The sequence below is a fragment of the Mesorhizobium sp. RSR380A genome (assembly GCF_054719385.1).
Genome location: NZ_JBTTIB010000001.1, coordinates 1967137 through 2024253 on the forward strand (window position 1 = coordinate 1967137; position 57117 = coordinate 2024253).

Below are 57117 nucleotides of genomic sequence, written 5' to 3' on the forward strand. Positions count from 1 at the left end.
AATATCGCTGATCAGGTTGGAATTGGCCGTCGCCAGACCAATATCGACCAGCGCATCATAGACAGCCTTGAGATCGGCGCGCGCCACATGCGGCAGGATCAGGTTCTGCTCATGGCTGACGCGCAGTTCGTCGAACGCGTATTTCTCGGCGATGTCGGCGACCGCTTCCATCTGGCTGTCGGTGGCATCGCCCGGCACCTCGCCGATGCCTTTCAGCGAGATCGTCACCGCGGCATAGTCAGGATGGCGATGCGTCACGACATTCTGGTCGAGCCAATCCGAGAAGCTTTTGGAATCGAGCCGCGCCAGCTTGATCGCCGCGTCGCCTTCCGGCCGGGCGGTCAGTGCCGGCGGCGCGAAATAGGCGTCGATGGCACGGATGTCGGCTTCCGGCAGCTTCAGCTCGGCGTCCTTCAGCTCCTGCCATTCGGCCTCGACCTGGCGGGTGATTTCCTCGACGCCGGTCTCGTGGACGAGGATCTTGATGCGCGCCTTGTACTTGTTGTCGCGGCGGCCATAGAGGTTGTACACGCGCAGGATCGCCGTGCAGTAGGACAGCAGGTCGGCTTCCGGCAGGAAGTCGCGGATCTTGCGCGCCACCATCGGCGTGCGGCCCTGGCCGCCACCGACATAGACGGCAAAGCCGAGCTCGCCGGCGGCGTTCTTCTTCAGATGCAGACCGATATCATGCGTCTGGATGGCGGCGCGGTCGCGCTCGGCCCCGGTCACCGCGATCTTGAACTTGCGCGGCAGGAACGAGAATTCCGGATGCACAGACGACCATTGCCGCAGGATCTCGGCATAGGGGCGCGGATCAGCGACCTCGTCGGCGGCGGCGCCGGCAAAGTGATCGGCGGTGACGTTGCGGATGCAATTGCCGCTGGTCTGGATGGCATGCATCTCGACGCTGGCGAGATCGGCCAGGATCGCCGGAATGTCGGACAGCGCCGGCCAGTTGAACTGGATGTTCTGGCGCGTGGTGAAGTGGCCGTAGCCCTTGTCGTATTTGCGCGCGATGTGGCCGAGCATGCGCAGTTGCGCGCTGTTCAGCGTGCCATAGGGCACCGCGATGCGCAGCATGTAGGCGTGCAGCTGCAGGTAGACGCCGTTCATCAGCCGCAGCGGCCGGAACTGATCCTCGGTGATCTCGCCGGACAGCCGGCGTTCGACCTGGTCGCTGAACTCGGCGACGCGGGCCTGGACAAAATCGTGGTCGAACTCATCGTAGCGGTACATGTTTCGTCTTTCAGGGCGCGTCCGCCCGTATTTTGTTACGCTGCCCGCGCAGCCTGCTTGCCCAGATCTTCCCGGATGGTCGGGCCGGCGGCGCGGATCTTTTCGCGCAGCCGCACCGGCACGACGATGCCATTGACGACTTCAGCGTCGATCAGATTGACGTCGACAACCTGATTGTTGGCGTTGGCCTTGGCGCCGATTGCTTCCAGCCTGTCCTCTGCCGCTTGGTCATGGGCAAGGTCGGCATGGTCGACCGTCTCGGCCCAGCCGCCATCGGCGTACCAGACGGCGATGCCGTCGGAGAGGCGGTTTGCGGTCAGTATCTTCATGGCTCGACCTCTGCGTCGGCCGCATTGGCGGCGCTCTCATGACTATGTGCCGCGAGCGGCTCGGAACGTTCAAAGTTGGCGCCGGCAACCGCGTCGCCGATGATGGTCATCACCGGACCGGCCAGATCGGCGCGCTCTTCCAGCGACGGCAAATCGGCCAGTGTGCCGTGGAAACGGCGGCGGTTCTGCAAGCTGGCATTCTCGACCACGGCAACCGCCGTGTCCGGCGACAGGCCGGCCTCGATCAGCCGTCCGGCGACTTCGGCGGCGACCGAGCGGCCCATATAGACGGCGACGGTGGCGCCGGAAATGGCGAGCTTGGCCCAATCCGGCAGCGAATTGCCCTTCAGATCATGGCCGGTGGTGAACACCATCGACGAGGAGACGCCGCGCAGCGTCAGCGGCAGCTCGAAGTCGGCGGCGGCGGCAAAGGCGGCGGTGACGCCGGGGACGACATCATAGGCGATGCCGGTATCGCGCAGTGCGGCCATCTCCTCGCCGGCGCGGCCGAACACCAGCGGGTCGCCCGACTTCAGCCGCACGACGCGCTTGCCCTGCCTGCCGAGATCGGCCAGCAGCGCATTGATCTCGGCCTGGCTCTTGGTGTGGCATCCCTTGCGTTTTCCGACCGGCAGCCGCTCGGCGTCGCGGCGGCCCATGGCGACGATCGCCTCCGGCACCAACGCGTCATAGACGATGACGTCGGCTTCCATCAAAAGCCGATGCGCGCGCAGCGTCAGAAGATCCTCAGCACCTGGCCCGGCGCCGACCAGGGCGATATGGCCCGAAGCCGGAGCCTTCGACAGCAACAGATCGGCGGCGGCGTCATGCGCCTGCGAAAGCTCGCCGGCTTCGACGGCGCGCGCCGGTGCACCCTGGAAAAAACTGCTCCAGAACTGGCGGCGGGCGTTGCCTTTCGGCAGCAGCTTTTCGGCGGCACCCCGGAAAGAGGCGGCAAGCGCTGCCAGCGGCCCGAGCGACGGCGACAGCATGCGGTCGATGCGGCTGCGCAGCATCTGCGCCAGCACCGGACCGGCGCCTTCCGTGCCGATGGCGATGGCGACCGGAGCGCGGTTGACCAGCGCCGGGGTGAAGAAATCGCACAGCTCCGGCCGGTCGACGGCATTGACCGGAATGCCAAGGCGGCGCGCATCGTCGGCGACGCGGCGGTCGAGCGTCTCGTCGCCGCTGGCGGCAAACACCAGGACCGCGCCTTCGAGATGCGCGGCGTCGTAGGGGGCGTCGATACGGATGGCGCCGGTCGTGGCGATGAAGCTCAGCAATTCGGCGTCGGCAACATCGGCAATGATGCGAAGCACAGCACTCGACTGATCAAGTAGCCGCGCCTTGGCCAACGCTTCGACGCCGCCGCCGACGATGGCCACGGCTTCGCCTTCGACCCGCATGAAGATCGGGAACGCGGTGAGCTTGGGATTGGCGTGCGGCATGACGAACAGATTCCGGAACAATTCGGCAGTTTTAGGCGCGGACGCGAAAAAGCTGAAGGAACCCACTCGCGCATCCCCTGACGGGAGGCAATCGGTTTTCCGCAAGCCAAAGGGCCAAGAGAAAAATATTCCACATCCGCATATCAGGCGGATTCAAGCTGCTGCCGCAGACTTTGTTCTGCGGCTCTTTTATCCGGGAGCCGGCCAAGCTGCAAAATTATTTTTTCTAAATTCTACCAATCTAGTAGATTAAAAGCCGTCACCTCGGACATTGCTCCGATAGACGATAGATCGGGCTTGGTATGGCTGCGTGCGATCTCGGCGAACGAAGTGGAACGTTCCCGCTTCGCCACGCGTTCTGCCCCTGCCGTAACAGACAATCGTCGGCTGGATTTGAACCTTCAAACAGGAGCCCGCAAATGAGCAAGATCAACCTGAAACATGGCCTTCTGGTCATGGTGGCCGATGGCGAGAAAGCGCTGTTCCTGAAGAACGTGGGCGACAATCTCTATCCGAACCTGCAGCTCTTCCAGGAGATGAAACAGGACAATCCGGCAACGCGCGAACAAGGCAGCGACAGTCCCGGCCGCTACAATGACGGCCCCTCCGTGCATCGCAGCGCGGTTGAGGAAACCGACTGGCACCGGCAGGGCAAGGAACGCTTTGCCGAAGAGATCGCGGACCGGCTCTACAAGCTCGCCCATCACGGCATCTTCGACGACATCGTGCTGGTCGCGCCGCCGCTGGTGCTCGGCACCATGCGCAAGAAATTGCACAAGGAAGTCACCGACAAGGTGCAGGCGGAGATCCCAAAGACACTGACCAACCGCCCGCTGATCGACATCGAGGCCATGCTGCAGCAGGCAGCCTGACGCTATCTCATAGATCATTCGCGCGCGCAGCGTTTTCGCTGCGCGCGCCTTTCGTTTTTCGGCGCCTCTGGCCACCAATTTACGTCTCGCGGGTTGCGTCGCCCGCACCCCCTCCACCATATTGCAAAGGCGGCGGCTGCGGGCGGCGCACACCCGACATTTCCCGAAAGGCGCTCCATAGACAATGCCGCATGACACGCCCCTTATCGCCACCATCGTCGCCGGTCTGGGGCTGGCATTCATCTTCGGGGCGCTCGCCAACCGTTTTCGCATCCCGCCGCTGGTCGGCTATCTCGTCGCCGGCGTGCTGGTCGGACCGAACACGCCGGGTTTCGTCGCCGATGCCGGCCTTGCCAATGAGTTGGCCGAAATCGGCGTCATCCTGCTCATGTTCGGCGTCGGCCTGCATTTCTCGCTGAAGGACCTTCTCTCCGTCCGCGCCATCGCCGTACCCGGCGCCATCGTCCAGATCGGCTTTGCCACCGCGCTGGGCGCCGGCCTTGCCTGGATGCTCGGCTGGTCGATGGGCGCCGGCCTGGTCTTCGGCCTGGCGCTTTCCGTCGCGTCCACAGTGGTGCTGTTGCGCGCGTTGCAGGAGCGACGGCTGATCGAGACCGAGCGCGGCCGCATCGCCGTCGGCTGGCTGATCGTCGAGGACCTCGCCATGGTGCTGGCGCTGGTGCTTTTGCCGGCGTTGGCCGGCGTGCTCGGCGGCCAGCCGCAGGTCGATGACCATGCGAGCCTTTTGTCGCTGCCGGCCAGCTACGGCATCTGGGGCGTCGTCGGCCTCACGCTCGCCAAGGTCGCCGCCTTCGTCATCGTCATGCTGGTGGTCGGCCGCCGGGTCATTCCGTGGATCCTGCATTACGTCGCCCATACCGGCTCGCGCGAACTGTTCCGGCTGGCGGTGCTGGCGATCGCGCTCGGCGTCGCATTCGGCGCCGCCAAACTGTTCGGCGTCTCGCTGGCGCTCGGTGCCTTCTTCGCCGGCATGATCATGAGCGAATCCGAGCTCAGCCACCGCGCGGCGGAGGAATCACTGCCGCTGCGCGACGCCTTCTCGGTGCTGTTCTTCGTCTCGGTCGGCATGCTGTTCGATCCGTTCAGCCTGATGAGCAATGGCTGGCCGATCCTGGCGACGCTGGCCATCATCGTCATCGGCAAGTCGCTGGCCGCCTTCGTTATCGTCATCGCCTTCCGCTATCCGCTGGGAACCGCCTTGATGATCTCGGCCAGCCTCGCGCAGATCGGCGAATTCTCCTTCATCCTGGCGGAGCTCGGCGTCGGGCTGAAGCTGTTGCCCGAACAGGGACGCGACCTGATCCTGGCAGGCGCCATCCTGTCGATCCTGGTCAATCCGCTGATGTTCCTCGCCCTCGACTGGATGAAGCCATGGCTGGACGCGCGCGCCGCCAAGGCAGCACCACCGGAAGAGGCCAAGCCGGTCGGCCCGGCGACGCAGCCCGGACAAGTGGCCTCGGTGGCCGCCGCGGCAAAAGAGAATGGCCCACCGCCACGCACAACGCTTTCGGGCCACACCATCCTGATCGGCTACGGCCGCGTCGGCAGCCTGGTCGGCGCGGCGCTGAAACAGGCATCGCTGCCCTTCCTGGTCATCGAGGACGCCGACAAGACGCTGGCGAGGCTCAGAGACGACGGCGTCGAAATCGTCTCCGGCAATGCGGCCAATGGGGGCGTGTTTGCCGCCGCCAATCCGCAGGGGGCCAAACGCTTGATCCTTGCCATCCCCAACGCGTTCGAGGCCGGGCAGATCGTGCTCAGGGCACGCGCCGCCAACCCCGGCATCAACGTCATTGCGCGGGCTCATTCCGACGCCGAGGTCGAGCATCTGAAGGGGCTCGGCGCCGACACCGTCATCATGGGCGAACGCGAGATCGCCCGCGGTATCGTGCAAGAAGTGCTGGAGCAAAAGCTGATGCCGCGCCCCGAAGCCATTGAGCCCTCCCCGGCCTGAGGCTTGCCCACAGGCGCGTTGATCACGCCACGAAGGCGGAGCCGCCATTGTGCGCGACGCTGGCGAGATACTTTGCCGGCGGCTTGCCGAGCGCTTTCTTGAACATGGTGATGAAGGCGGTGACGGAGGCGTAGCCGAGATCGCCCGAAACCTGCTGGACACTCGCACCGGAGGCCAGCTCCCGTATGGCGACGATCAGGTGCAATTGCTGGCGCCAGCGGCCGAAGCTCAGTCCGGTCTGCTTCACCACAAGACGGGCGAGACTGCTTTCTGAGAGCGCGACGCGACTGGCCCACTCTGCAAGCGTGCTGCGGTCGGCAGGGTCCTGCGCCAATGCTTCCGCGATCCGCCGCAAGCGCGGCTCGGCGGAGATCGGCAGATGCAGTTGCTGGACAGGCATGCGCGGCAGTTCGGAGAGCAGCATCCCAGTCAAAAGCGCGTCCTTCCCTTCGTCTTCCTCCATGCGGTCGGCCAGCTCGATGATCAATTCGCGCAGCAGTGGCGAGATCGACAGCGTGCAGCACCGGTCCGGCAGATCGGCGGCTCCCGGCTCGATATAGACGAAGAAAATCCGCGCATTGGCGGTCGCGATATTGCTGTGTTCCATGCCGCCGGGAATCCACACCCCGCAATGTGGCGGCACCATCCACAGGCCGCTCGGGACGCGGCATGTGACGCCACCGCCGAGCGCGAAGACGAGTTGGCCCTTGCGGTGCCAATGGGTCGCCACTTCCGCTTTGGTTCGGTGACATCGACGCGAACCGCAATTGCAGGAGCGATCACATCATCGACATCGAAGTCGACCCAGGGGTAGCGGAGAGGCTGTCTCACAATTGACCGCTTTTAGCGACTATTCGCCATGATAGCTAAATTCTTTGATGCGGGAAGTCGATAGGCTCCGGTTCGTGGCTGGCATGTCACAAAGTATCAGGAGGGCTTCCCATGCGCGCGCTCGTCATGTCTCCCGACAACCCCACCAGACTGACGCTCGCCGAGGTCGAGGACCCTCGGCCCCTCCCCAACGAAGCGCTTGTCTCAGTCCACGCTACCTCGTTGAACCGCGGTGAACTGCGCCTGCTCACCATACGCCCGGAAGGCTGGATACCTGGCCAGGACGTGGTTGGAGTGATCAAGCGGGCGGCAGCCGATGGCTCCGGGCCTGCCGTCGGCGCCCGGGTTGTGGCTTTGGTCGACGAGGCCGGCTGGGCCGAACGGGCGGCCGTTCCGACCGACCGTCTCGCCGTCATCCCGGACGAGGTCAGCTTCGGGTCCGCCGCCACGCTTCCGGTCGCGGGCACGACGGCGCTCAGGGTCTTGCGCCATGGCGGCGACCTCGCGGGACAGCAGGTGTTGATCACCGGCGCCAGCGGCGCGGTCGGCCGTTTCCAGATCCAGATCGCCCGCGAGCAAGGCGCCGCGGTGACTGCAATCGCCGCCGCCCGGCACGCCGAGGATCTCCGCGGTCTTGGTGCTCACGAAGTCGTCGAGTCGATCGAACTGGCCGAAGGGCCATTCTCTCTGATCACCGAGTCGGTCGGCGGCCAAAGCCTCGCCCATGCCATCGAACGCGTCGCCCCCGGCGGCACCATCGTCATGTTCGGTTCGAGCAGCGGCGAATTCACGCCGGTTGGCTTCAGACAGTTCGTTCCGGGCCATGAGGGAGCGAGGCTTCAGACTTTCGCCTACTACACATCCGGTCCAGCCATTGGCGCGGACATCGCCTCGCTGCTCGCTCTGGTCGCGGCTGGCCGGCTGGAAACCCGTGTGTCCATGACCGTGCCGTGGACAGACATCGCCCGGGCTCTGGACGCCCTGCGACAGCGCAGCTTCGGCGGCAAGGCTGTTCTCACCATCGCTGAATGAGCAGTCTGTCAGTGCTCAGACGTGCTGGCCGCCATTGATGTGGATTTCCGAGCCCGTCACATAGGACGCCTGCTGCGAGCACAGGAAGAAGATGATGTCGGCGACTTCCGAGGTGGCGCCAAGGCGCCTGAGTGGGATCGTCTCGACGATCTTGTCGGTGCCAGGCGACAGGATCGCGGTGTCGATCTCGCCCGGCGCAATCGCATTGACGCGGATGCCGTGCGGGCCGAAATCATGCGCCATCTCGCGCGTCAGCGAGCCGAGTGCCGCCTTCGAGGTCGCATAGGCGGTGCCGGCGAAAGGATGCACGCGCGTGCCGGCGATCGAGGTGACGTTGACGATCGAGCCTTTCGCTGCAGCAAGCTCCTTGAAGAGGCCACGCGCCAGCATGATCGGCGCGAAGAAATTGACCTGGAACACGTCGCGCCAGACATGCATCGGCGTGTCGATCGAATCCATCCGGCTGTTGCCGTCCTTGAGCTTTGGCGAGATGCCGGCATTGTTGACCAGAGCGTGCAACTGGCCGCCATGCGCCTCGAGCCGGTGACGGATCTCCGAGACGGCGATGCCGACATCTTCCTGGTCGGCGAGATCGACCTTGATGTGATCTTCCGGACCGGCCGGCCACGGACAATCCTCGGCAAAGGCCTGGCGCGAACAGGTGATGACGCGCCAACCCTCACGCGAAAAGCGCTTGACCGTAGCATGTCCGATGCCGCGGCTGGCTCCGGTCAGCACGATGGTTTTTCTGGTGTCGGTCTCAGCCATGTCTGTCACTCCGGCCGGAGATGTAGCCGAATGCCGCGGAGGTGGCGAGAGGCCGAATTGTCACCGCAGCTCTCATATGAGGAACGGATTGCCAGCTAGCCATTGGTTTGAAGCCAGAATGACGAGCCGCTCAGCCGCCGCCGAGAATATCCAGGATTGAGGTTTTCCGCTTCTTGGCCGGGCCGCCGACGCTGCCCGGCGGTACCGGGTGCTTGATCGAGGCCGTGGTGCCGCCGTCGCCCGGCATGTTGAAACCGTCGGCATCGACCGTTTCGGCCGGACGGCGGACCGGTGCTTGTGCCGGTGCAGCAGCAGGTGCCGGCGCGGCAGCAGGCTCCGAACGGCTGACGGCCACGGCAGGCAACGGCGCCGCCTGATTGTTATCGACTGACGGAATATCGTCGGGCACGATGGTATCTGGAGGCGTCGATTTCCAGGTCCCGGGCAGCGGCCTGACCGGCACGCCTTCATGCGCCGCCACCATGAATTCGTGCCAGGCCTGTGCCGGCAACGCGCCACCGGTGACCTTCTTCATCGGCGTGCCGTCATCATTGCCGAACCATACGCCGGTGGTGAGGTTTGCGGTGTAACCGACGAACCAGGCGTCGCGCGAATTCTGGCTGGTTCCGGTCTTGCCGGCAGACGGCCAGGCGAAGGCCGCCTTCTTCGCCGTGCCGATCTCGACCGTGCCAGTCATCATCGAGTTCATCATGCCGACAATGTTCTGCTTGACGACGCGCGGCGCGCTGCCGCCATTGTCGTCATAGAGCACCTTGCCTTCGGTCGTGGTGATGCGGCGGATGAAATGGATGTCGGGCTTGTAGCCGCCATTGGCGAACGGCACATAGGCCGATGTCAGCTCCAGCGGCGTCACTTCCGAAGTGCCGAGCGCGATCGAGGTGTTGGCGATCAGATCGGACTGGATGCCCATGCGGTGCGCCGCCGCGACCACCGCGTCGGGGCCGACCTCCATGGTCAGCTGTGCCGCGACAGAATTCAGCGATTTCGCCAGCGCGGTCGCCAGCGTCACCTTGCCGAAATATTTGCCGCCGTAATTGTCCGGTGTCCACTTGCCGATCTTGATCGGTGCGTCGTTGCGCACGCTGTCGGGCGTGCGACCAGCTTCCAGCGCGGCCATATAGACGAACGGCTTGAACGCCGAGCCCGGTTGACGGCGTGCTTCGGAGGCGCGGTCGAACTGGCTCGTCGAATAGTCGTAGCCGCCGACCATGGCGCGCACGGCGCCGGAATTGTCGATCGAGACCAGCGCGCCTTGGCTGACATTGAGCTTCTTGCCGCTCTCGTCGATCAGCCGGCGGATCGACTCTTCGGCGAGCTTCTGCAGGTTGAGGTCGACGGTGGTGTCGACGACGATGTCGCTGCGCACGTCGCCGATCAAATCGGGCAGCTCTTCCATGATGGTGTCGGCGACGTAGTTTTCCGAACCGGTCCAGTAGGATGGCGCGCGCGTTGCCGGCGCGCTCATCGCCGAGGCCAGTTCCTTGGCGCTGATCTTGCCTTCGTCGCGCATGGCGGCGAGCACCAGCTGCGAACGCTCCTCCGCCGCCTTCGGATCCCGCGCCGGCGACAGTCGCGACGGCGCCTTCAAGAGGCCGGCGAGAAGGGCCGCCTCCGACAGAGTGACATCGCGCGCGCTCTTGCCGAAATAGCGGCGCGAGGCCGCCTCGACGCCATAGGCGCCGGAGCCGAAATAGACCCGGTTGAGGTACATTTCGAGGATCTGGTCCTTGGTATGCTTGTGCTCCAGCCACAGCGCCAGCAGCACTTCCTGCACCTTGCGCTCCAGCGTGCGGTCGGGCTTCAGGAACAGGTTCTTGGCCAGTTGCTGGGTCAGCGTCGAGCCGCCCTGCGAGAAACGCCGGCCCAGAACATTGGTCACCATGGCGCGTGACAGGCCGATCGGGTCGATGCCGAAATGCGAATAGAAGCGGCGGTCCTCGATGGCGATGACGGCTTCCGGAATGTAGGGCGACATTTCGTGCAGGCCGACCGCCTCGCCGCCGCTCATGCCGCGGTTGGCAAGCAGTTGCCCGTCGACCGAGACGATCTTGATGTTGGGCGCACGGTCGGGGATCGACCAGGTGGTCGCCGCCGGCATCTTGGCGCCGTAATAGACGACGATGCCGGCCACGGCGATGCCGCCCCAGATGCAGAGCACGAAGCACCAGTAGAACATCCGGGCCATCACGCCGAAAAGGCCGCGCCGGGCTTTGCCTCGCTTGCCGCGTGACGATGATTTTGCCTTGGAGGTTTTGCGCGCCGAAGATGATTTGCGATTGGCCGGCACGACCCGATCCTCCTCGTTCACCGAAAAACCGGCCGCGGATTTCGCCTTTGGCGATCCCTCGAAGCTGGGTTCGATGCGACTGTCTCTGCGGTTCGCCATGCGTTGCGCTGTCTTCCCGGTATCAATGGCGCTCGGGTTGGAGGGTAGATGCGGCGGTTTAAGGGCGCGTTAAAGCAGGGTTTATGCACCCTTCTGGAATTCCTTAAGAATTTCTAAAATCCGCTGCCGCTGGCTAACAGGCGTCGGCAACGCGGTACTTTGGCGGGTGCCCGAGATCACTGTTCAAACAGTTTGACGGATCTTGTCTCGCAACGCGGCGGCGACAAAGGCCGATCGGGTGACCCCCAACCGATTGGCTGTTTCGTCAGCCTCGGCGAGCAAACCGGCATCCAACGAGATATTGGCCCGGGCCGGACGGCCGGCATCTCGGATCAAGGGCACGGACATCAAGATAGCGCCAGCGGCGAGCGCTGCTCGAACCTCAGCATCTTCTAAAAGCGCCTCGACTTTGCGAGGAGTGGGGATTTTACGGCCGTCCGCGATTTCTTCAGCCACCCATTCGGCCAACGCGGCCATAGCGTCCTTTACAGCCTCGTCCCGGCTTTCCGACTGCGCGACGCAGCCAGGAGCATCGGGAAACGAGACGCCGACAAAGCCGTCGGCAGCATCCACGAGTGCGACATAGCGAGACATATCTAACAGCTTTCCTTATTCCGACTTTATGTCCATTAGGCTTCGGAACGCGATGAGGTCGGTTTATTCCCAGCCTGCCGCCTTGGCTATAGACCGAGCTACCAACGGCGTCAGAGTCTTGTGGCGAGGAACCATGATCGTCGGCATGCCGTCTTTTTTGTACTTGTCATGCTTCGTGCCGCCGACGTTCTTCCAGCCTTCCCTCTCGAGCCGGGCCTTGACTTTGGCGGTGTTGGTTTCGTTCATTTCTCGGCTCAAATCTATGTGCAAATTTTTGCACATAGTGGAAACGAAAGTCAATCACGATGTGCAAATATTTGCACAAGGAAACTCCCAATCGCCGTAAAATGCCTGGATGACAAATCAGCGCCACCCGCAGGCGGACATCATCAATTCTGCTGGATCGAAATGCCTTTGTCGTCGATCTTCAGCTCCACGCCCTTTGGCTTGGTCTGCTCGTGATAGACATAGATACCTAGCGCAATGACCACGACCAAGAGCGCGCCGATGAGGAGATAGAGGGTGTTCTGTTTCATGGCGCGCTCCGTTTCGTATCGAGCGTCACGCTCGCTTCAAGACCTTGACCAGCACCAGCAGGATGACAGCGCCGATCGTGGCGTTGATGATGGCAGCCAGAATGCCGCCGCCGATTGCGAAGCCCAGCCTTGGAAACAGCCAGCCGGCGATCAGGGCGCCGATAATGCCGACGACGATGTTGCCGATGAGGCCGAAGCCGAAGCCCGAGACGATGAGGCCGGCGAGCCAGCCGGCAATGGCGCCGATTATGATGAAGATGAGAAGGCTTTCGATGCCCATGACGCGTTCCTCCAGGAAGAGAGGCTACGGAGCGGAAGGCCCCGAATCGGCCTCGATATCAACGACTTCAGGCTATGCGAAAGCAGTTGCACCCGCCAGCGGCGCTCATTGATCGTCGTCATCGTCGCTGGAGACTGGCCGCCAGCTGGTCGGGTCGACCTTTTTCTGGGTATCGCTGTCGGTGTAGACCCACCAGGCGCCGTCGCGATATTGCCCGACGGATTCGCTGACGACGCCGGCGCCGTCCTTCCACAGAACAGTGACCTTGGATCCATCCGTCGGGGCGGTCGCTATCGGTTTGCGGTCTGCCACGTCATCCCCCTCATTGAGTCGACAGAACGCCACGACGCGTGTCTGGTTGCAAGGCTGCCGGAAGCGTTATCCGAAGGCCATCAGCTGTGGGCAAAAATATCCTCTTCGTCCCAACCCATCAAATCGAGCTTGGCACGCGTCGGCAGGAAGCGGAAGCAGGCGTCGGCTTCCTTGGTGCGCCCGTCCCGCGCCAGGCGTCCAGCCAGCACCTCGCGCAGACGGTGCAGATAGAGAACGTCGGAAGCGGCATATTCGAGCTGTTCGGGCGACAGGGTCTCGGCCGCCCAGTCCGACGATTGCTGCGCCTTCGACACGCCGACGCCAAGCAGTTCGAAGCAGATGTCCTTCAAGCCGTGCCGGTCGGTATAGGTGCGGGTCAGCCGCGAGGCGATCTTGGTGCAGAACACCGGCTCCGGCATGACGCCGAAGGCATTGTACAGCACGGCGAGGTCGAAACGGCCGTAGTGGAACAGTTTCGATATGCCGCGGTTGCGGAGCAGGCTGACGAGGTTCGGCGCTTTCTTCTGGCCGGGCGCGATCTGGATCACGTCGGCCGAGCCATCGCCGGGCGAGATCTGCACCACGCAAAGCCGGTCGCGGTGCGGGTTCAACCCCAGCGTCTCGGTATCGATGGCCACCGCGTCGACATTGTAGTGGGCGAGGTCGGGCAGATCGTTCTTGTGGAAGCGGATGTCGGGCATAGTTGTCTCCGGATCGCGGCGTAACTCGTCCTCGCCGCGATCCGCTGAAAAATCAACAAGAAAACTTCCCAGCCTCCTCAGCGCGTCAGCGCATCGAGAATGCGCGCCCAGGAGCGCTGGCCCTTGTGGAAGGAGGTCAGCTCGTATTTCTCGTTGGGCGAGTGGATGCGGTCGTCGTCGAGCCCGAACCCGACCAGCAGCGATTCCATGCCGAGATAGGTCTGGAAGTCGCCGACCACCGGTATCGAGCCTCCGCTGCCGGTCGTCACCGCTGGCTTCGGCCATTCATCCGACAGCGCAGTCTTGGCCTTGGCCAGGAATGGCGAGTCGTAGGAAAGCTGAATTGCCGGCCCGCCGCCATGCGGGTGGAATTCGACCGAACAGTCCCTGGGAATGCGCGCCTTGACGAATTCCCGGAACGCGGCGCGGATCTTCTCGGGGTCCTGCTTGTGGACGAGGCGGAAGGAGATTTTCGACGACGCTTCCGCCGCGATCACCGTCTTGAACCCCTTGCCGGTGTAGCCGCCGATGATGCCGTTGAACTCGGCCGTCGGCCGCGCCCAGGTCAGTTCCATCACCGAGCGGCCTTTTTCGCCCGACGGGATCGAGAGGCCGATCGGTCCGAGGAAGGTTTCGGCGGTCTCGCCCAGAGTTTCCCATGATTTCAGGATCTGCGACGGCGTTTCCTCGACCCCGTCATAGAAGCCGGGAATGGTGATGTGGCCGTTCTCGTCATGGATGTCGGCGAGGATTTTCGCCAGGATGCGGATCGGGTTGGCGGCGGCGCCGCCATAGAGGCCCGAATGCAGGTCGCGATCGGCGGCCTTGACGGTGACCTCCTCGCCGACCATTCCGCGCAGCGAAACGCAGATCGACGGCGTTTCGCGGTCCCACATGCCGGTGTCGCAGACCAGAGCGAAATCGGCCTTGAGCTCATCGGCATTGGCCTCGAGGAACGGCTTCAGCGACGGCGAACCGGACTCCTCCTCGCCCTCGAACAGGATGGTGATGCGGCAGGGCAGATTGCCATGCACCTGCTTCCAGGCGCGGCAGGCCTCGACGAAGGTCATCAGCTGCCCCTTGTCGTCGGCCGAGCCACGGCCGGTGATTACCTTGTGACCGGGCTCGATCTCCTTGACCGCCGGCGCAAACGGGTCGTTCTCCCAAAGCTCGATCGGATCGACCGGCTGCACGTCGTAATGGCCATAAAACAGCACATGCGGCGAACCGGCGGGGCCTTCATGGTGCGCAACCACCATCGGGTGTCCCGGCGTGTCGCGCACCGAAGCGTCGAAGCCGATCAGCTTGAGGTCCGCCACCAGCCATTCGGCGGCCTTGCGGCAGTCGGCGGCATAGTCTGAATCGGTGGAGATCGACTTGATGCGGAGCAGGCCGAACAGGCGCTCCAGGCTCTGGTCGAGATTTTTGTCGAGACGGTCGAGGACGGAGGAAATGGTGGACATTACTGCGGGCCTTTCTTTTCGGTGCCGGGACCGTAAAGGCAGCGCATCAAAACGAAAAGCCCGCGATCGTTGGACCACGGACCGTAAACACTTGTCAGAAGGCAAAAAAGAACCGCCGTGGTGGAGGGGAACCACGGCGGTCTTTTACTCGAAACGATGCGGCAGCCCGGAGAGGGGGGATAGGCTGCCGCAATTGTCCGGGATAGGCGGGGGACGGGCCTTGCTCCGGACTCGGCGAAAACTGCCGATGACCTTTATTTGTGTCTCGGATCGTGGCGTTTCAAGGGCACAAAAATTACACTTTTGTAACATAGCCGTGAGCGCCGAGGCAAACAGCAGCAGGACCTATCGGCAGGCAGGCTCTGTCAGCATGTCGCCGCAACACCTGTTGGAAGCCCGCCTTTGCCATGGACCGCGCCGTCCTGCCGCGCTATCCCTGCCGGCATGAAAAAAGGCGACCATCTCTTCCTTATCGACGGCTCCGGCTACATCTTTCGCGCCTATCATGCGCTGCCGCCGCTGACCCGCAAATCCGATGGGCTGCCGGTCGGCGCGGTCTCCGGCTTCTGCAACATGTTGTGGAAGCTGATGCAGGACGCCCGCAACACCGATGTAGGCATCGTGCCGACGCATTTAGCGGTCATTTTCGATTATTCGTCGAAAACCTTCCGCAATGATCTTTACCCGGAATACAAGGCCAACCGCAACGCACCGCCCGAAGACCTGATCCCGCAATTCGGTCTGATCCGCCAGGCAACCGTGGCCTTCAACCTGCCTTGCATCGAGATCGAAGGCTACGAGGCCGACGACCTCATCGCCACTTATGCCAGGCTGGCGTGCGAGGCCGGCGGCGACACCACTATCATCTCCTCTGACAAGGATCTGATGCAGCTGGTCGGACCCACGGTCGGCATGTACGACCCGATGAAGGACCGCCAGATCGGCATCCCCGAAGTCATCGAGAAATGGGGCGTGCCGCCGGAAAAGATGATCGACCTGCAGGCGCTGACCGGCGACTCCGTCGACAATGTGCCGGGCGTACCCGGCATCGGGCCGAAAACGGCGGCGCAGCTTCTGGAACGGTTCGGCGACCTTGACGGGCTGCTCGCCCGGGCCAGCGAGATCAAGCAGGACAAGAGGCGCGAATCGATCATCGCCAATGCCGACAAGGCGCGCATATCGCGCCAGCTGGTGACGCTGAAGAACGACGTGCCGGTGACCGACGGGCTCGACGATTTCGTGCTGCATGCGCCGGATGGGCCGAAGCTGATCGGCTTTCTCAAAACCATGGAATTCACCTCGCTGACCCGCCGTGTGGCCGAGGCGACCAGCACCGAAGCCGGCGATGTGCAGGCTGTCGCCGTCACCGTCGAGCGCGCCGACACCGCGCACGGCCCCGATGTCGGTTCCGGCATAGCGGCGCCTGCGGCAACACAGGATGAAGCCAAAACCGAAACCGCCAGAGCCGGCGACGCCCCTTCGCTGCTTGCCGCACTTCGCCTGGAAACGGCCGCTGCGGCCAAAATCGATCCCGCCGCCTATGTCGCCATCCGCGACACGGCGACGCTCAAGACCTGGCTGGCCCAAGCCAAGGAGACCGGCATCGTCGCCTTCGACACCGAAACCACGTCTTCCGATCCGATGCTGGCCGACCTCATCGGTTTCTCTCTGGCGATCGGCCCCGGCCGCGCCGCCTATGTGCCGCTCGCCCACAAGAGCGGCGCCGGCGACCTGCTCGGCGGCGGCACGCTGGAGAACCAGATTCCGGTCCGCGAGGCGCTGGCGCTGCTGAAGCCGCTGCTGGAAGACAAATCGGTGCTCAAGATCGCCCAGGACGCCAAATACGACATCGTCGTCATGAGCCGCCACGGCATCGATATCGCACCCTTCGACGACACGATGTTGATTTCCTATGTGCTCGACGCCGGCACCGGCCACCACACTTTGTCCTCGCTCGCCGACAAATGGCTCGGCCATGCCACGACGCCGCTCAAGGATCTCGCCGGTTCCGGCAGAAGCTCGGTCGGCTTCGACCAGGTCGACATCGACCGGGCGACCGCCTACGCCGCCGGCCATGCCGACGTGGCGCTGCGGCTGTGGCAGGTGCTGAAGCCCCGACTTGCCGCCAAGGGCCTGGTCTCGGTCTATGAGCGGCTGGAGCGGCCGCTGGTGCCGGTGCTGGCGCGGATGGAGCAGCGCGGCATCTCGGTCGACCGCCAGATCCTGTCGCGGCTCTCCGGCGAGCTGGCGCAAGGCGCCGCACGCCTGGAAGAGGAAATCTACGGCCTTGTCGGCGAGCGCATCAACATCGGGTCGCCAAAGCAGCTGGGCGACATCCTGTTCGGCCGCATGGGCCTGCCCGGCGGCTCCAAGACCAAGACCGGGCAATGGTCGACCTCCGCGCAGCTTCTGGAAGACCTCGCCGCCGAAGGCCACGAACTGCCGCGCAAGATCGTCGACTGGCGTCAGCTGACCAAGCTGAAATCGACCTACACCGACGCGCTGCCCGGCTTCATCCATCCCGACACCAGGCGCGTGCACACATCGTATGCGCTGGCCGCAACGACGACGGGCCGGCTGTCCTCCTCCGATCCCAATCTGCAGAACATCCCGGTGCGCACCGCGGAGGGACGCAAGATCAGGACGGCCTTCATCGCCGACAAGGGCCAGAAACTGGTCTCGGCCGACTACAGCCAGATCGAACTGCGCGTGCTTGCCCACGTCGCCGAGATCCCGCAGTTGAAGCAGGCCTTCGCCGATGGCGCCGACATCCACGCCATCACCGCCTCGGAAATGTTCAACGTGCCGGTCGAAGGCATGCCTTCCGAAGTGCGCCGCCGCGCCAAGGCAATCAATTTCGGCATCATCTACGGCATCTCGGCCTTTGGGCTGGCCAACCAGCTGTCGATCCCGCGCGAGGAGGCCGGCGCCTACATCAAGAAATACTTCGAGCGTTTCCCCGGCATCCGCGACTATATCGAGGCAACAAAAGCCTATGCCCGCGAGCATGGCTTCGTCGAAACCATCTTCGGCCGCCGCATCCACTATCCTGAGATCCGGTCGTCAAACCCGTCGATCCGTGCCTTCAACGAGCGCGCCTCGATCAACGCCAGGCTGCAAGGCACCGCTGCCGATATCATCCGCCGCGCCATGGTGCATATGGACGAGGCGCTGGAAAAGGCCGGCCTGTCCGCCCGCATGCTCTTGCAGGTGCATGACGAACTGATCTTCGAGACGGTTGAAGCGGAAGTCGAGGCGACGATCCCCGTGGTGCGCAGGGTGATGGAGAACGCGCCGATGCCGGCCATCTCGATGTCGGTGCCGCTGCATGTCGATGCCCGCGCAGCGAACAACTGGGACGAGGCGCATTGAAGGTGCGATGATTGTCTTTGTCACCGGAGACCTGCTGGCCGCCCAGGAAAGCTATATCGCTCAAGGCGTGGCAGAGGGCAATCAAGAGGGCCTTGGCACCGGACTTGCGCTGAAGATTTCGAAAAAGTGGCCGAATGTGCAGGCTGCGTTCAAGAAATATGCTCGGACCGGCAGGTTTATTGGGGGTCATATCTGGACATTGGAGCCAGACGGCAATCAGCCGGGCTTCATTTATCTGGCAACCCAGCCAGATATGTATGACGCCACGCTTCCCTATTTACGGAAAGCAGTTCGCGGGCTTGTGAAATGGGCCGACAAAAACCGGGTAGAATCCATCGCCTTGCCAAAAATCGGGTCTGGGCTTGGCAAATTATCTTGGCTCGACGAGGTGAAACCCCTGCTTATGGAGCAGCTAACACCTGGGCCTACGCGGTACGTCATCTATGAGACATTCTTGAACGAATTCGAGAATAGCGCACCGCCTCGGCTCAAGTAGGAAGCAAGCTAAGCCGCCTCAGCCAGGCACTTGGCACACGTCCCTCGAAACTCGATCACCGCCTTCTTCGCAGCAAACCCGGTCGAGCGCACCCATTCGTCCAGCCGATGGTCGACGTCATGGTCGGACATCTCCATCACCTGCCCGCATGTGTCGCAGATAGCGAAGGCTGTCATCGAATGCGTATGGTCGTGCGGTTCGGCGCAGGCGACGAAGGAGTTGAGGCTTTCCAACCGGTGCACGAAGCCTGACTTCACCAGGCTGTCGAGCGCCCGGTAAACCTGTAGCGGCGCGCGGAAACCGCGCTCGCGCAGCTGGTCGAGAAGCGTATAGGCGCTGAGCGGTCCGCTGGCGGCCTCGAGCTTTTCGAGTACGCTCAGCTGATTCTTCGTCAGCACATCCCTTGCCGCCATGATCCCGTTTTCCGATCGTTTAGAGCATGATGCCGAAAAGTGTGGAGCGGTTCTCGGACGACATCACGTTCCATCTGTTTGATCCAGCGCCGCTCGCAAATCATTTCTGCCATGCGACGGTCTCAATTCCCTTGAGATAGCGACGAAGCAGGCTTTTTGCCACTGTTTCCGTTATCGCCATCGACACCATGACCACCACCGCCGATTGACGGCACCGACCACATTCAAAATACTGACAAAATTCGCGACGAAAGGTGCCGCACTTGCAAATTCGATCGGGCTTGGGGAAGCAATTATGATCAAACTGACACGACGGACGCTGCTCGTCGGCACGTCGGCGCTTGTGGCTGCCGGTACGGTTTCGTTCCGCGCTCTCGCCGCCTCGCGCACCTATCACGCGCTGCTGGTTGCCTGCACCGACTATCCGAACCTGCCGCAGAAGAACTGGCTGATCGGGCCGAAGAACGATGCCGGCCTAGTGCGCGACTATCTCCTGAAGAACACGCCCGATCCGGTGAAATTCTCGGCCGAGAACGTGATCCTGCTCGCCAAGGACGTCGAAGGCGCCAACGGCCCGCCGACGCATGCGGCGATCAAGGCCGCTCTTGCCGACCTCGCCGGCAAGGTGCAACGCGACGATTTCGTCTATCTGCACCTCTCCGGCCACGGCGCCCAGCAGCCGCAGGCCAAGGCCGGCGACGAGACCGACGGCCTCGACGAGATTTTCCTGCCCTCCGATATCGACAAATGGATCAACCGCGAAGAGGGCGTGCCGAACGCGCTGGTCGACAACGAAGTCGGCGCCGCACTCGACGCCATCCGCGACAAGGGCGCCTTTGTCTGGGTGGTGTTCGACTGCTGCCATTCCGGCACCGCGACGCGCGCCGCGGAAGTCGATGACGAACTGGAGCGCAAGGTCGAGTTCGCCGACCTCGTCGGCGGCGACGACGCGGCGAGAGCAGCGGCGGTGAAGGCCTATGACGACATCTCGGCAAGCGCATCGCGCGGTTTCGACGAGAATGGCGGCCGCAAGCCGGCCTTCAACCTGACCCCGACCGGGGCCGAGCCGATCGCCCGGGGCAAGCTGGTCGCCTTCTATGCGGCGCAGACGGTCGAGACGACGCCGGAAATGCCGCTGCCCAAGGGCACGCCCGACGCGCCGCGCTTCGGCCTGTTCACCTTCACCATCCTGTCGAAATTGGCCGAGAACCCCAACGTCACCTATCGCCAGCTCGGCCAGGCCGTGCTGCAGCAATATTCGGCCGACGGCCGCACAAGGCCGACGCCCCTGTTCGAGGGCGAACTGGACGCCCGCGTGTTCGGCACCGACAAGACCGACGCCGTCATGCAATGGCCGATTGCCGTCAAGGACGGCGATGTCGCGATCGGCGCCGGGCTGCTGCAGGGTCTGACCCCCGGCAGCAAGCTCGCCATTTTGCCTTCGGCGCTGTCGAAGCTCTCCGACGCCGTCGGCTATCTCGAAGTGAAATCGGCAAAAAACCTCGAAAGCCAGCTCGCACCGGTCGAATTCGACGGCAAGCCGGCGCTTGCGCCGACGGCGGTGCCCGCCGGCGCCTATGCGCGCGTTGCCGAACTCGCAGTCGACTACAAGCTGCTGGTGGCAAAGCCGGCCCCGACCGCAGGGCTCGAAAAAGAAACCGAGCTGGTCAATTCGGTTCTGGACGAATTGGTGGCGAAGCCGAAGTCCGGCTTCCACATCGCGCTGGTCGAGCCCGGCAAGAGCGCCGATCTGCGGCTTGCGGTGCTGCGCGAAAAATCCATGGACGGCGCTGCCGCCAACGCCAGCGACGAACCGGCGCTGTGGTTCCTGCCGGCGTCCGGCGACATCAGCCTGAAGGACGGCAGCAAGCCGCCACGCATCGTCATCCATCAGGATGGCCGCGACAAGCTTGCGGAAAACACAGCCAAGACCCTGACCACGATCTTCCGCGCCACCGGCCTGTCGCGGCTCGCCGCGGCGTCCGACTACCGGCCGGACGAGGTCAGCGTCCAGTTCCTGATCAAGCGCCAGGACAGCGATGCGCTGGAGCCGATCGAATCGTCAAAGGTGCCGCGCGTTTCGCCGGGCGATCAGGTACACATTGCGTCAAAGAACGAGTCCGACGAGTTCGTCGACATCAACGTGCTGTATATCGGCAGCGACTATTCGATCACCCACATCGTCGCCGAGCGGCTGGCCCCGATCAATCAGCAGGCCGATCAGGGCCTGAAGGAAGGGCTGCTCGCCTTCACCGACACCAGCTTCGGCATGGAGCGCATGATTGCCGTGCTGACCGAGGCGCCGCCGCAAAGCGAGAAAGAGGATCTGAGCTTTCTTGCCCAGGAAGGCGTGCGCGCCGTGACGCGTGCCGCATCGGGAACGCCTGGTTTTTCCGACATGCTGGCCGACATCGGCATGGCGCCGGCAACGCGCTCCGTGATGCGGCTTGCCGACAAGAGCGGTCCCAAAGGCGCGGTGATGATCTTCCCGATGGAGACGGTGCCCCGCGCCTGACCTGACATCGCTTCGCCGGCTCTTGTCGGCGTGATATAGGAACATTCCCGGCTCGCGACACTTCTATGCGCCGCGGCTGAATGCAACAGATGAGGACATCAGTGACTATCCCCGTGCTCTCCTGGCGTGCAGCGACAGCCGGCCTTGCCGGCAGCCTGTTGCTGGTTGCCAGCGCCTCGGCGGACGAGAATTGCGGCTTGTGCGCCAAGCAGATCGTCACCAACTCCGAGCTCGCCACCTGCTTTCTCGACCAGTACGACCAGATCGCCAAGACCGGCAACAGGGCCGTTGTCGTCGATCTCTCCAGCTGCGCCTCGCGCGGCGTGGTCGAGCCCTTGCCGTCACCCAGCAAGGCGGCTGCCGAGCCGGACGTGCAGTTCATGATTTCGCGCACGCAGCTCGATTGCCTGAAAAAGAAGCTGGAGACACCCGGCGTCGTGCTCGATCCCACCGCCACCATCCAACTGGACAGCTGCGGATGAAAAAGCCGGGGGGCACTGCAACGCAGAAATCGCCGGCCACATCGGCGCCTCCGCCGGCCAAGAAGCCGGCGACCTTGCCCGAAACCACCGAAGGCTTTCCGTGGCCGAGCAGTCACGAGATCAAGAAGGAAGCCAACCCCTTCACCGACCGCGACTGGCGCATGCTGATCTACGCCTGGTCGGGTCTCGCCGTGCGCCTGGCGATCATCTTCACCCTGGCCTTCTCGGTCTTCCAGTTTCTCGCAAACCAGGAACAGAAGCGCGTCGAGCAGACGATGTCGCTGGTCGAGCTTTGGGAAAGCAAGGATTTTCAGCAGGCGCAGCGCGCGCTCAAGGAGCGCCTCTCGTCGCTCAACGCCAAATACGACAATCTGCTCAGCGCCACGCCTTCGCCGACCGAGGAACGGGTCTTCCGGCAACGCATTGGCATTGAGGCGATGACTGCCGGCGGCGGCACCATGCCGATCGCCGATTTCAACGACAATTTTGATCGCATCGTCTATTTCCTCAATCGTCTCTCCATCTGCGTTGAGGGCAAGCTCTGTTCGCGCGATGTCGCCGATGCCTATTTCCGCGACTATGCGGTGTCGTTCTGGAGCTATTTTGCCGGCTACATCGAAAAAGAACGCAAGGCCGGTTCCGCCAATTATGCCCAGGCGATCGAGAATTATGTGCGTCACGGGTCGCCGCCGCCCGCCGACTCCAAATAGCGGCGCAACAAGGTGCCGGGCAGCTCCCATCCCTTGCGTGCTATCCGGTGGCTAATCCTGGTCGGTCTTCTGGCGTTAACGTCAACCGCCGGTGCCGAGGACCTCGATTTCCATCTCGATCTCAACACCGGCGGCCACAGCGCCAGGGTCACCGATCTTGCCTTCACGCCGGACGGCGAGGGACTGGTCTCGGCGTCCGATGACAAGACCATCCGCATCTGGGACTGGCAGAGCGGGGTGACGCTCCGCACCATTCGCGGCTATCTTGGCAATGGCAATGACGGCAAGGTCTTTGCGATTGCCGTGTCGCCGGATGGCAAGACGATCGCCGCCGGCGGTTATTTCGGCGCCGGCATCGGCGACAAGCCCCCTTATGGCGATATCAGGCTGTTCGATTTCGCCACCGGCAAGATCAAAACCGTGCTCAAGGCCGCCGACTATGCCATCTATGATGTCGCCTTTTCACCCGACGGAAACACGCTCGCCGCCGGCGGTGGCGATGGTTTCGTCTACCTCTGGCGGGCGGACGACAAATCCGCGTCGGGCTGGACGCTGGCGGAAAAATTCGATGCCGATTCCTGGCGTGTGGAAAAGCTCGCCTTCGCCGCTGCGGGAACCCGGCTGGCAGCGACGACCACCGACAATGGCATCCGGCTCTGGGACGTCGCCAAGTCAGAGGAAATCGCTTTGCCCGCCGAGGCCGAACCGCTGCGCGATGTCGGCGTCGCCGCACTCGCCGTGTCATTGGATGGCAGGCTGTTCGCCACCGGCAGCAAGGACGGCGACGTCCAGCTCTGGCAGGCCAGCACGGGCAAATTCGTCCGCGCCATGCCGAAGCAGGATTTCCAGATCGGCGCTCTGAGCTTCGCGACGGGTTCGCGGCTTGTGGCGTCATGCAGCTATCGCTGCGCCGACAAGCATCGCTCGGTGGTCTGGAATACCGACAGCGGCGAGCAACTGCTCGACTATAACGGCCATGACGGCACGGTCTTTGCTGGCGCCGGCAATGCCGACGGCTCGCTGGTGGCGACAGCCGGCGGCACCCGCAACGCCATCCAGGTCTGGAACCCCATGACCGGCGAGCGCAAGGCGCTGCTGCAAGGGGTCGGCGAACCGGTGACGGCGATCGGGATCGATGCGGCGAGCAGCTCCATCGCTTGGGGCAACACCAACCCCTGCCCTGAACGCGTGTCCTGTCCCGAGCTGCAGGGCACGCTGGACAAGGTGCTGGCGCTACCGACGGCCGACCGGTTCTTCGAGGACCCGGTGGCGTTTGCGGAACAGGGCGCCTATGCCCGCGCGGCACTCGCAGAGGGTGAGTGGTCGCTCCGTGCTGCCCCCGGCGGCAAGGACGGCCTGGAGAATGCCGTGCTCGAAATCGCGAGCGGCGGAAAGGTGATGCACAGCATCGAGAATGCCGCCACCAATGGCTTCGTCCATTCGGCTTACACGCTGATCGGCAATGGGCTTGGCCTGATCACCGGCGGCAGCGACGGCACGCTGTTGGAATACAAAACCGCGACCGCCGAGCTATCGGGTGAATTCACCGGCCACACCGGCGAGATCAACGCCATGGTTGCCGCCGAGAAGGAAGGGCTGTTGGTCACCGGCAGCGCCGACCAGACCGTGCGGCTGTGGAATTTGAAGACACACAAACTGATAGTGTCGATGTTCTTCGCCGGCTCCGAATGGATCGCCTGGATGCCGCAGGGCTACTATTATTCCTCCGCCGACGGCGACAAGTTGATAGGCTGGCACGTCAATCAGGGTCGCGACCACGAAGGGCGTTTCATCAGCGCCGGCCAGCTGAAAAAATATCTCTGGAGCCCGGAAATGGTGCGCCGGGCCATCATCCTGCGCAGCGCCGAACAGGCGGTTCAGGAAATGCGCCCCGGCGTCGACCGCCAGCTGGAAAAGCTGCTCGAGCGCAAACCGCCGGAATTCGGCATCAAGCTTGCCGCCGACCAGAGCAACGTCCGCGAGGGCTATGTCGCCGTCGAGATTTCGGGCGCGCAGGAAGCCGGCGCCGATGTCGCCGGATTTTCGATCCTGTCGAACAGCCGCAATGTCGGCAATGTCACGGCGCGCTCGGCCGATGGCGGCAAGAGCACCATCGTCGAAGTGCCGGTCGAGAATGGCGAAAATACCATTCGCATCACCGGCACCAACGAGTTCGGCTATCTGACCGAGCGCAGTGTCACAGCACTTGGCAGGAAAACCGAAAAGCCCGCCAACAAGGGCAAGCTCTACGTCGCCGTGATCGGCGTCGACAAATATCCTTTCCTCACCGATGCATGCGCCGGCCACGCCTGCGATCTGCGCTATCCCGTCGATGACGCCACCGAATTCCTCAAGGTGATCTCGCAGAAATCCGCGCCCTTGTTTTCGGCGATGGAGACGCTGGTTCTGGTCAACCGCGAAGCGCTGGATGAGGCGCCCGATTCCGGCAAGGACGTGTTCAAGGTCGCCAGCGCCGACACCATCCTGGAACCGGATTCCGACACGATCAACGACCAGCTCGCCGACTTTCTCGACAGACCCGGCGAGAACGACACCACCATCATTTTCGTCGCCGGTCACGGCATCAACATCGACGAAGATTATTATTTCATCCCCACGGACGGCCGCAAACAGGATGCCGACCGCTGGAAGCGCTCCTCGCTGGTCGACTGGGGCGACATCCAGAAATCGGTTGAGCGGGCCAAGGGCATGCGCTTCATGCTGCTCGACACCTGCCACGCCGCCAACGCCTTCAACCCGCGCCTGGAAAAAGACGCGCAGGACGCACGCATCGTCGTCTTCTCGGCCACCGCTGCCAACAACACCGCCGCCGAACTGCCCGAGCTCGGCCATGGCGTCTTCACCTATTCGATCCTCGAAGGCCTGCGCGGCCGGGCCAAGACCTCCGACGGCGGCGTGACGCTGTTCGGCCTCGCCGACTACATCTCGCGCGAAGTGCTGCGGCTGACCGCGTCCAAGCAGAAGCCGTTCTACTATGTCGGCGGCGTGGAGAACATTGTGCTGGCTGAGCCGTGAGAGGTCGGCACCCAGGCACCCGCCTCTGGCCTGCCGGCCATCTCCCCCGCAAGGGGGGAGATCAGTCTCTTCATTGCTGGAGATCTATTTTCAAGGTTGGTGATTGGCGAAAGTCGAGGCGACATCCAATCTCCCCCCTTGCGGGGGAGATGTCCGGCAGGACAGCGGGGGGTGCCTGGGCACGGACCAGCATTCTGATCTTTGCCACCGCCTTGCTTATCCTCTCAGTGCTTCAAGCGTCTGCCGCCCCCATCACCTGCCCGCCCGGCGACACAAACTTCCCGTCCTTCTACTCCGACCCCACACTCTTCACCGACGCCATCGCCGCCGTCGCCAGAATCGAGCCGTCCAACCAACGCCTCACCGGCATCACAGTCCCCCACCACCTGCTCGTCGCAGATCTCGTCGCACTCGGTTTCCACGCCGCGTCCGGCTTCCGCTACAAGCGCATCGTCATCCTGTCGCCGGACCATTTCCATAAGACGCAGAAACTCTTCGCCACCACGACGCGCGGCTTCGACACTGTGCTTGGCCCGGTCCTGGCCGACACGGCAGCCCTGCGCCTTATCCAGGCGAACAGCGAGATGGTCGAGGACTCCTGCCTCTTCGCCAAGGAGCACGGCGTTCAAGCCATGCTGCCCTTCCTGCACCATTATTTTCCCGAGGCAACCATCGTGCCGGTGGCGATGTCGGTCAAGGCGAAGCGCGGCGACTGGGACCGGCTGGCGCAGGCGCTGAAAGCGATCGTCGACAAGGACACGCTGATCGTCGAATCCACCGATTTCTCACATTATCTGCCGCAGCACGAAGCCAGGCGTTTCGACCAGCAGACGCTGAACATGCTCGCCGCCGGTTCGCTCGACGGCATCACGGCGCTGCGCCAGCCGGATCACGCCGATTCGGTCGGTGCGCTCTATATCCAGACCAGGCTGCAGCGCGAACTGTTCGGTGCTGCGCCGCTGGTCGTCGCCAACGAGAACTCGCAGGCGCATTCAAGCGACTATGTCGAGCGCACCACCAGCTATGTCGTGGCGCTGTTCGGCGCCTTCGGCCCCGGCATCAACAATCCTGCCCGTCCCGACGACAAGCTCTACTATTTCGCGGGCGACGTGAATTTCGGCCGCGCCATGAAGAAGATCCTGGTCCGCGACGGTGTTGCCGAGAAGATCGTCGAAAGCGTGCTGGCCCTGACCCGCTCGCGGCCGCTGATCGTCAATCTCGAAGGCGTGATCCTGCCCAACGTCCCTGAGGCGATCGACGACATGACGCTGGCCATGCCCGCAGACCTCGCCATCGACATGCTCAAGAAATTGCATGTCGCCGCTGTCAGCCTCGCCAACAATCACGCCTACGACCTCGGCCCGTCAGGCTATGCCGAGACGCTGGCCGCACTCGATGCGGCCGGCATCGCCCATTTCGGCCAGGGCGAGACGCTGGCGCTTGCCGATCTCGACTTGGTCGGGCTGACCGACATCGATACCAACGGCTCCAGGAACACCGACCTTCTGACGCCTGCTTTGCTCGACCGGCTGCTGCACGACAATGCCGAGCGGCCGGTGATTGCCTTCGTCCATTGGGGCCGCGAGTACAAGACGGAGCCGTCGCCGCACGAGGAGATGCTTGCCGACCAGATGCGGCTGCGCGGTGTCACGGCAATCGTCGGCGGTCATCCACATGTATCGAGCGAGGCGATCCTGCCGCTCGGCGGTGGCGATGTTGCGGAGATCTATTCGCTCGGCAATTTCCTGTTCGACCAGAAAGCCGAACGATCGTCCGGGTCGATGCTGGAACTCAGGGTGTTCAGCCAGGGCACGATCTTTGCCCGGCTGATCCCGCTGCCCAATTTTTTCGAGATGGGCTCGAAATGACGCGATTCCCGAAAGGACGTGACAGGACCTCAACAGCCTTGCAGATCTTCCGGCAGATAGCAGACCGCCGGCTTGGTGCTGGTTTCGAACAGCGACTGCTTCGGCCTGAAATAGAAGAACGTGGCCGGCTTGCTCTCGCGTGTGCTGCCATCGGCGAAATGGGCGGCGATGCTGAAGCGATGGATCGACGACATTGACGACCACATTTTCAGCCGTGCCGTGTAGGCGCTGAGATTCTTGTTGCCGCGCACCGGCATGGGGATGCTGTAATCGGTCTTGCCGATCGGAAATTCGATGTTCTGGTAGCGCAGCGCTTCGGGCGACGCGCCGCCGCCATCGCCGCATTCGGCGAGCGATTCTGGGACCTCGATGCTGACCAGCGAGACGATGACGCGAAACGGCTCGCTCTGCTGGTAGACAGCGCCCTGATCGTCCGCCCAGGAATAATCGAGCTTGCCAATCCCGGTCACGCTCATTTTCTCGACGCTGCCGCTGATGTAATCGGCAACGTCGCCGAATTTGACCTTGTTGGCCACCTGGGCGCGGCAGACATCCAGGCTGTCCCTTGACGGGCAAGTGAAGCGCTCGGTCTCGAGCGTGGTTGTGTCGACGCCGGCTTCAATCAGCACGTTCTTGATCGAGACGTCGACGCCGTCGCCGAAAGTGCCGATGTCCTTCGTGAACGTGCGGCTCGGCTCGCCGGTCGCGTTGTCCTCCTCGTCGGTCCTGGTGAACTGGATCGACATCTTCATGTCTTTCACTTCGCCCCAGCCATTGTTGACGATCGAGAAGTCGGGGCGGAAGCCGACGCAGCCATAATGCTCGCTGATCGACAGCATCGGCTTGCGGTAGGCCTCGCTCGCGGCCACCTTCATTTCCAGGCTGTCGATCTTGACCCTCGACTGGTCGGTGGTCTTGAGGTCGACTTCGGCGAAGGCCGGCGCCGTCTCCCAGTCCATGCCTTCATAGACATTGCCGGTACGAATCTCTGCGGTGCCGTTCCAGGCATCATTGTACTGGTCCGACACCGGATAGATCGCGATGTCTTCGTCGCGCACGAGATGCTGGTACTGCATGTCGGCCTGCTGCGTCATGCGCTGGTCGACGGCAATGCCGATCTCGACCTTGTCGGCGGAACCGCCGCCGGTCTGCGCCTTGAGCAACCCGCCCACTCTGGCATCGGCCAGCACATCGGGGCGCGCACCGCCGATCTCCTTGCCCATCGCCCATTGCGACCAGTAGACGGTGCCGCCGGGCAACCGGGTGCGGCCCTTGCCGTCCTTCAGCCCATCGGCAAAAGAGCCGACGAATATCTTGCCTGTCTTCGTCTCCAGCCTGCCCTCGCCATTCGGCACACCGGCCCTGAATTGCCCTTCATAGCGATTGCCGTCGGCATCGACATGGATCGCATGGCCGTCGAGCTGGCCGGCGACCCAACGGCCGTCGAGAATCTCGCCTGAACGCAGCTCCAGCCGGCCTTGTCCTTCGGGGCGGCCATTCCTGATCTCGCCGAAATAGCTGGAATAGATCGTCTTGGGGTCGTAGCTCGCCGAGCCGCGTACGCGCCAGACCAGCCTGCCCTTGCCGTTGACGGTGCCGTCGGCTGCGACGGTGCGGTCCGGCGACACGCCGGCTGCCGGCTCCCAGGTGAAATCAAGACCCAATTCCGGGTGGGAATCCCAGACCCGTACATTCTTGCGCAGCACCGAACGTGTTTCGCTTTGATAGAGGATTTGCACCCGCTCGGCCCAGGTGCCATCGGGTGCGGCACCGCCTTGATCGGCCATAGCGGAAAAGCATGTCAGTGCGGCCAGCGTGGATGCAGCCGCGATCGCTTTGACCCCGAAGATCATTCTTGCCCGCGCCATCTTATTACCCAACCCCTTGGATCGCCTAGCGTAAGCACCGCTGTAACACAGTGCAAGAGAGGTGTTTCGATACAAAAAACCGGCGGCGGGAACGTCCCGCCGCCGGTTTGGTATTGCTGGTTTTCGCCGCTGTTTGCCGGCGAAAGATCGGGCCTTATTTGTACAGGCTGTTGATCCACGCCACGTTGGCAGCGTTCAGGCGCACCGCAGTGTTGGCGTTGGGGCTTTCGGCCACGTTCACGCCGGTGACGACGCGCTGCTTGGCGCCATTGTCATAGGCGTAGACCGAGCTGCCGCTCGACCCCGGATAGGTGTCGCAGTCGTACTGGAAATACTCCGCGCCGACGTTTTCGGCTTTCACTTCGCAGGTCGCCTTCCACATCGTTCCCATCGGCTTGTCGCCGGGGTAGCCAACGATGTTTGCGGTGAAATCGCCGAGGTTCTCATAGTTGGCATAACCCAGCCAGCCGAGATTGGTGCCGACATCCTGCTTCAGCGTGATGATGCCGAGGTCCCACGGAATGACCGAGCCGTAGTAACCCTGATAATTGTCGATGAAGCCCTGCAGGATATAGACGCTCTCGTAGCTGAAAGCGCCAAACGGTGCATCGTCGGCGGTGTTGCCGTTGAGCGACGGCACGAAGATGACGTCGTCGAGCCAAGCCTTGTCTTCATTGCTGTAGAGGCAATGCGCGGCGGTGAGCACCGTGCGCGGACCGATCAGGGTTCCCGAGCAGCTGCCATAACCGCTCTTGGCTTTGCCTTCGATATACCCGATCGCGGTGAACGGGTACGTCTTGGTGTTCTTGATCTGCTCGCGGTCGTCGGCCCCGAACACCTGGCGGCCGGCTTCGTCGCCGCCCGTCAGCCCGGTCTTGTTGGCCGCTGGTGCGTTAGCGGGCGCATTCAGTTCCTTGATGACAAGGTCCTTCAGCGTCTCGCCGGCATCGATCTTGATGTCCTTGCCATCGGCGGAACGTCCGACGATGCCATAGGATTTGACCGCCGTGCCCTCGTCGGTCAGCGGCGCTGCCCGGCTGGCTTCATCTTCGGTCAGTTTCGGCGGCGCGATCGGCTTTGCACGGCCGGGCTGGTAGTCGCCCGTTCCGAGATCGCGCATGCTTTCGCCATTGCCGGCATTCGCTGAGCCGGGATCGGCGGCGAAGGCAGGCATCGCCCACAGTGCGGTGGATAGCAGTGCGGACGCAATGATAGTGCTTGTCAGTTTCGTCATGGTGAGACTCTCCCAAAAGTCAGCAAGGAGTGGAGCAAAATACAGAAATATTGTCGAGATCGTGGTGGAGTTAAAAAATTAGTTTGGTTACCCGCCCGTATCGGATCATCGGTCCGGGCGGCCTCGTTAAAGCCCTCCGCCAAACGCACCCGCGTCGATATACTGCCTAAAATAATCCAACATTGGCAATGACAAATCGCTTCCACGTAGCCCGTGGGGGGCTATAGGGTTTGGGTGGGCTCTGCCCGATGGGGCACGATTAGCAAAAGTCGGATTTCGGTTTTATGACCGCGCGGATGTCGTTCGTTCTGGCAGAAGGCGATCGAGGTACCGGTATCGCTTCTGTTGGTTATGCGTCATGGCGGCATGGCTCGGCATTTTTCATCTCAGGAGGGTTTCAAGGTGAACATTATCCATCGGTTCAGGCCGCTTGCCGCTGCATCGCTGCTGGGCATCGCGGCCGCTTTCCCCGCTGTCGACGCGCTCTATGCAGCCGACGACGCCGCCAGGCCGGAAGCGGCGGTCTCGCCGATGCAGCGCGTCGCCGAATCCCGGGACAAGGCCAAGGCCGAGAATCCCGACGGGGCCGACCGCGTCTATGGCGGCAAGGAAGCCGACAAAGGGGCCTATCCGTTCCAGGTGGCGCTGCTGACCAGCGCCCGGCTGGACCCCAGCCCGGCCTCGCAGCCGAACGCGCAATTCTGCGGCGGCAGCCTGATTGCTCCGCAATGGGTGCTGACGGCGGCGCACTGCCTCAACGACAAGGGCCGGCCGATTTCGCCCGACACGGTGACCGTGCTGACCGGCGCCACCGATCTTACCGAAGGCAAGCGCTACAAGGTGGTCGAGGTCATCGTCAACGAGGGCTACAGCGAACAGACGCTGGACAATGATCTCGGCCTGCTCCGGCTGGCGGAGCCCGCCGATGCGCCGGTCATCAAGATCACCAATGAGCCGACGCCAGACAGCGGCAAGACCACGGTCATCGGCTGGGGCAAGATGCAGGACGGCACCTTCCCGACCGCGCTGATGGTGGCCGATCTCGATCTCGAGCCGAGCGCTGCCTGCAACAGCGGCATCAAGTCGATCTATGCGCATGACCTGAAGGCGGCACTTGGCGATCTCTCCCACCGGATGCGTTATTCGGAAAAGGGCATCGATGCCGCCGCCAATGCGATCGCCGCCGATATGTCGGATCCGCTGACCAAGAACATGATCTGCGCCGGCACCGACAGCGGCGAACGCGACGCCTGCAACGGCGACAGCGGCGGTCCGCTGTTCATGACCGGCGCCAACGGTCCGGTCCAGGTCGGCGTCGTCTCCTGGGGCGAAGGTCCGTCCGACGGCACCGCCGCTTGCGGCCACAAGAATGCCTATGGCATCTACACGCGATTGGCCAACTATACGGGTTGGATCGAAGCCAAGATGAAGACCCCGGCTCCGGCAGCCGCGGCGGCGCCCAAGGCCGGTCTCGGCACGGCCAAGAAGCCCTGAACGGGCCCGAAGCTTGATAAACGCAAAACGGCGGGATCTTTCCCGCCGTTTTGTTGTCCGGTGCCGGCTGTTCCGCTTACTTCCGCGGCGGGCCTTTGCGCTCGGCCGACGCCGCCCACAGATTGATGTCGGACTCGCGTGCGTAAGTGTCGATTTCGGCGAGCTCGGCATCGCTGAACTCGAGCACCTTGAGCGCGCCGACGCAGTCCTCGACCTGTTCGGGCCGGCTGGCGCCGATCAGCGCCGAGGTGACCCGGCCCTTGCGCAGCACCCAGGCCAGCGCCATCTGCGCCAGCGTCTGGCCACGCTTGCCGGCGATCGCGTTCAGCGCCTGGATGTTAGCGATGGTCTTTTCGTTGATGAAGGCGGGCCGCAGCGACTTGCCTTGGCTGGCGCGGCTACCCTCGGGGATGCCGCCGAGATATTTGTCGGTCAGCATGCCTTGCGCCAGCGGCGAGAACACGATCGATCCGACACCGAGCCCTTCCAGCGTATCGAGCAGCCCGTCCTCTTCGACCCAGCGGTTGAGCATCGAATAGCTCGGCTGATGGATGATGCAGGGCGTACCGAGCTGCTTCAATATGTCGGCCGCCTCGCGCGTGCGCTGCGAATTGTAGGACGAGATGCCGGCATAGAGCGCCTTGCCAGAACGCACCGCATGGTCGAGCGCGCCCATCGTTTCCTCAAGCGGCGTATCCGGATCGAAGCGGTGCGAATAGAAGATGTCGACATAGTCGAGCCCCATCCGCTTCAGGCTCTGGTCGAGGCTCGCCAGCACATATTTGCGGCTGCCCCATTCGCCGTAAGGCCCTGCCCACATCTCATAGCCGGCCTTGGTCGAGATGATCAGCTCGTCGCGATAGCTGGCGAAGTCGGTGCGCAATATCTCGCCGAAGGCGATCTCGGCCGAGCCCGGCGGCGGACCGTAATTGTTGGCGAGATCGAAATGGGTGATGCCGAGATCGAAGGCCTTGCGCGCGATCGCCTGCTTGGTCTTGTGCGGCGTGTCGTTGCCGAAATTGTGCCACAGGCCGAGCGAGATCGCCGGCAGTTTCAGGCCGGATCGCCCACATCTGTTGTAGAGCATTTTCTCATAGCGGTGTTCAGCCGGCTGCCAGCGCATGGGTACAGATCCTGGATTGTATGGGTGTCGGCGCGAGCGCGCCGACACCCTTCTACCTCATTTCTGCTTCGCCAACAGTTCTTTTGCGTCCTTGACGCCGAGTGCAGCCGGCCGCTCGCAGCTGGTCTGCATGGCGACGAACTTGCCGGTCTCGCCCGACCGCAACAGGCCGGTCATGACGTCGACGGCATGCAGCGCGAGCTCCATCGAGCAACGATGCGGCCGGCCCTCGGCGATCGCCAGCGCCATGTCGGCAAGGCCTGCGGTGCGGTAGTTGGCCATCATGCCCTGGCCGTGCATTTCGTTGGGCACGCCGAACGGATGCTGCCATTTCGGCAGTTTCTTCACCGGTTTTGCCGCCTTGGTTATGCGCACGTCGCCACCGAAGAAATTCGGATCCGGCACGAACACCGTGCCCGTCTCACCATAGAGTTCCATCGGCGCGTGACCATGCGCCCAGACGTCCCAGCTGGTGTTGAGCGTGATCACGGCGCCGTTCTCGAACTCCAGCAGGCCGTGGATCGTTGTCGGCGTGTTGACCGGGATTTTCTCGCCCGCGCGCGGTTTCGACGAGATCGTGCGCTCCTTGGCAGGCGTTGTCGCGAAGGCCGCCACCTGCTTCACCGGCCCGATCAGCTGGATCAGGTTGGTGATGTAGTAGGGCCCGATGTCGAGCACCGGCCCGGCGCCGGGCTGGAAGAAGAAATCGGGATTGGGGTGCCAGTGCTCCATGCCGTGGCCCATCACATGACAGGTGCCGCTGGTGATCTTGCCGAGCGCGCCGGTGTCGATGAGGTTGCGCACCAGCTGGTGCGCGCCGCCCAGGAACGTGTCCGGGGCCGAGCCGATGCGCAGCCCTTTCTTCTCGGCCCGGCTCTTGAGGTCGAGGCCTTCCTTGACCGACAGCACGAACGGCTTTTCCGAATAGACGTGCTTGCCGGCATCGAGGATCTGCTTCGACACCCCGTAGTGCACCGCCGGGATGGTGAGGTTGACGATGATGTCGATCTCGTCATCCTTGAGCAGTTCTTCGACGGTCTCGGCGCGCAGCTTGAACTCCTTCGCCCGTGCCTTGGCCGCGTCCATGTTGATGTCGGCGCAGGCGCGCATCTCGATGCCGCGAAACAGAGGCGCCAGCGAGAAATACGCTTTCGAGATGTTGCCGCAGCCGATGACGCCGATACCCAGTTTCTTTGCCATGATGATTGTTCCTAGTAAGCCTTGACGGATGCGAGCGAGCGGCTGGCGAAGCGCTCGATGTCGTTGGGGTTGTCCTGTTCCATGACGTAATATTTGGCCGCGCTCTTCGCCTGAAGTGTCTTGATCAGGCCGGCCCAGTCGATGGTGCCGTGGCCGACATCCGCCCAGCCGTCCTCGTCAAGGCCTTCGCCTGACTTGGCCATGTCCTTGACATGGACGGCGCTGATGCGCTTGCCGTGCTTTTCGATCCACGGCAGCGGATCAACGCCGCCGCGGATTACCCAGGCGACGTCCATCTCCCAGCCGATGTCGGGCGCAGCCGACAGGATGTGATCCTGCGGCACCGAGCCGTCGGCGAGTGTCTTGAACTCGAAATCATGGTTGTGCCAGGCAAAGCCGTAGCCGGCTTTTTTTGCGGTCTCGCCGACCTTGGCCAGACGCTCGCCAAAGCCGCGCCAGCCGGCAGCGTCGGCCGGCCGCTGCTCGGCCAGCAGATAGGGACAGATGACGAGCGTGATGCCGAGTGCGTCGGCTGTTTTGCGTACGCCGTCGAAATCATTCTCCAGCGCATCGATCGAGAAATGTCCGGTCGGCATCGAAAGCCCGTTCTTGTCGAGTTCGGCGCGGAACGCCTTGGGGTCGTCATAGACGCCGCCGAAACCTTCGACTTCCTTGTAGCCGAGCTTACCAAGCATTTTCAGGATGCCGTCCCACGGCTGGAAATTGCGGGCGCTGTAGAGTTGGAATGACCAGTTCATCGTCTCTGTCCGTTTCTTGGGTGGTTAAGGCTTGGGGATGTTTTCGGGGGATCGTTTCGGTCGTTCTTGGGAGGATGGTTTGCGGATGATTCTAGAGGGTCACAGGCGATTGCCGGTCGCAGCGTCGAACAGCGAGGCGCGCGCCGGATCGAAACCGAACTGGATCGGATCGCCGCTGCGCAGCGTCCGTTCCGCTTCGACGCGGAAGGAGAAGTTGCGGCCGGCAAGCTTGGTCCACACCAGCGTGTCGGAACCCATCGGCTCAACGATCTCGACCGAACCGCCGGCGGAAAACGGCATCGACTTTGCAGCGTCACCGAAAGCGATGTGTTCAGGCCGGATGCCCAGCACGCAAGCGCCGGCCGGGCGCTCCGTGCCGTCAAAGGTATAGCGGTCGAGCGGCACCGAAACACCGTCGGTCCTGAACGCCGGAGCAGCACCGGCTTCCAGCTCCCCTTCGAGGAAATTCATCGCCGGCGAGCCGAGGAAGCCCGCGACAAAACGGTTGACCGGCCGGTTGTAGATCGTCTGCGGCGCGTCGAGCTGCTGGATGACGCCGCCGCGCATGACCGCGATACGGTCGGCCAGCGTCATCGCCTCGATCTGGTCGTGGGTGACGTAGATCATGGTGTTCTGCAGCTTGCGATGCAGAAGCTTGATTTCGACGCGCAGTTCCGAGCGCAGCTTGGCGTCGAGATTGGATAGTGGCTCGTCGAACAGGAAGACATCGACGTCGCGCACCAGCGCCCGCCCGATCGCCACGCGCTGGCGTTGGCCGCCGGACAAGGCCGCGGGCTTGCGCTGCAAAAGCGGCTCGATCTGCAGGATCTCGGCGGCGCGTGCGATGCGCTTGGCGATCTCATCCCTGGGCACGCCGGCAACGCGCAGGCCGAACGACAGGTTCTTCTCCACCGTCATTTGCGGATAAAGCGCATAGGACTGGAACACCATGCCGATGCCGCGATCCTTGGGCTCTTCCCAGGTGACGTTCTTGCCCTTGATGAAGATGCGGCCTTCGGAAATATCGAGCAGCCCGGCGATGCAGTTGAGCAAGGTCGACTTGCCGCAGCCCGAGGGACCGAGCAGCACGATGAACTCGCCCTCTGCGACCTCGAGATTGAGGGTCTGCAGCACCGATACAGAGCCGAAATTCAGGGACAGGTCCTGGATCGAAACGCTGGTGCCGTTGGCTGCCGTCATCGCCATCACCCTTTCACCGCACCGGCGGCGATGCCGCGCACGAAAAGCTTGCCGGAAATGAAGTAGACGATGAGCGGCACGAGCCCGGTCAGGATGGTGGCGGCCATGTTGACGTTGTACTCCTTCACGCCTTGCACCGAATTGACGATGTTGTTGAGCTGCACCGTCATCGGATAGGTGTCGGGGCGGGTGTAGACGACGCCGAACAGGAAGTCGTTCCAGATGCCGGTCACCTGCAGGATGATGGCGACGACGAAGATCGGCAGCGACATCGGCGCCATGATCCGCAGGAAGATGCCCCAGAAGCCGGCGCCGTCGACCCGTGCCGCCCTGAACAGCTCTTCCGGCATCGAGGCAAAATAGTTGCGGAACAAAAGCGTGAGGATCGGCATGCCGAAGATGGAATGGACGATCACCAGGCCGCTGAGGCTGCCGTAGAGTCCGATCTCGCGCAGGATGATGACGATCGGATAGATCATCACCTGATAGGGGATGAAGGCGCCGACGATCAGGATGACGAAGAATGTGTCGGCGCCCTTGAAGCGCCAGTTGGCGAGCGCATAGCCGTTCACCGAGGCGATCGCGATCGACAGCAGCACCGACGGCACGGTGATGCGCACCGAATTCCAGAAGCCGCGCGAAAGCCCGTCGCAATTGAGGCCGGTGCAGGCGGTCGCCCACGCCTTCACCCACGGTTCGAACGTGATTTCGAGCGGCGGCGAGAAGATATTGCCCATCCGTATCTCGGGCATGCCCTTAAGCGAGGTGACCACCATCACATAGAGCGGCAGCAGATAGTAGACTGCCACCACGATCAGCGTGCCATAGAGGAAGATGTTGCGGCGCGAGAAGACATGCCGCGGCTTCGGCCCGCGCGGCCCCGAGGCTTCGCGCTCGGCGGCACCCGCGCTGGCGGGCAAAGGGACGGCCGGGTCAGCCACGCTTCCTGCCTCCGAATTCAAGGTAGGCCCACGGCACGACGACGATCACCACCGAGAGCAGCATCATGGTCGAGGCGGCAAAGCCCTGGCCAAGATTCTGTGCGAAGAACATGTAGTCGTAGACATATTTGGCCGGCACTTCGGAGGCGATTCCGGGGCCGCCGCTGGTCTGGGCGACAACGAGGTCGTAGACCTTGACGATGCCCGACGCGATGATGACCAGCGTGGTGATGAAAACCGGCCGCATCATCGGGATGACGATGAACAGATAGGTCTTCCACATCGGGATCCCGTCTACCCGCGCCGCCTTCCAGATGTCCTCGTCGATGCCGCGCAGGCCGGCCAGCATCAAGCACATGATGAGCCCGGTGCCTTGCCACAGCGCCGCAATCGAAATGCCGTAGATGACGATGCTGGAATTGTAGAGCGGGTCGAAGTTGAAGCTCGTCCAGCCGAGGTCCCGCACCACATGCTGGATGCCGAAATCCGGATTGAGCAGCCACTGCCAGACCAGGCCGGTGACGATGAAGGAAAGCGCGAACGGATAGAGGAAGATGGTGCGGAACGTGTCCTCGAAACGGATCTTCTGGTCGAGAAGCGCTGCAAGCAGGAAGCCGATGACCAGTGAGAACACCAGCGAGATCGCGCCGTAGATCAAAAGGTTCTCGATCGAGATCAGCCAGCGCGGCGTCGCCCACAGCCGGTAATACTGGTCGAGCCCGGCGAAATTCAGCCGTGGCAGCAGCTTCGAATTGGTAAAGGAATAGAACACCGTCCAGACGGTGCCGCCGACGAAAACCACCGACGCGGTGAGGATCATCGGGATCGAGGCGACCTTCGCATTGATGTTGCGGAACAGCGGGTTGGGGCGTTCGCTCTTGCTCATCTCGTCAGCCGGCTGGGTAAGGGCGGTGCGATCCCGGCCCTGCTTTCGCAAGGCCGGGAGCGAGGTGTATTGCCTCCAACGTCAGTCTGCCGAAGCGATGAGGTCGGCGAAGCGCTTCTGCGCGTCTTCGATGGTCAGGTCCGGCTTGGCGAAGAATTCGGCGAAGAGATCTTCCTTCTGCTTCTGGGTATCCTGCGAAAGCAGTTGGTCCGTCCACGGGATGACGGCGCCCTTGGCGAGGATGGCCAGACCCTTCTTCATGCAGTCGTTCGCCGCATTGAGATCGACGTCGCCACGCACCGGCAGCGAGCCCTTCTTGAGATTGAAGGCGACCTGAGTCTTAGGGTCGAGCAGCGTCTCTGCCAACACCTCCTGCGCCTTGGACTTGTCGGCATCCTTGAGCAGCGGGAAATAGAAGGCGTCGCCGCCGGTGGCGATCACTTCGTTCAGACCGAGGCCCGGCAAGCAGGCATAGTCCTTGCCGGCGACCTTGCCGGCAACCTGGAACTCGCCTTGCGCCCAGTCACCCATGATCTGGCCACCGGCCTTGCCGGTGATGACGAGATTGGTTGCCTGGTTCCAGTCCTGCACATTGGTGTTCTTCGCCATCTTGCGGGCATCGTCGGCGGCCTTGAAGACCTTGGCGATCTCGGGCCCGGCGGCGAACTTGGCATCCTTGTCCTTGTAGACCTTAAGGAACGCGTCGGTGCCGCCGACCGCCGCCAGCAGCACGTCGAAGGCGCCGGAAGATTGCCAGGCCTGTCCGCCGACAGCGAGCGGGATGATGCCCGCCTTTTCCAGGGCGGGCGCTGCCGCCACGAATTCATTCCAGTCCTTCGGCAGCGGCACGCCGGCCTTCTCGAAGGCTTCGTTCGACAGCCACAACCACTGCCAGGAGTGGATGTTGACCGGCACGCAATAGATCTTGCCGTCGATGGTGCAGCTGTCGAGCAGGCTCTTCGGCCGCACGATTTCCGTCCACTTGCCCTTGGTGGCCACATCGGTGAGGTCGCGCATCAAGCCGGCCTGCACCAGTTCTTCGGCCTGCCGGCCGTGATTGAACTGGGTGGCGCCCATCGGATCGCCGCCGGTGATGCGGCTGATCATGATCGGCCGTGCCGTGCCGCCGGATCCGGCAATGGCGCCGTCGACCCAATGATTGCCGGTCGCGTCAAAAGCCTTCGCGAATTCCGCAACCGCCGCCGCCTCGCCGCCCGATGTCCACCAATGGGTCACTTCCAGGTCGGTGGCGGCCGCCGGGCCGGCAAGCTGAAGCGCGGCCGTCGCGGCAAGGGCAGCGGTCAAAAGTCTATAGCGCATTTCGGTTCCTCCCAGAATCTGAAACGTTACAGATTTTCGATACGGCAATTATGCGGTGCGTGCAACCCCTGAGATAAACGCGCTCGAATGTTTTTTCGAGGCGCGAACAAATTCGTTGCGTGCGAACCGGCAAACTGCGCGCAAAACCGGGTGCTGCGCTGCAAAATCATGCTGCAGCGCAAGAAAACCGTCTCGAACCTGATTGTCGCGCAACGTTTCTGGCCGCCAAAACCCTGCCAAAACCATGGCTTGAGAGACCCACGCGCTGCGATGGTGGAAATCTGTAACGTTTCAGTATATTGAGGCCTGACGGCGAAGAACCGTGCCACATCGTCATCGAAGCGATTGTCGGCTGGTCCGGCGGCTGCTATGCGCCTGACGGGGCGGGACGAATGGACAGGGACCAGACGGAGAAGGACGACGAGGCGTCGGCGCATGAGCGGCCGACGCTGAAAACGCTTGCCTTCATGACCGGGCTCGGCGTCACCACCGTCTCGCGCGCGCTCAAGGATGCACCCGAGATCGGCGCCGAGACCAGGCGGCGGGTTCAACTCGTCGCCAGGCAGATCGGCTACCGGCCGAACCGCGCCGGCGTGCGCCTGCGGACTGGCAAGACCAATGTTATCAGCCTCGTGCTCAATACCGAGCGCGAGATCATGAGCTTTGTCTCGGACATCATCTACGGCGTCTCGGAGGTCATTGCCGACACACCCTATCACCTGATCGTCACGCCCTACTCGCGCTCGCAGGATCCGCTGGACCCGGTAAAGTATCTGGTCGAGTCCGGCTCGGCCGATGGCGTCATCATCTCACGCACGCAGCCCAACGATCCGCGCGCCCGCTACATGCTGGAGCGTGGCATACCCTTTGCCACGCATGGCCGCACCGATATGGGGCTTGTCCACCCCTATCACGACTTCGACAATTACGCCTTCGCCGCCGAAGCGGTGCGCCATCTGGCCAGCGTCGGCCGGCGCCGGCTGGCGCTGGTAGCGCCGCCGGTCGGGCTCACCTATTACGACCACACGGTCAATGGCTTTGCCGACGCACTGAGCGAGGTCGACGCCAGCGAAGTGCCGTTCAACGCTGTTTCGATCGACCAGTCGATCGATCAGATCAGGACGCGGACCGCGCAGTTGATGCGCCGCGACGTCAGGCCGGACGGTTTCGTCAGCAGCGCCGCCGCAGCAACGCTGGCCATCGTCGCCGGCATCGAGGATGCCGGCCTGAAACTCGGCCGCGACGTCGATGTCGTGTCCAAGCAATCGTCGGAACTGCTGCATCTGTTCCGCCGGGAGTTGCTGATCGTCAACGAAGACTTCCGCCTCGCCGGCACCGAGCTTGCCCGCGCCGTGCTGGGCTGGATAGGCGGCGCGGCACCTGGCTCTTTGCAGACTGTGGTCAAGCCAGGCGACGTCGTCGCGTATCAGGGCTGACTGGCACGACCTGAGAGGCCGCCTCACCTGACCCTAGCCGGCAGCGCCGCTGCCCCATGGGCCATGGAAAGCCCCCTGCTCGCCGATGCGCTCGAAACCATGCGCGCCGAAGAAATCGCGCTGCGCCTGGATCAGGTTCGAGGTGCCGCGGCCCTGGCGGTAGCTGTCGAAATAGGCAAGCGCCGACGCCAGCGCCGGCACGGGCGAACCGGCCTCCGACGCTCTTGCGACGATGCGCCGGAGCGACGGATGCGCCTCCTGCATCATGGTGGTGAAAGCCGGCGCCATCAAAAGGTTGGTGGACGCGCCGCCCGAGCCGAAGGCTTCCGCCATGGTGTCGAGCATCTGCGAGCGGATGATACAGCCGGCACGCCAGATCTTGGCGATGGTCGGCATCGGCAAGTTCCAGTTGAACTCCTTCGAGGCGGCGCTCATCACCGCGAAACCTTGTGCATAGGCGGCGATCTTGCCGGCGAGCAGCGCCAGCTCCAGGTCTTTCAGAAGTGCCGCCTTGTCGCCGGAGATCTTGATGACGCCGATATTGCCATAGGCTTTTTCGGCCGCCTGCCGCTCATCCTTGATCGACGACAGCACGCGGGCCGCCACCGCCGCCTCGATGGCCGTCGCCGGAATGCCGAGCTGCTGCGCCTCGATGACAGACCATTTGCCGGTGCCCTTCTGGCCGGCACGGTCGAGGATGATGTCGACCACCGGCTTGCCGGTCTTTGCATCGTCGGCGGCCAGCACCTTGGCGGTGATCTCGATCAGATACGAATCGAGCCGGCCCTTGTTCCAGTCCTCGAAGACCTTGCCGATCTCCTTCGGCCCCATGCCGAGACCGTCACGCAGGATGCCGTAGATCTCGGCGATCATCTGCATGTCGGCATATTCGATGCCGTTGTGGATGGTTTTCACGAAATGCCCGGCGCCGTCTGTGCCAAGCCAGGCAGCGCACGGTTCATCCTTGAACTTAGCCGAGATCGCGGTCAGCACGCGTTCGACGCGCTTCCAGGAGTCTTCGGTGCCGCCGACCATGATCGACGGTCCATGGCGCGCGCCTTCCTCGCCGCCGGATACGCCCATGCCTATGAAGGTGAGACCTGAGCCCGACAGTTCCGAAAAGCGCCGCATCGTATCGCGGAAATTGGCGTTGCCGGCATCGATGACGATATCGTTGTCAGACAACACGCCGCGCAGCGCTTCGATCTGTTCGTCGACCGGCTTGCCGGCCAGCACCATGATGATGACCGGGCGCGGCGGCTTGATCGCAGCTGCCAGTTCCTCCAGGCTGTAGCAGGGCACCACCATGTCCCTGAGCGAACCGGCGCCTTCGAGGAAGGCATCGGTGCGCGCCTTGGTGCGGTTGAAGACGGCGATGCGGTGCCCGTGCTCGGCAATGTTGAGCGCGAGGTTGGAGCCCATTGTGCCAAGGCCGATCAGGCCTATTTCGGCTTTTTCCATCGTTTCTTCCCTGCTTTCGGATTTTGTTGAGGCCGCGTTTTTCGGGATGCCCATTTTTCGGCGAGATGATTGACGGGCCTTTCGCGCCACGTCAACCGCCTCGCCGAATTGTGTTGCGTCTGCGTTGTGTCAGACCGAGTCAGGAAGGGTCAGTTGGTGACCAGGCGACGCCTTGCCGATCGAACATATGACGTTAGGTTGAACTTATGGCAGTCAAACGGATGGACAATGTCGGAATCGTCGTCGATGACCTCGACGAGACGATTGCCTTCTTTCGCGAGCTCGGCCTCGAACTGGAAGGGCGGGCGACGATCGAAGGCGAGTGGGCCGGACGTGTCACCGGGCTCGGCGATCAGCACGTCGAGATTGCCATGATGCGCACACCGGATGGCCATAGCCGGCTCGAGCTCTCCCGCTTCCTCACGCCGACGGTCGTCGCCGATCACCGCAACGCCCCGGTCAATGCCCTGGGCTACCTGCGCGTCATGTTTACCGTGGACGACATCGACGACACGCTTGAAAGGCTCCGCAAGCGTGGCGCGCAGCTGGCCGGTGAAGTCGTCCGTTACCAGGACGTGTATCGGCTCTGCTACATCCGCGGGCCGGAAGGGCATCTCATCGGGTTAGCCCAGGAACTCGGCTGAGCGCCCTTCGCAGGCGGGCTGAATATCACTCGGCGCGGATATCGATCGGCGCTTCGATCTTTACCACTTCGAAATCCGAAACCAGAATATCGAGCCGCGCCGTCCAGCGGCCTGGAATCGGAATGACGAGATTATCGACGCGCCAGGTGCCGTCGCCTGGCTTGGTCGCCGGACGCTTGATCGGCTCGATCCCCGAATCGGGCTTGGACAGCACCAGCGTCACTTCCTTGGCGTCGAGCGGGCCGAAATCGCCATCCATGATGACGATGGAGGCGGTGACCTCCCCGGTATGGCCGGGCGTGATGTCGATGTCGGCCATCGCCTTCATAGTGTGGATATGGGTCGACGTCGGTTGTGCCGCGGCGATTGCCAGGGCCCGTGGCGGCGGCGTGAAGCGCCAGCCGGCGGCAACGCCGAAGATCAGGAGCACGATCAGCATTTCGACTGAGATCGAGCGGCTAAGCCGTCGCCGCACTTCCGTCGCTCCGGCCTCGGCCAAGGCGGTGAGCCGCCATCGATTGACCGCCGCCAGCGTGAACAGAAACACCAGCAGCGCCAGCTTGATCAGCAGCAGCCGGCCATAGGCGGTGTTGACCAGTGCCGCCGGTGTCTGCACCTGGATGATGGCGAGCACCACACCGGCGGCGGCAAGCACTACCACCACGGGCATGATCGCGCGCGAAAACCGCCGCAGGAACGCCCCGGCTTCCACCGATTGGCTGCTCAACGCCAGGCCGAGCGGCAGCAGTGCTCCAGCCCAGAAAGCGATGCCGGCGCCATGCAGGAACACCATAGGCCGCGTCAGCCATTGCGGTTCGGCTGCACTGGCATGGCCGCTGGCGGCAAGGGCTGCACCCACACCGGCCAGCCCGGCGAGCGCCAACGGCCTGGCGCCAGCACGCGATCCGACCAACGACAGCAGGCCAAGCCCGAGCGCCGCCAGCGAAATCAGCACCGTCCAGCCGAAGCTGGTGCCAAGCGCCGTCCGCCAGACCACCGGTTGCGCCAGCCGGGCGAGTGGCGCGCCCAGCGCGTCCAGCCCCTGGAACCCGAGCGACAGGGGTGCTGCGACCAGCCCGCACAGGATGGCGGCAATGACGAAGCGCTGGCCTGAGCGCTGGCCTTGCGCCAGCCATGTCAGCGCGAAGGCGCCGCCAATGCCGAGGAAAAGCCCGATGTAGAGAAGAACCTTGCCGGTCCAGATCGCTGACCGCAAATCTATATCGACAGCTTCCCCCACCGCCGGCGCCGCACTTGGCGCGCCAACGGAAAACAGCACCGAGCCGCCGACCGGATGGCCATCGGCGGAAATCACCCGCCAGCTCAAGACATGGGTGCCCGGCCCGAGCTTTTGTGGATTGTCGATCTCAACCGTTTGGTCGCTCAACCGAAACGAGGTCAAAGCGACAGGCGTACCGTCGGGCCGCACCAAGGTCAGCACCAGCGGCGACACAGGCTCGCTGAAGGTCAGCGAAAATTGCGTCGGCGCTCGCTCCAGAACCGCGCCGTCGGCAGGCTCGGCCTTGATCAGCGCCGCATGGGCAAAGGCCTGGTTTGGCGTGGCAAGGACGGCAAGCAGCAGGATCGCGGCCAGCAGGCCGAAGCACCTGCCGGCTGTCCGTTCTATCCGCTGAAAACAGGCCACGTTCATGCCATCCACCAAAACAGTGGCGCGCCGCTTCGAAGCAGCGCGCCGCCAATGCATCATTTCTTCGGCAGCAGGTTGAGGCCGGGCGCCGGATCTTCCAGCGCATCCTCATCCTGACCAGCCGCCGGAATCTCTATCCAACGCGTGGTGGCCCCATCGCATTCCTGCACCACCGGAAAATAGAGTTTTTGCCCGGCCGGCAGATCGGCGGCCAACGTGCCGCGGAAGACGAACTCGTCATAAAATTCATCCGGCAGGCTGCCGCCGCTCCAGTCGACTTCCTTGACGCCCGAGGTCACCGCCTCGCCATAGAGCTGGTAGGATTTCTCGTACTTGCCTTTCTTGACCTGCAGCGTCCAGCCGGGCTTGGGCATCGGCTTCACCCCGATCACCCCTTCCGGGATCTGCACGCGCACGGCAATCGTCGCCTTGCCTTCGCAGCCATGCGGCACGCGCAGCACGGCCTTGTAGGTCGAACCGACCGGCGCTTCCTGGGTTTCGAGCGTGATATGGCCGAAGGCAGCGCTTGTCCCCAGGACAAGGAATGCAGCGGCCGGCAAAAGATACTTGTTCATGATGGTCCCTCTCGAAAAATCGGTTGGCAAATTGATTGGTCAGTCGTTGTCTTCGAGGGGTGGCGCGCTGCCTATGGCTTGCACGGCAAACTCGACGGTCACGGTTCCGGCCTTCTCGAAAGTCAGCGTGGCGGCAAACATCTGGCCTTCTTTAGGCGGCTGCTTCAAATCCATGAACATCACGTGGTAGGCGCCAGGACCCAGCGTGATCTTGCCGCCCGCCGGAATGTCCAGGGCGCCACTGACCGGGCGCATGGTCATGACGCCATCCTTCATCCCCATTTCATGCAGTTCGGCCTTCCCCGAAATGTCGGAGGAAATCGACAGCAGCCGGTCTGGTGCGCTGCCCTTGTTGACGATGGTGAAATAGCCGCCGGCAACCTTGGCGCCGGCTGGCGTGGCACGGGACCAGGGATGCTCGATCTCGATGTCACCGGCCTTGAACTCATGCGCAAGGACGGAATGGGCGCCGACGAACAACAGTGCAAAGGCAAAGAGGGCGCTGCCGAGACGCTGCTCGATAGTGGTGAAGATAGGGGTGCTGCGGCGCAACGCGCCGGCATGACGAAAACGGGACATGGGTAGGCTCCATGAATATGAGGTCGCGCCTTTGTCCGGCTGCGAACGAGTTTATCATTGGATGATTATCGCCCGCGCGGGTTACGCCAAGCGAGCGGCGGTTTTTCAGCCCGCAAGCGGCGGGGCGCGCGGATTGGCCGGAGAGCGCTCACGCGTAACGTCGGGATGCCTGACTGCCGGCGGAAGAAACGCGACTGTTTCAAAAGACAGGCTCACCGGCGCCACGCCGACGCCTGCCGGCGGCGCATAGGCGACGGAGGCCATGCTGCAGCCGAGCATGCAGCATGCCGGCATGTGCGGCTGGTGCGGATCGCCGCCGGGAAGCTGGACCGCCCCCTCATGTGTACAGATGACGTTGCCGAAAACGTCGAGTTGCGAGGCATCCGGCGCAATGCCGAAAGCAAACACGCCGAGCGTCGACTGGAGCAGCAGCACACAGGCCGCGACAAAGGCGGCCATCATGCTCCATCTCTTACGCCGGAAGTCCAAAGACCTGCCTCTTCACGCAGCAACGCTTGGATATCTAGCACGCGGCATGTCGGCGGAAAATCGCCAAATCATCGCTGCGGCAACGCGGCGCGTTAAGAAGCAATCCGACCGATTTCCGGGATCGACGTCAACAGCGTGTGGCGTGCCGACTTCAGATGCTTGCGGCAGGCGGCGTCGACCTTGCCGAGATCGCGCGATTTCAGCGCCGCGATGTAGGCGAGATGCTCGCTCACCGCGACTTCGTTGCGCTCGCGCTCCTGCGCCTTGTTCCACTGGTAGTGGTAGTGAAAGATCATGGCGATGACGTCGTAGAAATCGACGATGAAGCGGTTGTGCGACGCCCGGTGGATCAGCCGGTGGAAGCGCTCGTCTAGCTCCGAGAATTCGTTGAAGCGGATGGCGATTTCGCTGGCCAGAAGCCGGTGCTCGTCTTCCAGCCGGTCGAGATCCGCCCAGACCGGACTATCCCCAGGCAAGGCGGCAAAGGCCGCCGCCGAGCGTATCTCGAACATCTCGCGGATTTCAGTGAGTTCGAGCGCGAAGGCTCGCGTAAACCCCTTCAGCACCCAGTGGCTGTTGCGCCGCTTCTCGATCAGGCCGAAGCGGGAGAAGCGGATGAGGAACTCGCGCACGCTGGTGGTGCCGACGCCGATCTCGCGCGCCAGTTCGAGCTCGTTGATCTGCATGCCGGCCTCGGCGCCGCCAGCCAGCAATCTGCGCATAAACGACCGCTCGATGATCTGGGCCAGTGTGTCTGTCTCCTCCTCGGGGAAGAAATCATCCGGCTTCGGCGCCCTGAGCACTGTCTTGCTGCGTTTGTTCCACGCGATCAGCCCGGTCTCTTCCATGCGCGCCAGAATGGTGCGCACGGTGGTCCGGCTGACGCCGAGCAAAGTGCCCAGTTCCGGCTCCGACGGCAGGCTCTGCGTTTCATCGAGCAGCCGCAGACCCCTGTTGTAAGCGTCCTTGTAGACGTTGTTGCTCTTCGACATCCCTGCCCCGTTGCGCGCCGGCGCTTGCTGTGGCTGGCTTGAAGCGCGATATCACATATGTCCTGGCTCTCACCCGGCAGAGCAAACGCTCTGCGTGTCAGACGCCGCTCCCCACAAGCCAAGCGTCCATCGGACACATGGTCTCCTCCTGAAAAAACAATTGACGCACAAATGTTTTTTCACGATAAAAGACATTATATGTAAACAGACGCGTGTCAATCCGCGCATCCCCAGGAACAGACCCAGGAAACTGCCCGTGAACGCCTCGAACAGCATTCTTCTGTCCCCCGCCGACAATGTCGCGGTCGCCAATGGCCGCATCGAGATCGGCACCCCTCTGCCCGGCGGCGCCGTCGCCACGGCCTTGATCGAGCCCGGCCACAAGGTGGCGATCAAGCCTATCGCCGTCGGCGAGGCGGTGGTCAAGTATGCCCAGGCCATCGGCCGCGCCACCCAGGACATCGCGCCCGGCGACCACGTCCATTCGCACAATCTGGTCTTCGAGTCCGGCCGTCTGCCGGTCGTGCCGCCGAGCGAAGCGGAGCATGCCACCGAAGCCGACCGCGCCCGGACATTCATGGGCTATCGTCGCGCCGATGGCCGTGCCGGCACGCGCAACTTCATCGGCATCATCGCCAGCGTCAATTGCTCGGCCACCGTCTGCCACGCCATTGCCGACGAGGCCAACCGCGTGCTGTTGCCGAAATATCCGGGGATCGACGGCTTCGTCCCGATCGTCCATGGCCAGGGCTGCGGCATGAGCGGCACCGGCGACGGCATGATGGTGCTACACCGCACGCTCGCCGGTTACACCCGCCATCCGAATTTCGGCGGCGCGTTGATGGTCGGCCTCGGCTGCGAGGTCAACCAGCTCACCCTTTACGGCCAGAAGGGTGCGGCGGCGGGAAAACGCCATTTCAACATCCAGGACGCCGGCGGTTCGCGCAAATCGGTCGCAAAGGCGATGGGCGTGCTCGCCGAAATCGCCGAGGAAGTCGGCCAGTATCAGCGCGAGCCGATCCCGGTCTCGGAGATCGTCGTCGGCCTGCAATGCGGCGGTTCCGACGGCATGTCGGGCATCACCGCCAATCCCGCGCTGGGAGCGGCGGTCGACATCCTGGCCGGCGTCGGCGGCATCGGCATCCTGTCGGAGACGACGGAGATCTATGGCGCCGAACATCTGCTCGCCTATCGCGCGGCAACGCCGGAGATCGCCAAGAAGCTCGACGGTTTCGTCAAATGGTGGGAGGACCATGTCGCCAAGCACGGCGCCTCGATCGACAACAACCCCTCGCCCGGCAACAAGCGCGGTGGCCTGACCACCATCCTGGAAAAGTCGCTGGGCGCCGTGGCCAAAGGCGGCCAGACTCCGCTCAACGGCGTCTTCGGTTATGCCGAAAAGGTCACCGGCAGTGGCCTGGTGTTCATGGACACGCCCGGTTACGACCCGGTCTCGGCGACCGGTCAGGTGGCGGGCGGCGCCAACATCATCGTCTTCACCACCGGCCGCGGCTCCTGCTTCGGCTGCCGGCCCACGCCGTCGATCAAGGTCGCCACCAACTCGACCATGTACCACCAGATGGAAGAGGACATGGACGTCAATTGCGGCGTCATCGCTTCGGGTGAGAAGACCATCGCCGGCATGGGCCGGGAACTCTTCGAACTCATCGTCGAGACGGCATCGGGCCGCAAGACCAAGAGCGAGGCGTTCGGCTACGGCGACAACGAGTTCGTGCCGTGGCACCTCGGCGCGACGCTCTAACCACCGACGAAAAAAAACGGGCTGCAACGACGGCTCACAAGGGGAGGCTTTGGATGGACAAACGCCGCATCGGCACGACTGCGCTCGAGGTAACCGAGATAAGCTTCGGCGGGGCGGCGATCGGCGGGCTCTACCGGGCCTGTCCGCGCGAAGCGGCGATGGAGACGCTGCAGACAGCCTGGGATGCCGGCCTGCGCTATTTCGACACCGCGCCCTTCTATGGCTTCGGCCTGTCGGAGCGGCGGACCGGCGATTTCCTGCGCTACAAGCCGAGGGATTCCTATGTGCTGTCGACCAAGGTCGGCCGCCTGTTCCGCCCGGTGCCGGAAGACCAGGTTCCCGATCATTCCTATGTCGACCCGCTGCCTTTCGCGCTCGACTACGACTACTCGTATAACGGCATCATGCGCTCGGTCGAGTTCTCCTATGCCCGGCTCGGGCTGAACCGGATAGACATCCTGTTTGTGCACGACATCGGCACCTACACACATGGCGTCGAGAAGACGAAGCTGCACTTTCGCCAGCTGATGGACGGCGGCTTGAAGGCGCTGGACGAGCTTAAAACGTCGGGTGTAATTTCCGCCTATGGGCTCGGCGTCAACGAGGTGCAGATCTGCCTCGACGTGCTGCGCGAAGCACCGCTCGACTGCATCCTGCTGGCCAGCCGCTATTCGCTGCTCGACCGCTCGGCTGAAGCCGAGTTGCTGCCGCTGTGTCGTGAGCGACAGACTTCGCTGATCATCGGCGGCGTCTTCAACTCCGGCATCCTGGCAACCGGACCGGTGCACGGCGCGCATTTCGACTATCTGCCGGCGACGCAGGACATACTCGAGCGTGTCGGCGCGATGGAGAAAATCGCTGATGAGGGCGGATATCCGCTGGCGGCGGCTGCATTGCAGTTTCCGCTGCAGGAGCCTGTCGTGGCCAGCGTGCTGACCGGAACGGCCAAGCCTGCCAACCTGACGCGCAACCTCGACCTGTTCGACGTCCAGGTGCCGCAAGCGGAATTCGCCCGCTACGCTCCCTACACCATCGTGCAGGAGCTCGGGTGACGAAACGCCACAATCACGGTTCTCAAGAAGGAATGAATATTCCATATTGACTCGACGGTGGAATTAATATTCCATGATGATCAAGGAGGATCGGGAGCGTCTGGACGTGGCACTGAGGATCGGCAGGGAGGTTTCCCCGCCAAGCCATGCGCAGGCCGATATGAAACACCGCTTGCGTCGGCCGGACCGATGCACTATCAAAAAGCGGCAACTGTTTTTTATTGATAAAGTTCTGTTTGGGCCGCGCCTATCCAAATGGAGCTTCCGTAACCTTCACCGGGCGATCTAGGGAGGATTCCTAATGAAATTCGTGACCAGCATTCTCAACCGCCGCTCACTGATGGCACTAGCTGCCGCCTCGATGCTTGCCGGCACGCTGCATACGGCGCCGGCTTCGGCGGCGGACGTGACCATTCCGATCATCGTCAAGGACACCACGTCCTTCTACTGGCAGATCGTCCTGGCCGGCGCCCGCAAGGCCGGCAAGGATCTCGGCGTCAACGTACCCGAACTCGGCGCCCAGGCTGAAACCGACGTCAACGGCCAGGTCTCGATCCTCGAGAATGCCGTCGCCGGCAACCCGGCCGCGATCGTCATCGCGCCGACCGAATTCAAGGCGCTCGGCAAGCCGATCGATGAAGCGGCCAGCAAGGTCAAGGTCATCGGCATCGACTCCGGCGCCGACTCCAAGGCGTTCACCTCGTTCCTGACCACCGACAATGTGCAGGGCGGACGCGTAGCCGCTGACGGTCTTGCAGCAGCCATCGGCGAAGCCAATGGCGGCAAGATCGAGGGCGACGTCGCCCTGATCACCAACGCGCCGGGCGCCGGTTCGCTGGAGCAGCGCAAGCAGGGCTTCACCGAGCAGCTGGCCGCGAAATATCCGGGGCTGAAGCTCGTCGCCGACAAATATGCCGACGGCCAGGCAACGACCGGTCTCAACATCGCCACCGACCTGATCACCGCCAACCCGAACCTCAAGGGCATCTTCGCGTCCAACCTGATCATGGCGCAGGGCGTCGGTCAGGCAGTCGCCGAGAACAACCTTGGCGGCAAGCTGGCGCTGGTCGGCTTCGACAGCGACGAGAAGCTGATCAAGTTCCTCAATGACGGCGTCATTTCCGCGCTCGTCGTCCAGGATCCGTACCGGATGGGCTATGACGGCATCAAGACCGCGCTCGCCGCCTCGAAGGGCGAGAAGGTCGAGGCCAATGTCGACACAGGCGCCAACCTGGTGACCAAGGCAAACATGAAAGACCCCAAGATCGACGCCCTGCTCAACCCGAAGCTCTGAGCCCGTCGACCAAAAATCCTTTCCGGGGCCTCGCGCCCCGGAAACACCGGATACAAGCTTGAATATCCACCGGCTTGAATCACCTCGACGATGCGGCTTGACTGCATCGCGACGTGCCAATCGTAAGGCCAATCTGGGAGGATTGTCATGACGCCCATGGCGCAGGAACTGCACCCGGCCCCAACGCTAGCGCCCGGCAGGACGATCCTCGAACTGCACGGGCTGGAAAAGCGCTATCCCGGCACGCATGCGCTGAAGCCCGTTCACCTTGCCTTCAAGGCAGGTGAGATCCACGCCATCGTCGGCGAGAACGGCGCCGGCAAATCCACCCTGATCAAGCTTCTGACCGGCGTCATGCCGCGCACCTCCGGCGATGTCATCTGGGAGGGCAAGCCGGCAGCGCTGGCAACCCCGCACGAGGCAATGGCGCTGGGCATCAACGCCGTGCATCAGGAGGTCGTGCTCTGTCGCCACCTCACCGTCGCCGCCAACATGTTCCTCGGCGAGGAGAATTCGCGCTTCGGCATCCTGCAGCAGCGCGCCATGGTCAAGGAAGCGCAGAAGATCATCGACGGTCTCGGCTTCGACCTGCCGGCGCATGTCATGCTGGGTGACCTCACCATCGGCCAGCAGCAGCTGATCGCCGCCGCCCGCGCCACCGTGCGCGGCACCAAATTCCTCATCTTCGACGAGCCGACCGCCTATCTCACCCGCAAGGAAGCCGACCAGCTGTTCACGCTGATCCGCAGGCTCAAGGGCGAAGGCGTCACCATCATCTACATCAGCCATCGCATGGAAGAGGTGTTCGAACTCGCCGATCGCGTCTCGGTGCTGCGCGACGGCACGCTGGTCGGCACTCGTAACATTGCCGAGACCAATGACGCCGAGTTGGTCAAGATGATGATCAACCGCTCGATCGAGCAAGTCTACCACAAGGAGCATTTCACCCCCGGTGCCGTGATCGTTGAAGCGAAAAACCTGTCGGGCAAGGGCTTCGAAGACGTCTCGATGACAGTGCGCGCCGGCGAGATCGTCGGGCTCTATGGCCTGATCGGCGCCGGCCGCAGCGAGTTTGTCACCACGCTTTATGGCCGCCACAAGAAGTCGGCCGGCCAGATCCGCTGGCAAGGCAAACCGGTGCTGATCAATTCCGAGCACGACGCGATTAAGCTCGGCATGGCGCTGGCGCCGGAAAGCCGCCGCGACCAGGGCCTGTGCCTGAACCTGCCGGTCGGCCTCAACCTCAACTTGCCGATCTACAAGCGCATCTCCAACAACCTGCTGATTTCGAACACGAAGGAAAAGGCTGAAGCCGATCGCCAGATCGCCGGCCTCCGCATCAAGACGCCGACACGCGGCGCGCTGGCCTCCAGCCTGTCCGGCGGCAACCAGCAGAAGATCGTCATCGGCAAATGGCTGGCGCACGGCGCCAAGCTGTTCATCTTCGACGAGCCGACCGTCGGCGTCGATGTCGGCACCAAGGCCGAGATTTACCGCCTGTTCGGGGAACTGTTGTCCAAGGGCGCCGGCATCATCCTGATCTCGTCCTATCTGCCCGAGGTTTATGAGCTCGCCGATACGCTGCACGTGTTCCGGCGCGGCAAACTGGTCGCCAGCCATGGCTTTCGCGCCGCCAGCCACGAAGACGTGCTGACGCAGGCGATCGGCTGACAAAACAAGAAACGGGAGGAACCATGAGCATCGAAACCGTCGCGATCGAAAAACCGAAACGGAACTACAACGTCCTGTTCGGGCTGACGCTTCTGGCGTTGCTGGTTCTGCTCTGGATCGTGCTGTCGGTGGCGACGCCGAGCTTCGCCTCCTCCAACAACATCGCCAATCTTTTGCGGCAGGGCTCGATGATCGCCATCATGGCGGTCGGCCAGACCTTCGTCATCATCACCGGCGGCATCGACCTCTCGGTCGGCGCCGTGGTCGGCTTCGCCACCGTCATTGTCGCCATGATGATCAATGCCGGCTTCCCGATCTGGGTCGCCATTCTGGTGACGCTGCTGGTCGGCGTTGCCATCGGCCTGTTCCATGGCTTCGGCATCGTCAAGATGGGCCTGCCGCCCTTCATCATCACGCTGGCGACGCTGACCTCGTTGCGCGGCATCGGCCTGTTGATGACCAACGGCAATTCGATCAACATCAACAGCGACAGCTTCACCGCGTTCTCGCGCAGTTCCTTTGTCGGCATCCCCAATCTGTTCTGGATGGTGATCCTGGTCGGTATCCCGGCCTATATCTTCCTGCACCACAGCCGCTGGGGCCGCTATCTCTTCTCCGTGGGATCCAATGCCGAGGCCTCGCGCCTCTCGGGCGTCAATGTCCAGCGCACCATCTACATGGCCTACACGCTGTCGGGCCTATGCGCGGCCTTCGTCGGCGTGCTGCTGGCGGCGCGCATCGGCATCGGCAACCCGACCCAGGCCGAAGGTTGGGAGTTGCAGGCGATCGCCTCATCGGTGATCGGCGGCACTTCGCTGTTCGGCGCCGTCGGCTCGGTGCATGGCCCGCTGCTCGGCGCCTTCATCCTGGCCACCATCAACAACGGCGCCAATCTGCTCAACGTCAACTCGTTCTGGCAGCGCATCATCACCGGCGCGCTGATCATAATCATCGTCTATTTCGACGGGCTGCGCCGTCGCGGCAAGTAATCCTCCCTGACCTTCTGCGCCGGCCTGCTTAACAACGGACCGGCGCCTTTTTTGAGAAACACTGGAATTGCCGAATGAAAGCTGTTGTCTGCCGCTCGCCCGGCGAGCTTGTCCTGGAAGACCGGCCGGCGCCAGGAGCGCCGCCTCCCGGCTGGGCGCTGGTCGCCGTCAGCCATGTCGGCATCTGCGGCACCGACTACCACATCTTCGAAGGCAAGCACCCGTTCCTCGCCTATCCCCGCATCATGGGCCACGAAGTGTCGGGCGCCGTCGTCGAGACCGGCGAAGATGTCGACCTTGCCGTGGGCGAGCCCGTCATCATCAATCCCTATCTCGCTTGCGGAAAATGCATCGCCTGCCGGCACGGCAAGCCGAATTGCTGCGTCAGGATCGAAGTGCTTGGCGTCCATCGCGACGGCGCCATGGCCGAGCAGATCCTGGTGCCGGCACGGAATCTTTATCCAGCAAACGGCTTGTCGCTGGCCGACGCGGCGGCGGTGGAATTCCTCGCCATCGGCGCGCATGCCGTGCGGCGTGCCCGCGCCGAACCAGGCGCCCGCACGTTGGTCATCGGCGCCGGGCCGATCGGCCTTGGCGCAGCGCTGTTTGCGCGCATCGCCGGGCTCGATGTCAGCCTGCTCGACATGAGCACGGAGCGGCTGGATTTTGCAAAAGGCGAACTCGGCTTCGCCACGCTCGACGGTTCACAAAAAGCGGCAGCCGAACTGGTGCGCGACGCAACCGGCGGCGAAGGGTTCGACGTCGTCTTCGACGCCACCGGCAACACCGCCTCGGTGCAGTCGGCCTTCGCCCATGTCGCGCATGGTGGCACGCTCGTGCTGGTCAGCGTCGTCAAGGACGACATCGTCTTTTCCGATCCGGAATTCCACAAGCGCGAAATGACATTGATCGGCAGCCGCAACGCGCTGAAAGTCGATTTCGACCACGTCGCCGCCTCGATACGCAACGGCGCCGTGCCTCTGGCAAAACTCGTCACCCACCGCACCACGCTGGCCGGCACGCCGGATGATCTCGCCCGCTGGGCGCATGAGAAATCGGGGTTGATCAAGGCTGTGATCGAGGTGGGGTAAGACATCCGAAAAATTTGGTGGAGCGATAAGTGCCGAGTTAAGGCAGATCGGGTTGTGTGCGTCAAGTTCTGCAAAATGGGCGATCATGAGACTGGTCATGCGGCTTGGCGTAGAGCGAGCTTCTTGTGCTCGCGCAGATCATCCATGTTGATATAGCGGTTGGCCTCCATCCAGTTTTCGTTGGTTTCGACGGCCAGCGCCCTGACCAGGCGCAGGCAGCTTTCGGCGTTCGGGAAGATGCGCACGACATAGGTGCGCCGGCGGATTTCCTCGTTGAGCCGTTCAAGCATGTTGGTGGACTTGAGGTGCTTGTGATGCTGACGCGGCAGCCGGAAGAAAGTCAGCGTCTGTTCTATGGCTTCTTCCGCCCAGGTGGTCAGCCGCGGGTAGCGGGCGGACCATTTGGACAGCCACGCGGCGAGATCGGCCTTGGCCTCGGCGAGATCGCGCCGGTCGTAGAGCCAGCGCAATTCCTGCAGGCAGTCGTCGCCGTGCTTCCTGGGCAGATGATCGAGCGCGTTCCTGAGGAAGTGGACGTAGCAGCGTTGCCAGGCGGCTTCGGGGATCACCTCGCCGATCGCTGCCACCAGGCCGGCGTGATCGTCGGACACGACCAACTCGACGCCCTTGAGGCCGCGCGCCTTGAGGCCGACGAGGAAGTCCCTCCAGGCCGAGCGGCTCTCGCGATTGGCCATCTCCACGGCCAGGATCTGGCGCCTTCCGTCCCAGTCGATACCGACCGCGATCAGCACCGCCTGGCTCATCACGATGCCGGCTTCACGCACTTTCTCGTAGCGGGCATCGAGAATGAGGTAGGGGAATGGCTCCTGAAGCGGTCGTTCGGCAAACGCCTTCAGGCTCTCGTCCAAGCGCTTGTTGATGGCCGAGATCGACGAAGCCGAGAACGCATGACCGCACAGCTCTTCCGTGATCGCCTTGACCTTGCGGGTCGACACGCCCTGCACATACATCTCCGCAAGCGTCGCAACCAAGGCCCGCTCCGAACGCTGGTAGCGCTCGAACAGCTCGGTGGAGAAGTGACCCGCCCGGTCCTGTGGAACCCGCAGCTCAAGCTTGCCCACCCGGGTGACCAGGGTGCGGCCGTAGTAACCCGAGCGATACCCAAGGCGCTCAGGCGTGCGTTCGCCCTTCGAAGCACCCAGCGCCTCCTCCATCTCGGCCTCGAGAACCTCCTGCATTACCGCACGGATCACTTCGTGCAGCCCCTCCGGGTTCGAAAGCAGAATGTCTTTGACGGCAGCGCTGGTCGATTTACCTTCTGTCTTGGTCATGGTGGCGTTCCTTCCAGGGAATCGGTGACGTTGAACATCACCAGCCTGCCATGACCGCCCTCTCTCAGCGAATTTGCAGAACTCTCAGCACACTACCGCAGATCGCATACCTCGGCGATTTGCGAAAAGGCCCGTCGCTTCCTCATCCACGGGCGGAGCAAGGAGCGAAGCGACGCGGCGCAGACCCGAGGTTTCATTCGGTGACGTCTGCGCTAGAATCCAGCGGTGCAAAAAGAGGCGTCCATTCGCATCTCCTACCTGCACCGCTGCGGCGCGCGACAGTCGCGGCATGGGTCCTCGGGTCTCCGCGTCCGCTGCGCTCCCGCTCCGCCCGTGGATGAGGAAGTGAGCGGCTAAGCCGCCCGCTTCCACCCATCCCTGATATGCCTGTATCCCTCGCGATAAACTGCCTCCGGCGTCTCGGAAAAATCCCGCCACACCT

49 protein-coding genes and 1 pseudogene (2 of these 50 cut by a window edge) are annotated in these 57117 nt (G+C 63.1%); 19 read left to right on the top strand and 31 right to left on the bottom strand.

The window, feature by feature from the left end:
* The 3 genes in view from ACYG9Z_RS09520 to cysG are tightly spaced (at most 35 nt apart) and all read right to left on the bottom strand, a layout consistent with a single transcriptional unit that may run on beyond the window.
* On the bottom strand, positions 1-1236 hold the 5' portion of the coding sequence (locus ACYG9Z_RS09520; protein ID WP_023683051.1) for a nitrite/sulfite reductase. It extends 435 nt beyond the left edge of the window; the window shows 1236 of its 1671 coding nt (coding positions 1-1236); its start codon is at positions 1234-1236; the stop codon falls past the left edge of the window.
* A 35-nt stretch (positions 1237-1271) separates the two neighbouring features.
* Entirely contained in the window at positions 1272-1565 is a 294-nt protein-coding gene (locus tag ACYG9Z_RS09525; RefSeq protein WP_023691980.1) for a DUF2849 domain-containing protein, read from the bottom strand.
* A complete protein-coding gene (cysG, locus tag ACYG9Z_RS09530; protein ID WP_023751412.1) occupies positions 1562-3013 on the bottom strand; it encodes a siroheme synthase CysG in 1452 nt (483 codons plus the stop codon). Before cysG ends, ACYG9Z_RS09525 begins: the two co-directional genes overlap by 4 nt.
* Positions 3014-3432: 419 nt before the next feature.
* Between cysG and ACYG9Z_RS09535 the strand changes: the two genes are divergently transcribed.
* Both ACYG9Z_RS09535 and ACYG9Z_RS09540 read left to right on the top strand, forming a co-directional pair.
* The gene (locus tag ACYG9Z_RS09535) at positions 3433-3885 is read left to right on the top strand and encodes a baeRF12 domain-containing protein (protein ID WP_023751413.1); all 453 of its coding nucleotides are present in this window, start codon (positions 3433-3435) and stop codon (positions 3883-3885) included.
* A 184-nt stretch (positions 3886-4069) separates the two neighbouring features.
* Positions 4070-5860: a cation:proton antiporter domain-containing protein gene (locus ACYG9Z_RS09540; protein WP_023751414.1), complete on the top strand. Its 1791-nt coding sequence runs from the start codon at positions 4070-4072 to the stop codon at positions 5858-5860.
* 22 nt (positions 5861-5882) lie between these two features.
* On the opposite strand, the pseudogene ACYG9Z_RS09545 reads toward ACYG9Z_RS09540, so the two are convergent.
* Positions 5883-6691 (bottom strand): annotated as a pseudogene (locus tag ACYG9Z_RS09545) (AraC family transcriptional regulator).
* Between the two features lie 111 nt (positions 6692-6802).
* Between ACYG9Z_RS09545 and ACYG9Z_RS09550 the strand changes: the two are divergent.
* A complete protein-coding gene (locus tag ACYG9Z_RS09550; RefSeq protein WP_023751415.1) occupies positions 6803-7723 on the top strand; it encodes a zinc-binding dehydrogenase in 921 nt (306 codons plus the stop codon).
* A 15-nt stretch (positions 7724-7738) separates the two neighbouring features.
* Here the strand turns inward: ACYG9Z_RS09550 and ACYG9Z_RS09555 are convergent, their stop codons facing one another.
* From ACYG9Z_RS09555 to ACYG9Z_RS09595, 9 genes are all read right to left on the bottom strand, one after another.
* On the bottom strand, positions 7739-8491 hold the full coding sequence (locus tag ACYG9Z_RS09555; RefSeq protein ID WP_023669777.1) for an SDR family NAD(P)-dependent oxidoreductase: 753 nt from the start codon (positions 8489-8491) through the stop codon (positions 7739-7741).
* Positions 8492-8621: 130 nt separating this feature from the next.
* Positions 8622-10898, bottom strand: coding sequence for a transglycosylase domain-containing protein (locus ACYG9Z_RS09560; RefSeq protein WP_023751416.1), 2277 nt, complete (start codon positions 10896-10898; stop codon positions 8622-8624).
* Between the two features lie 183 nt (positions 10899-11081).
* Positions 11082-11492 carry a type II toxin-antitoxin system HicB family antitoxin gene (locus ACYG9Z_RS09565; protein ID WP_023669779.1) on the bottom strand — a complete coding sequence of 137 codons (411 nt, stop codon included), beginning with the start codon at positions 11490-11492 and terminating at the stop codon, positions 11082-11084.
* Positions 11493-11555: 63 nt separating this feature from the next.
* Positions 11556-11738, bottom strand: a complete 183-nt coding sequence (locus ACYG9Z_RS09570; protein WP_023669780.1) for a type II toxin-antitoxin system HicA family toxin — start codon at positions 11736-11738, stop codon at positions 11556-11558.
* A gap of 143 nt (positions 11739-11881) precedes the next feature.
* Positions 11882-12028 (bottom strand): hypothetical protein, encoded by a 147-nt coding sequence (locus ACYG9Z_RS09575; protein WP_023683048.1) that lies wholly within the window; start codon positions 12026-12028, stop codon positions 11882-11884.
* A gap of 25 nt (positions 12029-12053) precedes the next feature.
* Positions 12054-12308 carry a GlsB/YeaQ/YmgE family stress response membrane protein gene (locus ACYG9Z_RS09580; RefSeq protein WP_023683047.1) on the bottom strand — a complete coding sequence of 85 codons (255 nt, stop codon included), beginning with the start codon at positions 12306-12308 and terminating at the stop codon, positions 12054-12056.
* 105 nt (positions 12309-12413) lie between these two features.
* Complete coding sequence (locus ACYG9Z_RS09585) at positions 12414-12620, bottom strand: hypothetical protein (RefSeq protein ID WP_023683046.1); 207 nt, start codon at positions 12618-12620, stop codon at positions 12414-12416.
* An 80-nt stretch (positions 12621-12700) separates the two neighbouring features.
* Entirely contained in the window at positions 12701-13321 is a 621-nt protein-coding gene (locus tag ACYG9Z_RS09590; RefSeq protein WP_031244000.1) for a ribonuclease D, read from the bottom strand.
* A gap of 77 nt (positions 13322-13398) precedes the next feature.
* On the bottom strand, positions 13399-14784 hold the full coding sequence (locus ACYG9Z_RS09595) for a M20/M25/M40 family metallo-hydrolase (protein ID WP_023686593.1): 1386 nt from the start codon (positions 14782-14784) through the stop codon (positions 13399-13401).
* Positions 14785-15228: 444 nt separating this feature from the next.
* On the opposite strand from ACYG9Z_RS09595, the gene polA reads away from it, so the two are divergent.
* Positions 15229-18156 carry a DNA polymerase I gene (gene polA / locus ACYG9Z_RS09600; RefSeq protein WP_023751418.1) on the top strand — a complete coding sequence of 976 codons (2928 nt, stop codon included), beginning with the start codon at positions 15229-15231 and terminating at the stop codon, positions 18154-18156.
* Between the two features lie 7 nt (positions 18157-18163).
* Positions 18164-18652: a macro domain-containing protein gene (locus ACYG9Z_RS09605; RefSeq protein WP_023751419.1), complete on the top strand. Its 489-nt coding sequence runs from the start codon at positions 18164-18166 to the stop codon at positions 18650-18652.
* Between the two features lie 8 nt (positions 18653-18660).
* Here the strand turns inward: ACYG9Z_RS09605 and ACYG9Z_RS09610 are convergent, their stop codons facing one another.
* The gene (locus ACYG9Z_RS09610; protein WP_023669789.1) at positions 18661-19065 is read right to left on the bottom strand and encodes a Fur family transcriptional regulator; all 405 of its coding nucleotides are present in this window, start codon (positions 19063-19065) and stop codon (positions 18661-18663) included.
* 295 nt (positions 19066-19360) lie between these two features.
* Here ACYG9Z_RS09610 and ACYG9Z_RS09615 point away from each other — a divergent pair, with 295 nt between their 5' ends.
* The 5 genes from ACYG9Z_RS09615 (at position 19361) to amrB (ending at position 27676) form a co-directional block, all read left to right on the top strand.
* A complete protein-coding gene (locus ACYG9Z_RS09615) occupies positions 19361-21580 on the top strand; it encodes a caspase family protein (RefSeq protein ID WP_023751420.1) in 2220 nt (739 codons plus the stop codon).
* Between the two features lie 101 nt (positions 21581-21681).
* Entirely contained in the window at positions 21682-22062 is a 381-nt protein-coding gene (locus ACYG9Z_RS09620; RefSeq protein ID WP_245259851.1) for a hypothetical protein, read from the top strand.
* Positions 22059-22772 carry a DUF4760 domain-containing protein gene (locus tag ACYG9Z_RS09625; RefSeq protein WP_023751422.1) on the top strand — a complete coding sequence of 238 codons (714 nt, stop codon included), beginning with the start codon at positions 22059-22061 and terminating at the stop codon, positions 22770-22772. The genes ACYG9Z_RS09620 and ACYG9Z_RS09625 overlap by 4 nt, the downstream gene beginning before the upstream one ends.
* A gap of 33 nt (positions 22773-22805) precedes the next feature.
* Entirely contained in the window at positions 22806-25808 is a 3003-nt protein-coding gene (locus ACYG9Z_RS09630) for a caspase family protein (RefSeq protein WP_023751423.1), read from the top strand.
* 149 nt (positions 25809-25957) lie between these two features.
* A complete protein-coding gene (gene amrB / locus ACYG9Z_RS09635) occupies positions 25958-27676 on the top strand; it encodes an AmmeMemoRadiSam system protein B (RefSeq protein ID WP_023751424.1) in 1719 nt (572 codons plus the stop codon).
* Positions 27677-27705: 29 nt separating this feature from the next.
* On the opposite strand, the gene ACYG9Z_RS09640 is transcribed toward amrB, so the two are convergent.
* On the bottom strand, positions 27706-29544 hold the full coding sequence (locus ACYG9Z_RS09640; RefSeq protein ID WP_023751425.1) for an MORN repeat-containing protein: 1839 nt from the start codon (positions 29542-29544) through the stop codon (positions 27706-27708).
* 154 nt (positions 29545-29698) lie between these two features.
* Positions 29699-30778 carry a trypsin-like serine peptidase gene (locus ACYG9Z_RS09645; RefSeq protein WP_023683035.1) on the bottom strand — a complete coding sequence of 360 codons (1080 nt, stop codon included), beginning with the start codon at positions 30776-30778 and terminating at the stop codon, positions 29699-29701.
* 402 nt (positions 30779-31180) lie between these two features.
* On the opposite strand from ACYG9Z_RS09645, the gene ACYG9Z_RS09650 reads away from it, so the two are divergent.
* Positions 31181-32272, top strand: a complete 1092-nt coding sequence (locus tag ACYG9Z_RS09650; protein WP_023683034.1) for a S1 family serine peptidase — start codon at positions 31181-31183, stop codon at positions 32270-32272.
* A gap of 76 nt (positions 32273-32348) precedes the next feature.
* Here the strand turns inward: ACYG9Z_RS09650 and mgrA are convergent, their stop codons facing one another.
* The 7 genes from mgrA to ACYG9Z_RS09685 form a co-directional block, all read right to left on the bottom strand.
* Positions 32349-33395 (bottom strand): L-glyceraldehyde 3-phosphate reductase, encoded by a 1047-nt coding sequence (mgrA, locus tag ACYG9Z_RS09655; RefSeq protein ID WP_023683033.1) that lies wholly within the window; start codon positions 33393-33395, stop codon positions 32349-32351.
* Between the two features lie 57 nt (positions 33396-33452).
* Positions 33453-34595 carry a Gfo/Idh/MocA family protein gene (locus tag ACYG9Z_RS09660; RefSeq protein WP_023683032.1) on the bottom strand — a complete coding sequence of 381 codons (1143 nt, stop codon included), beginning with the start codon at positions 34593-34595 and terminating at the stop codon, positions 33453-33455.
* Positions 34596-34606: 11 nt separating this feature from the next.
* Complete coding sequence (locus tag ACYG9Z_RS09665) at positions 34607-35353, bottom strand: sugar phosphate isomerase/epimerase family protein (protein ID WP_023683031.1); 747 nt, start codon at positions 35351-35353, stop codon at positions 34607-34609.
* Positions 35354-35452: 99 nt separating this feature from the next.
* Entirely contained in the window at positions 35453-36553 is a 1101-nt protein-coding gene (locus tag ACYG9Z_RS09670) for an ABC transporter ATP-binding protein (protein ID WP_023686606.1), read from the bottom strand.
* A gap of 5 nt (positions 36554-36558) precedes the next feature.
* On the bottom strand, positions 36559-37494 hold the full coding sequence (locus ACYG9Z_RS09675) for a carbohydrate ABC transporter permease (RefSeq protein WP_023669802.1): 936 nt from the start codon (positions 37492-37494) through the stop codon (positions 36559-36561).
* Positions 37487-38380, bottom strand: a complete 894-nt coding sequence (locus ACYG9Z_RS09680; protein ID WP_023683029.1) for a carbohydrate ABC transporter permease — start codon at positions 38378-38380, stop codon at positions 37487-37489. Before ACYG9Z_RS09680 ends, ACYG9Z_RS09675 begins: the two co-directional genes overlap by 8 nt.
* An 81-nt stretch (positions 38381-38461) precedes the next feature.
* A complete protein-coding gene (locus ACYG9Z_RS09685) occupies positions 38462-39700 on the bottom strand; it encodes an ABC transporter substrate-binding protein (protein ID WP_023683028.1) in 1239 nt (412 codons plus the stop codon).
* 392 nt (positions 39701-40092) lie between these two features.
* On the opposite strand from ACYG9Z_RS09685, the gene ACYG9Z_RS09690 reads away from it, so the two are divergent.
* Positions 40093-41136 (top strand): LacI family transcriptional regulator, encoded by a 1044-nt coding sequence (locus tag ACYG9Z_RS09690; protein WP_023683027.1) that lies wholly within the window; start codon positions 40093-40095, stop codon positions 41134-41136.
* A 33-nt stretch (positions 41137-41169) separates the two neighbouring features.
* Here the strand turns inward: ACYG9Z_RS09690 and gndA are convergent, their stop codons facing one another.
* Complete coding sequence (gene gndA / locus ACYG9Z_RS09695) at positions 41170-42597, bottom strand: NADP-dependent phosphogluconate dehydrogenase (RefSeq protein WP_023692001.1); 1428 nt, start codon at positions 42595-42597, stop codon at positions 41170-41172.
* 206 nt (positions 42598-42803) lie between these two features.
* Here gndA and ACYG9Z_RS09700 point away from each other — a divergent pair, with 206 nt between their 5' ends.
* Complete coding sequence (locus ACYG9Z_RS09700; RefSeq protein WP_023692002.1) at positions 42804-43241, top strand: VOC family protein; 438 nt, start codon at positions 42804-42806, stop codon at positions 43239-43241.
* Between the two features lie 25 nt (positions 43242-43266).
* Here the strand turns inward: ACYG9Z_RS09700 and ACYG9Z_RS09705 are convergent, their stop codons facing one another.
* From ACYG9Z_RS09705 to ACYG9Z_RS09725, 5 genes are all read right to left on the bottom strand, one after another.
* Complete coding sequence (locus tag ACYG9Z_RS09705; RefSeq protein ID WP_023686611.1) at positions 43267-44892, bottom strand: copper resistance CopC/CopD family protein; 1626 nt, start codon at positions 44890-44892, stop codon at positions 43267-43269.
* Between the two features lie 53 nt (positions 44893-44945).
* Positions 44946-45464, bottom strand: a complete 519-nt coding sequence (locus tag ACYG9Z_RS09710; RefSeq protein WP_023683022.1) for a YcnI family copper-binding membrane protein — start codon at positions 45462-45464, stop codon at positions 44946-44948.
* Positions 45465-45503: 39 nt separating this feature from the next.
* Positions 45504-46043 carry a copper chaperone PCu(A)C gene (locus ACYG9Z_RS09715; protein ID WP_023712310.1) on the bottom strand — a complete coding sequence of 180 codons (540 nt, stop codon included), beginning with the start codon at positions 46041-46043 and terminating at the stop codon, positions 45504-45506.
* A 105-nt stretch (positions 46044-46148) separates the two neighbouring features.
* A complete protein-coding gene (locus ACYG9Z_RS09720; protein WP_023713447.1) occupies positions 46149-46505 on the bottom strand; it encodes a DUF2946 family protein in 357 nt (118 codons plus the stop codon).
* 119 nt (positions 46506-46624) lie between these two features.
* Complete coding sequence (locus ACYG9Z_RS09725) at positions 46625-47524, bottom strand: GntR family transcriptional regulator (protein WP_023692007.1); 900 nt, start codon at positions 47522-47524, stop codon at positions 46625-46627.
* Between the two features lie 256 nt (positions 47525-47780).
* Between ACYG9Z_RS09725 and ACYG9Z_RS09730 the strand changes: the two genes are divergently transcribed.
* The 6 genes from ACYG9Z_RS09730 to ACYG9Z_RS09755 all read left to right on the top strand — a co-directional run bounded on the left by ACYG9Z_RS09730 (position 47781) and on the right by ACYG9Z_RS09755 (position 55383).
* A complete protein-coding gene (locus ACYG9Z_RS09730; protein WP_023712307.1) occupies positions 47781-49286 on the top strand; it encodes a UxaA family hydrolase in 1506 nt (501 codons plus the stop codon).
* Between the two features lie 53 nt (positions 49287-49339).
* A complete protein-coding gene (locus ACYG9Z_RS09735; RefSeq protein ID WP_023726438.1) occupies positions 49340-50338 on the top strand; it encodes an aldo/keto reductase in 999 nt (332 codons plus the stop codon).
* 301 nt (positions 50339-50639) lie between these two features.
* Complete coding sequence (locus ACYG9Z_RS09740; RefSeq protein WP_023669816.1) at positions 50640-51632, top strand: ABC transporter substrate-binding protein; 993 nt, start codon at positions 50640-50642, stop codon at positions 51630-51632.
* A gap of 147 nt (positions 51633-51779) precedes the next feature.
* A complete protein-coding gene (locus ACYG9Z_RS09745) occupies positions 51780-53303 on the top strand; it encodes a sugar ABC transporter ATP-binding protein (protein ID WP_023751427.1) in 1524 nt (507 codons plus the stop codon).
* 23 nt (positions 53304-53326) lie between these two features.
* Positions 53327-54292, top strand: coding sequence for an ABC transporter permease (locus ACYG9Z_RS09750; protein ID WP_023683015.1), 966 nt, complete (start codon positions 53327-53329; stop codon positions 54290-54292).
* Between the two features lie 74 nt (positions 54293-54366).
* Positions 54367-55383: a zinc-binding alcohol dehydrogenase family protein gene (locus tag ACYG9Z_RS09755; RefSeq protein WP_023751428.1), complete on the top strand. Its 1017-nt coding sequence runs from the start codon at positions 54367-54369 to the stop codon at positions 55381-55383.
* A gap of 95 nt (positions 55384-55478) precedes the next feature.
* Here the strand turns inward: ACYG9Z_RS09755 and ACYG9Z_RS09760 are convergent, their stop codons facing one another.
* Entirely contained in the window at positions 55479-56675 is a 1197-nt protein-coding gene (locus ACYG9Z_RS09760) for an IS256 family transposase (protein ID WP_460222894.1), read from the bottom strand.
* A 353-nt stretch (positions 56676-57028) separates the two neighbouring features.
* A protein-coding gene (locus ACYG9Z_RS09765; protein WP_023753220.1) for a sugar phosphate isomerase/epimerase family protein crosses the window boundary here: on the bottom strand, positions 57029-57117 show its end. 763 nt of this gene lie beyond the right edge of the window; 89 of the gene's 852 nt are visible here — the last part of the coding sequence; the start codon falls outside the window, past its right edge; its stop codon occupies positions 57029-57031.

What these genes read in the sequence shown, in the direction of transcription:
- ACYG9Z_RS09525 (WP_023691980.1), bottom strand. Translation starts at nt 1,565, where the DNA reads ATGAAGATACTGACCGCAAACCGCCTCTCCGACGGCATCGCCGTCTGG.
- cysG (WP_023751412.1), bottom strand. Translation starts at nt 3,013, where the DNA reads ATGCCGCACGCCAATCCCAAGCTCACCGCGTTCCCGATCTTCATGCGG.
- ACYG9Z_RS09535 (WP_023751413.1), top strand. Translation starts at nt 3,433, where the DNA reads ATGAGCAAGATCAACCTGAAACATGGCCTTCTGGTCATGGTGGCCGAT.
- ACYG9Z_RS09540 (WP_023751414.1), top strand. Translation starts at nt 4,070, where the DNA reads ATGCCGCATGACACGCCCCTTATCGCCACCATCGTCGCCGGTCTGGGG.
- ACYG9Z_RS09550 (WP_023751415.1), top strand. Translation starts at nt 6,803, where the DNA reads ATGCGCGCGCTCGTCATGTCTCCCGACAACCCCACCAGACTGACGCTC.
- ACYG9Z_RS09555 (WP_023669777.1), bottom strand. Translation starts at nt 8,491, where the DNA reads ATGGCTGAGACCGACACCAGAAAAACCATCGTGCTGACCGGAGCCAGC.
- ACYG9Z_RS09560 (WP_023751416.1), bottom strand. Translation starts at nt 10,898, where the DNA reads ATGGCGAACCGCAGAGACAGTCGCATCGAACCCAGCTTCGAGGGATCG.
- ACYG9Z_RS09565 (WP_023669779.1), bottom strand. Translation starts at nt 11,492, where the DNA reads ATGTCTCGCTATGTCGCACTCGTGGATGCTGCCGACGGCTTTGTCGGC.
- ACYG9Z_RS09570 (WP_023669780.1), bottom strand. Translation starts at nt 11,738, where the DNA reads ATGAACGAAACCAACACCGCCAAAGTCAAGGCCCGGCTCGAGAGGGAA.
- ACYG9Z_RS09575 (WP_023683048.1), bottom strand. Translation starts at nt 12,028, where the DNA reads ATGAAACAGAACACCCTCTATCTCCTCATCGGCGCGCTCTTGGTCGTG.
- ACYG9Z_RS09580 (WP_023683047.1), bottom strand. Translation starts at nt 12,308, where the DNA reads ATGGGCATCGAAAGCCTTCTCATCTTCATCATAATCGGCGCCATTGCC.
- ACYG9Z_RS09590 (WP_031244000.1), bottom strand. Translation starts at nt 13,321, where the DNA reads ATGCCCGACATCCGCTTCCACAAGAACGATCTGCCCGACCTCGCCCAC.
- ACYG9Z_RS09595 (WP_023686593.1), bottom strand. Translation starts at nt 14,784, where the DNA reads ATGTCCACCATTTCCTCCGTCCTCGACCGTCTCGACAAAAATCTCGAC.
- polA (WP_023751418.1), top strand. Translation starts at nt 15,229, where the DNA reads ATGAAAAAAGGCGACCATCTCTTCCTTATCGACGGCTCCGGCTACATC.
- ACYG9Z_RS09605 (WP_023751419.1), top strand. Translation starts at nt 18,164, where the DNA reads ATGATTGTCTTTGTCACCGGAGACCTGCTGGCCGCCCAGGAAAGCTAT.
- ACYG9Z_RS09610 (WP_023669789.1), bottom strand. Translation starts at nt 19,065, where the DNA reads ATGGCGGCAAGGGATGTGCTGACGAAGAATCAGCTGAGCGTACTCGAA.
- ACYG9Z_RS09615 (WP_023751420.1), top strand. Translation starts at nt 19,361, where the DNA reads ATGATCAAACTGACACGACGGACGCTGCTCGTCGGCACGTCGGCGCTT.
- ACYG9Z_RS09625 (WP_023751422.1), top strand. Translation starts at nt 22,059, where the DNA reads ATGAAAAAGCCGGGGGGCACTGCAACGCAGAAATCGCCGGCCACATCG.
- amrB (WP_023751424.1), top strand. Translation starts at nt 25,958, where the DNA reads ATGTCCGGCAGGACAGCGGGGGGTGCCTGGGCACGGACCAGCATTCTG.
- ACYG9Z_RS09640 (WP_023751425.1), bottom strand. Translation starts at nt 29,544, where the DNA reads ATGGCGCGGGCAAGAATGATCTTCGGGGTCAAAGCGATCGCGGCTGCA.
- ACYG9Z_RS09645 (WP_023683035.1), bottom strand. Translation starts at nt 30,778, where the DNA reads ATGACGAAACTGACAAGCACTATCATTGCGTCCGCACTGCTATCCACC.
- mgrA (WP_023683033.1), bottom strand. Translation starts at nt 33,395, where the DNA reads ATGCGCTGGCAGCCGGCTGAACACCGCTATGAGAAAATGCTCTACAAC.
- ACYG9Z_RS09660 (WP_023683032.1), bottom strand. Translation starts at nt 34,595, where the DNA reads ATGGCAAAGAAACTGGGTATCGGCGTCATCGGCTGCGGCAACATCTCG.
- ACYG9Z_RS09665 (WP_023683031.1), bottom strand. Translation starts at nt 35,353, where the DNA reads ATGAACTGGTCATTCCAACTCTACAGCGCCCGCAATTTCCAGCCGTGG.
- ACYG9Z_RS09670 (WP_023686606.1), bottom strand. Translation starts at nt 36,553, where the DNA reads ATGACGGCAGCCAACGGCACCAGCGTTTCGATCCAGGACCTGTCCCTG.
- ACYG9Z_RS09680 (WP_023683029.1), bottom strand. Translation starts at nt 38,380, where the DNA reads ATGAGCAAGAGCGAACGCCCCAACCCGCTGTTCCGCAACATCAATGCG.
- ACYG9Z_RS09685 (WP_023683028.1), bottom strand. Translation starts at nt 39,700, where the DNA reads ATGCGCTATAGACTTTTGACCGCTGCCCTTGCCGCGACGGCCGCGCTT.
- ACYG9Z_RS09690 (WP_023683027.1), top strand. Translation starts at nt 40,093, where the DNA reads ATGGACAGGGACCAGACGGAGAAGGACGACGAGGCGTCGGCGCATGAG.
- gndA (WP_023692001.1), bottom strand. Translation starts at nt 42,597, where the DNA reads ATGGAAAAAGCCGAAATAGGCCTGATCGGCCTTGGCACAATGGGCTCC.
- ACYG9Z_RS09700 (WP_023692002.1), top strand. Translation starts at nt 42,804, where the DNA reads ATGGCAGTCAAACGGATGGACAATGTCGGAATCGTCGTCGATGACCTC.
- ACYG9Z_RS09705 (WP_023686611.1), bottom strand. Translation starts at nt 44,892, where the DNA reads ATGAACGTGGCCTGTTTTCAGCGGATAGAACGGACAGCCGGCAGGTGC.
- ACYG9Z_RS09710 (WP_023683022.1), bottom strand. Translation starts at nt 45,464, where the DNA reads ATGAACAAGTATCTTTTGCCGGCCGCTGCATTCCTTGTCCTGGGGACA.
- ACYG9Z_RS09715 (WP_023712310.1), bottom strand. Translation starts at nt 46,043, where the DNA reads ATGTCCCGTTTTCGTCATGCCGGCGCGTTGCGCCGCAGCACCCCTATC.
- ACYG9Z_RS09720 (WP_023713447.1), bottom strand. Translation starts at nt 46,505, where the DNA reads ATGATGGCCGCCTTTGTCGCGGCCTGTGTGCTGCTGCTCCAGTCGACG.
- ACYG9Z_RS09725 (WP_023692007.1), bottom strand. Translation starts at nt 47,524, where the DNA reads ATGTCGAAGAGCAACAACGTCTACAAGGACGCTTACAACAGGGGTCTG.
- ACYG9Z_RS09735 (WP_023726438.1), top strand. Translation starts at nt 49,340, where the DNA reads ATGGACAAACGCCGCATCGGCACGACTGCGCTCGAGGTAACCGAGATA.
- ACYG9Z_RS09740 (WP_023669816.1), top strand. Translation starts at nt 50,640, where the DNA reads ATGAAATTCGTGACCAGCATTCTCAACCGCCGCTCACTGATGGCACTA.
- ACYG9Z_RS09745 (WP_023751427.1), top strand. Translation starts at nt 51,780, where the DNA reads ATGACGCCCATGGCGCAGGAACTGCACCCGGCCCCAACGCTAGCGCCC.
- ACYG9Z_RS09750 (WP_023683015.1), top strand. Translation starts at nt 53,327, where the DNA reads ATGAGCATCGAAACCGTCGCGATCGAAAAACCGAAACGGAACTACAAC.
- ACYG9Z_RS09755 (WP_023751428.1), top strand. Translation starts at nt 54,367, where the DNA reads ATGAAAGCTGTTGTCTGCCGCTCGCCCGGCGAGCTTGTCCTGGAAGAC.
- ACYG9Z_RS09760 (WP_460222894.1), bottom strand. Translation starts at nt 56,675, where the DNA reads ATGACCAAGACAGAAGGTAAATCGACCAGCGCTGCCGTCAAAGACATT.